Raw genomic sequence first — 49,494 nt, forward strand, 5'->3', positions numbered from 1 at the left:
AAGGACCAGAGCGAGGCGCGCCGGATCGACCGGATGCGCGCCGACTTCATCGCCAATGCCAGCCACGAACTGCGCACCCCGCTCGCCTCGATCTCCGGCTTCATCGAGACGCTGCGTGGCCCGGCCCGCAACGACCCGGCGGCGCGCGAGCAGTTCCTGCAGATCATGCAGAACCAGACCGGCCGCATGGCGCGCCTGATCGATGACCTGTTGTCGCTGTCGCGGCTGGAGATGAAACCCTATCTAAAGCCGGGAACCGAGGTCGATCTCCGCCAGACGCTCGACAGCGTCATCGATTCGCTCGGGCCGCTTGCCAGGGAAAACGGCGTTGCCATTGAGCGGGATTTCGAGAAAGGACCGCTCGATGTGCCCGGGGATCGCGACGAACTTTTCCAGGTCTTCGAAAATCTGCTGGAAAACGCCTGCAAATACGGACAATCGGGTGGACGTGTCGTGGTGACGATTGCTCACAGCGATGACGGTCCCGAACCGGGCATCGACGTCACCATCCGGGACTTCGGTCCCGGCATTCCCGAGGAGCACATCCCGCGCATCACCGAGCGCTTCTACCGCGTCGATGTCGAAAACAGCCGGACCCAGAAAGGCACCGGCCTTGGCCTCTCGATCGTCAAACATATCCTGACGCGCCACAACGCCAGACTCTCGATCAAGTCCGAGGTCGGCAAGGGCGCAGCCTTCTCGGTTCATTTGCCGGCGCATTAGCGCCGCACTACGTATTAAAGGGTTTTTTCTTTTTTCTGTCATCCGGCTAGCGTATCAGCGGGGATTCGAGGAAACGACTCACTCTGGAAGGCATTTCCATGCAGTCCGTGCACATCGTCAGCGCCTATGACGAGGAGCTGAAATATCTGTCGAAGCGCATCGCCGCGATGGGCGGGCATGCCGAACGCATGGTCGAACAAGCGATCGCGGCCCTGGTCAACGCCGACCCCGGCCTTGCCCAGAAGGTCATCCGTGATGATCTCGTTCTGGACGAAGGGCAGCGCGAGATCGACGACAAGGCGATCGTCATCATTGCCAAGCGCCAGCCGATGGCGACGGATTTGCGCGAGATCGTCGGCGCGATCCGCATCTCGGCGGATCTCGAACGGGTCGGCGACCTCGGCAAGAATGTCGCCAAGCGCGTGGTTGCCGTCACAGAAGGACGCCAGCCGACCAGCCTGTTCCGCGGCATCGAGGCCTTGGCCGACCTAGCGTTGACGCAGCTCAAGGAAGTGCTCGACGTCTACGCGTCGCGCTCGGTGGAAAAGATCGTCTTCGTGCGTGATCGCGACGATCAGATCGACGCCGTGTACACCTCGCTGTTTCGCGAATTGCTGACCTACATGATGGAAGATCCGCGCAACATCACGCCTTGCACGCACCTGCTGTTTTGCGCCAAGAACATCGAGCGGATCGGCGACCACGCCACCAATATCGCCGAGACGATCTACTACATCGTCACCGGCGATCAGATGCCGGCCGAGCGGCCGAAGGGCGACAAGACAGACAAGATTGTTCTCCCGGGAGCGCTACCCGCGAAATGAACGGCCAAAGCGAGAATATCCCGTCTGAACTCATCTCGCTCGGCCTCTCGAACGCTTTATGAAACTGCGCTAAACTATCCGGACGTTAAGCTTCTCAGTTCCCTAGTGAAGGCCATGCTTTCAGGAGGCTGCGATGGAATATGTTCGGGAGTTCATGCCTGCGCCGCCGACGTCCAGCATTATCGCTTCCGGCGTCTACACGGCCGGCCGGCGTATCGCCGACATTCCGATCGAGGAAGCTGGCGAATGGGCAAAGAAGCCAGGCCATGTCGTCTGGATCGGCCTGCTGGAGCCCGACCGCAACCTGTTGCTTCGCGTCCAGGCGCAATTCCATCTGCATGATCTGGCGATCGAGGACGCGGAGCATCCGCATCAGCGGCCCAAGATCGAGCAATATGGCGACGCCTTGTTCATCGTCGCCCGCACGGCTCAATTGATCGACGGTCGTGTCACCTTCGGCGAAACCCATCTGTTCGTCGGTGCCGGCTACATCGTCAGCGTCAGGCACGGTCCATCAACCTCTTATGCCGCCGTTCGTCAGCACTGGGAAAGCTGCCCGCATTCGCTGGCCAAGGGCGAGGATTTCGTCCTCTATGCCATTCTCGATTTCATCGTCGATAACTACATGCCGGTGCTCGAGCAGATCGAGGATGAGGTCGAGGCGATCGAGGACAAGGTTCTGCTGAAACCTATGGCCGGCTCCGACATAGAACGGCTTTACATGCTGCGCCGCGACCTGTTGCGCCTGCGCAATGCGGCACTGCCGCTGGTGGAAGTCTGCCGCCGGCTGACCAGCGCCGACCTGCCGCAGATCCATGCGGCCATGCACCCGCTGTTCCGCGACGTCACGGACCACATCCGCACCGTCCAGGAGAAGATCGACAGCTTGCGGGAGGTTCTCGCCTTTGCCTTCGAGGCGAGCCTTCTAGTTGGTCAGAGCCAGGAAACGGCGATCACCAAGAAGCTTGCCTCATGGGCTGCCATCCTGGCGGTGCCGACGGCGCTCGCCGGCATCTACGGCATGAATTTCAACGACATGCCGGAACTGAGGATGGAATATGGCTATCCGATCGTGCTGGGAGCGATTGTTTTGGTCTGCTCGGTTCTCTACTGGCGCTTCCGCAAGAGCGGCTGGCTGTGAAAGAGAGCGAATAGGAAATAGCGAGTAGCGAATAGGTGAAAATGAAGCTGCTTCCTCGCGGAGGCTCAATCCGTCTCTATTCGCTATTCGCTATTCGCTCAGCGACTGCGGCGCCGCTCCGAGGCCGGCTGGAACGCTATGCGGGAGTGATACTTGCAATAGGGTCCGGTTTCGGCCGCGTCGTTGCCGCAGAAATGGAATTCTTCCGAAAGCGGATCGCCATTCGGCCATTTGCATGTCCGCTCGGTCAACTCGACGAGTTGCAGATGCCGCGAGATCGGCACAACGACGTTCTCGACCGGACGGACGTAATGACGCGTCATCGGTACGGCGTCGAATTGCGCCTGCAGCGCGGTCGCGCCGATCGACGTGGTGATATGCCGCGCTGTGCTTGCCGCCCGCGACACCGATTTCTGGACGGTTGATCCCTGCACGCTCTTCTTCTGGCGTGCCGGCGTGGCGGTCGAGCGTCCGCGGCCCGACAGTTTCAGCCGATGCACCTTGCCGATGACAGCATTGCGGCTGACACCCCCGAGCTGTGCGGCGATCTGGCTGGCGCTCAGTCCCTCCGACCACAATTTTCTAAGAAGTTCGACCCGCTCGTCAGTCCAATTCATGAGACCGCGCTCCTGCTGAAATGTGCGGCGATCGGAATCCTTCCACGATCCGGCTTTCGCCGGGCAGACACCACATATATCGGGTGATTAGGTCCGCCGCACGAAATCTAGTTATTTCTCGACTACAATTACCTTATGCGCTGACTCGGTGACAAGAGTCCGAGGGCCAACACGAATCGGTTTTTTCGGTTTTCCCCAACTTGCCCGGTCGCTTATGAGCCGGCGCCTCGCTGGAGGGCTTGCCGCGCGTCATTGCGCGACGTTTTCGTTGACTTCATGGCCGAAAAACACGATAAGCCGCAAAGGCCGCCGCTTTGGCGGCTTTTTTGATTTTCCGGTACCGGAGACGCATATAATGAGCGGTTCGGCGCTTTTCGAGACCTTTACCCGCGCACCCCTGGCCTTCGACCATGGGGAAGGCACCTGGCTGGTCACCGACAAGGGCGAGCGATATCTCGATTTTGGCGGCGGCGTCGCCGTGAATTCGCTTGGCCACAGCCATCCGCGTCTGGTCTCGGCACTCACCGAGCAGGCGGCCAAGGTCTGGCATGTCTCCAACCTTTACGAGATTCCGGGGCAGAGCCGTCTGGGCGAGCGGTTGGCCGACGCCACCTTCGCCGACAAGGTGTTCTTCACCAATTCCGGCGCCGAGGCGCTGGAATGCGCCATCAAGACGGCGCGGCGCTACCACTTCGTCAAGGGCCATCCCGAGCGCTTTCGCATCATCACCTTCGAAGGCGCCTTTCATGGCCGCACGCTGGCGACCATCGCCGCCGGCGGCCAGTATAAATACCTGGAAGGCTTCGGGCCCAAGGTCGAAGGCTTCGATCAGGTCGGCTTCGACGACATCGACGCCGCCGAAAAGGCGATCACTTCAGAGACCGCCGCAATACTGATCGAGCCAGTGCAGGGCGAGGGTGGCATCCGCCCGGTGCCGACGCAGTCGCTGAAGCGGTTGAGGCAGCTCTGCGAACAACATGGCCTGCTCCTGATCTTCGACGAGGTCCAGTGCGGCATCGGCCGCACCGGAAAACTGTTCGCGCATGAATGGGCTGGCGTCACCCCAGACATCATGGCGGTCGCCAAGGGCATCGGCGGCGGCTTCCCTATGGGCGCCTGCCTCGCCACCGACGAGGCGGCCGTCGGCATGACCGCTGGCGTGCACGGCACCACTTTCGGCGGCAACCCGCTGGCGATGGCGGTCGGCAACGCCGTGCTCGACGTGGTGCTGGAAGACGGCTTCCTGGAGGATGTCCAGCGCAAGGCGTTGCTGCTGAAGCAGGGGCTGGCGAGTGTCGCCGACGAATTTCCTGATATCATCGAAGACATCAGAGGCACCGGCCTGATGCTCGGCTTGAAATGCGCCGCACCCAACACCAAGGTGAACATGGCGTTGCGCGACCAGCATCTGCTGGCGGTTCCGGCCGGCGACAACGTCCTTCGCCTGCTGCCGCCGCTCACCGTCACCGATGCCGAGATCCACGAGGCGCTCGACCGCATCCGCGCCGGCGCCCGGGGCCTGGCCGACGCCATCGCCGCGGCTGCCGCGAAGTAACAGTCGAAAGACCCCAAATGAGCCTTCGCCATTTCACCGATCTTTCCGCCGTTTCTGAGGGCGATCTGCGCTTCATGCTGGACGATGCCGTCGTGCGAAAGGCAAGGCTCAAGGCCGGCGAGCGGACGAAACCGCTCGAAGGCAAGGTGCTGGCGATGATCTTCGACAAGCCGTCGACGCGCACGCGCGTGTCCTTCGACGTCGGCATGCGCCAGCTCGGCGGCGAGACCATCATGCTGACCGGCACCGAGATGCAGCTCGGCCGCTCCGAAACCATCGCCGACACGGCCAAGGTGCTGTCGCGCTATGTCGATGCGATCATGATCCGCACCACATCGCATGACCGGCTGCTGGAGCTGACCGAGAACGCCACCGTTCCCGTCATCAACGGGCTGACCGACGATACCCATCCCTGCCAGCTGATGGCCGACATCATGACCTTCGAGGAACATCGCGGTCCGGTCGCCGGCAAGACCATCGCGTGGACCGGAGACGGCAACAACGTGCTGCATTCGCTTCTGGAAGCCTCGGCGCGGTTCCGCTTCAACCTCAACGTTGCCGTGCCGGAAGGCAGCGAGCCGGCGCAGAAGCATGTCGACTGGTCGACGGCGCATGGCGGCAAGTTGAATTTCACCCGCTCGCCCGAGGAGGCGGTCCACGAGGCCGACTGCGTTGTCACCGACTGCTGGGTGTCGATGGGCCAGGAGCACCGTGCCCGCGGCCACAATGTCTTCTCACCCTATCAGGTCAACGCGGCGCTGATGGCGAAGGCAAAGCCCGACGCATTGTTCATGCACTGCCTGCCGGCGCATCGCGGCGAGGAGGTCACCGACGAGGTCATCGACGGGCCGCATTCGGTGGTGTTCGACGAGGCCGAGAACCGGCTCCACGCCCAGAAGGCGGTTCTGGCCTGGTGCCTCGGCGCTTGATCCGGGCCACCTTGATCCGGGCCACCTTGATCCGGCCCACCTTGATCCGGCAATGTGTGGTGCCTATCTCAGGCGCATCACGCAAATCGAGCGCGTTTCGACGCATGCGCCCCGGAGGGCGGCATGGCCGCGCCCCGGAGCTTTGTTATGTTGGAAACTCATCAATTGGCTGAACATCAACCCAAACTCGGCGAGTTCGGCTATGCCGGCGACGATCATGTCGTGCCCTTCGAGGTCGGCCCGCTCGACGTGCGTGGCCGCACCGTCCAGCTCGGGCCGATGCTCGACGCGATCCTCAGCCGTCATGACTATCCCGAGCCGGTCGCCCGCCTGCTGGCGGAAGCCTGCGTGCTGACGGTGCTGCTCGGCACCTCGCTCAAATTCGAGGGCAAGTTCATCCTGCAGACCCGCACCGACGGGCCGGTCGACATGCTGGTTGCGGATTTTTCCACGCCGCAGGCTCTGCGCGCCTATGCGCGCTTTGATGCCGACCGGCTGGAAGCGCTGACGTCTGCCGGCGAGACCTCGCAGCAGACGCTGCTCGGCAGCGGTGTCCTGGCCCTGACCATCGACCAGGGCGCCCACACGCAACGCTATCAGGGCATCGTCCAGCTCGACGGCGAGACGCTGGAAGAGGCCGCGCGCACCTATTTCCGTCAGTCGGAGCAGATCCCGACCGATCTCAGGCTCTCGGTGGCCAAGCTGTTGACGCCCGGCGTCGGCGGTGCCCGCGAGCAATGGCGTGCCGGTGGCATTCTGGCGCAATTCCTGCCGCAATCGCCCGAACGCATGCGCGTGCCCGACCTTCCGGGCGGCGACGGCGATCCGCGTGAGGAGATCCACGATCCGGCCGACAATTCCTGGCAGGAACTGCTGGCGTTGCTTGGAACGATCGAGCCGACGGAGATGATCGATCCGACGATCGGCGCCGAGCGCTTGCTTTACCGGCTGTTCCACGAGCACGGCGTCCATGTCTTCGGCGGCGTGCCGGTCGCCGACCAGTGCTCATGCTCCAAGGAGAAGATCCGCGGCATCCTCGAAGGCTTCTCCGCCGACGAGATCAGGGACAGCACCGAGGATGGCGGCATTCACGTCGCCTGCGAATTCTGCTCGAAGCAATATGACTTCGATCCGGCGGAGTTCGGCTCGGCACAGTAAAGTGGATAGCGTTGGCGCTGCCCCTCACCCTCACCCTCTCCCCATAAGGACGGGGAGAGGGGGGCGCTGGAGCTTGTCCCTTCTCCCCGTCCTTTACGGGGAGAAGGTGCCGGCAGGCGGATGAGGGGCGGCGCGAACGGCCGATGCTTTCTCTCTCAGTTCACCGTCCGCCGTGTGCCCGGCAAGTCGAGCGAAAAGGCGGGGATGGCGATATCAAACGTCTCGCCCCGCTTGTTGCGCATCGTGTAGTGGCCGACCATGATGCCGGACGGCGTCGAGAGCGGGCAGCCGGATGTATATTGATAACTGTCGCCGGGGTTGAGTTCGGGCTGGTCGCCGACAACACCGGCGCCGCGCACTTCCTCGACCCGGCCGGTGCCGTCGGTGATGTGCCAGTAGCGTGACAGAAGCTGCACGAATTCATCCGACTGATTGTCGATGGTGACCTGGTAGCCCCAGACATAGCGGTTCTCCGACGGATCGGAGCGATCCTCCAGATAGAACGGCCTGACCTGTACTTCGATGTTGCGCGTAACGGCGCTGTACATAGACTACTCCACAATATGTAGACGGAACTTTCGACGCTCTCCGTGGTTTGGTCAACCGGGTGCTTTCTGGCGTTGTCCGACTCCTTTGAGCGCAGCTGCCGAAGAACAATGTCATTTAAGTGACACATGACAATGATGGTGTGCAGGGCCGGGCGACTCAGCATTCTGTCGAACTGTTGAAAACGGCTTCCATGCGGCCGGTTTTTCTGGAGTGACCAGATATCGATGGAACTGACAGTCACAGCCGCCTTGCTTTCCACAGCTCTGCTCCTTGTCAATCTCGCCAGCATCCTGCTCGCTTCGTTGAAGCTGAAGCGGCCTGGCAGGATCGCGCCGCCAGCCGGCAAGGCGCCTGCGGTGTCGATCGTCGTGCCGTCGCGCGGCGTCGAGCCGTTTGCCGAGGAAACGCTCGAGCGCGTCTTCTCGCTCGACTGGCCGCGCTATGAGCTCATCTTCTGCGTCGCCCATGCCGACGACCCGGTGGTCAGGCCGATCACCGATGCGATCGCCCGCTTTCCGGCCGTGCCGGCCCGGCTGCTCGTCGGCGACGACCGCATCAGCGGCAATCCGAAACTCAACAATTGTGTGAAGGGCTGGGAGGCCGCGCGCCACCGCTGGGTCATCCTTGCCGATTCCAACGTCCTGATGCCGAGGGACTATGTCCAGCATCTGATGGCGACGTGGCGGCCCGACACCGGCCTTGTCTGCTCGACGCCGATCGGCTCGCGGCCGGACGGGTTCTGGGCGGAGGTCGAATGCGCATTCCTCAACACCCTACAGGCGCGCTGGCAATATGCCGGCGAGGTGATCGGCCTCGGTTTTGCCCAGGGCAAGAGCATGTTGTGGGACAAGCCCATGCTCGACGCCAATGGCGGCATCCGTGCGCTTGCCGCCGAGATCGCCGAGGACGCCGCCGCGACCAAGCTGGTCAACGGGCTCGGACTGCGCGTCAATCTCGTCGCCTCGCCCTTTGAGCAGCCGCTCGGTTTGCGCACTCTCGGCGAAATCTGGTCGCGCCAGGCCCGCTGGGCACGCCTGCGCCGCGTCACCTTCCCCCTGTTCTTCGCGCCCGAGATACTGATCGGCGCGGCGATGCCGCTGGCGCTTGCGCTGATTGCGGCGGCCAGCGCCGGCTTCAGCCTGTCGGCAACCGCCATCGCCGTGCTGGTAGTCGCGTATTTGCCGGAATGCGCTCTCGCCTCGGCTAAGGGCTGGCACCTGTCGCTGCGCATGATCCCGGCGATGGTTGCGCGGGACGTGATGCTTCCCGCCATTTGGGCGCGAGGCTGGCTCAGCGGTGCCGTCGACTGGCGCGGCAACACGATGACCATCCACACCAGCGCCGCTGCGGAATTGGAAGAGACCCCGTCGGGCGCCTGACAGCGCCTGCTTTTGACGATGCGAGCAAAGCCGCTCCAGTGCGTATCCCTATCTGGCGGCTTTCAATGCCTGCTCGATGTCTTCGAGCAGGTCGTCGGCGTCCTCCAGGCCGACAGACAGCCTGAGCGTGCCTGGCCCGATGCCGAGTTCGGCGCGCGCCTCGTCGCTCAGATTCTTGTGCGTCGTCGTCGCCGGGTGAGTGATCAGGCTCTTGGCGTCGCCGAGATTGTTGGAGATCAGCACGATATCGAGCGCGTTCTGGAAGGCGAAGGCCGCCTGCTTGCCGCCCTTGACGTCGAGGCAGATCAGCGTCGAGCCGCCCGACATCTGCTTTTTGACGATCGCCGCCTGCGGGTGGTCGGCGCGGCCCGGATAGATGACACGGGCAATCCCTGATCGCTCGGCAAGGAAATCTGCGATCCGGCCGGCACTTTCCGTCTGCTGGCGCACGCGCAGCGGCAGCGTCTCCAGGCCCTTCAGCAGCGTCCAGGCGTTGAAGGGCGACAGGCTCGGACCGGTGTGGCGGAAATAGTCGTGCAGGTTCTCATCGATCCACTTCTTGTCCGACAGGATGACGCCGCCGAGGCAGCGGCCCTGGCCGTCGATGTGCTTGGTCGCCGAATAGACGATGATATGGGCGCCGAGCTGCAAGGGCTTCTGCTGCAACGGCGTGGCAAAGACATTGTCGACGATCAGCCGCGCGCCGATCGAATTGGCAAGCGAGGCAACGGCTGCGATGTCGACGACTTCCAGCGTCGGATTGGTTGGGCTTTCAAGAAAGAACAGCTTGGTGTTCGGCCTGACCGCCTTTTCCCAATTGGCGATTTCGGTGCCGTCGACCAGCGTCGCCTCGATGCCGTATTTCGGCGCCAGCGTCTCGACCACCCAGCGGCAGGAGCCAAACAGCGCGCGCGCCGCCACGATATGATCGCCGGCCTTGGCGCTGCACAAAAGTGCTGCGGTGACCGCCGCCATGCCGGATGCTGTGGCGCGTGCATCTTCGGCACCTTCCAGTGCGCACATGCGCTTCTCGAACATGTCGACCGTCGGGTTGGCATAGCGCGAATAGATGAAGCCCGGTTCCTCGCCCTTGAAGCGCGCTTCCGCCGCCTGCGCGGTGTCGTAGACATAGCCCTGGGTGAGGTACATCGCCTCGGAGGTCTCGCCGAAGCCGGAACGCAAGGTCCCGCTATGCACGAGTGTTGTCTGAGGTTTCCAGTTGCGCTTCTTGCTTGTCATCACTTTTGTTCCAGACACAAAAAAACCGGTCGCGAAAGTCGCAACCGGTCCATACGGCCTTGCGGCCCGACGGTCCTTTAGCGACTTGTTTAACGTGGCTGCAAGCCGACCGGCCAAATCACCACGGGATAACGACCCTTTAGACCCGCGCCGCGCTTGCGTCAATTGCCGGCATGATTAAGAGGTTTGTACCAGCAGGTTCCGCGGCAAGAACCTGCGGCAAAACGATACGTTGCCCGGCCTTCGAGCGGAGCCAGACTTTGCGGCAGACAGGCATTCTTCCCGATCAGAATATTTCGGCGCTGTTCCAGTCGGGCGCGCTGACGTCGCTACGCGCGCTCGATGCCGACCAGATCCAGCCGGCCAGTCTCGACCTCAGGCTTGGCGACAAGGCCTGGCGGGTGCGCGCCTCCTTCCTGCCCGGCCCGAACCACAGGGTCGCTGAAAAACTCGACCGCCTGAAGCTGCACGAAATCAATCTCGCCGACGGCGCGGTGCTGGAGACGGGCTGCGTCTATATCGTGCCGCTGCTGGAGAGCCTGGCGCTTCCGGCAAACATTTCGGCCTCGGCCAACCCGAAGAGCTCGACCGGACGGCTCGACATTTTCACCCGCGTGATGACCGATCGCGGCCACGAGTTCGACAAGATCGCTGCCGGTTACAACGGCCCGCTCTATCTGGAAGTCAGCCCGCGCACCTTTCCGATCGTCGTCCGCACCGGCTCGCGGCTGTCGCAGATCAGGTTCCGCACCGGCAATGCGCTTTTGTCTGAAAGCGAGCTCAACGACTTGCACCGCGCCGAGACGCTCGTCGCCACCGAGCCACCGAACATTTCCGGCGGCGGCATCGCGCTGTCGATCGATCTCGATGGCGATAAGGATGGCCTGGTCGGTTACCGCGGCAAGCACCACACCGGCCTGGTCGATGTCGACAAGCGCGCCGCACAGGATGTTGTCGACTTCTGGGAGCCGCTCTACAAGAGCGGTGCCGGCGAATTGGTGCTCGATCCGGACGAATTCTATATCCTCGTCAGCCAGGAGGCGGTGCATGTGCCGCCGCTCTACGCCGCCGAGATGACGCCCTTCGATCCGCTGGTCGGCGAATTCCGTGTCCACTATGCCGGTTTCTTCGATCCGGGCTTTGGCCATTCGGCGGCCGGCGGCACCGGCAGCAGGGCGGTGCTCGAAGTGCGCAGCCACGAAGTGCCGTTCATCCTCGACCACGGTCAGATCGTCGGACGGCTGGTCTACGAGCACATGCTGAAGCGGCCGCAGGCGCTCTACGGCACAGATCTCGGCTCGAACTATCAGGCACAGGGCCTGAAACTGTCCAAGCATTTCCGCGCCGCGCGCTGATCGCCCATCACGATCAGACCGCGCTTGCCTGAACCCTGCGCGACGTGCTTGGCTGTGCCCAGCCGTCAGGGTGGCTCTGAACCAAGGGAACAAAAAAATGCAGATTTCAAGATGGATCGCATCGGCAGCAACAGCCGCCATGTTGGTGATATCAGCCGGGTCCTTTTCGGCGCAAGCACAGGAAAAATTGAAGATCGCCACCGAAGGCGCCTATCCGCCGTTCAACACCATCACCGCGGATGGCAAGCTCGTCGGCTTCGATATCGACATCGCCGAGGCGCTTTGCGCTCAGATGAAGGTCGAATGCGAACTTGTCACGCAGGACTGGGACGGCATGATTCCGGCGCTCCAGGCCAGAAAGTTCGACGCCATCGTCGCGTCCATGAGCATCACCGAAGAGCGCAAGAAGCAGGTCTCCTTCACCAACAAATACTATACGACGCCGCTTTCGCTGGTGGCCTTGAAAGACAGCGATATTGCCTCGACCGAACCCGCCGCACTCGCCGGCAAGACGGTCGGCGCCCAGGCTTCGACCACCCAGGCCGACTATGCCCAGGATGTCTATGGCAAGGCCGGTGCCGAGGCGAAGCTCTATCCGACCCAGGAGGAGGCGGTTACCGACCTGATGAACGGCCGCCTCGATGCCGTCCTTTCAGACAAGTTCGTGCTGATGGACTGGATGAAGAAGTCGAGCGACGGCTGCTGCAAGATGGTCGGCGACGTCAAGGGCACTGAGACGGAAGCGGGCATCGCCGTGCGCCAGGAAGACAATGCGCTGCGCGAAAAGCTCAACGCCGCGATCGATGCAATCGTCGCCGACGGCACCTACAAGAAGATCCAGGCCAAATATTTCGACTTCGATATTTACTGAGGTAGGAACTGCCAATCTCCCCCCTTGAGGGGGAGATGGCCGGCAGGCCAGAGGGGGTCGGTCCGGCCGGGCTCGGCTCTTTATCGCAGACGCAGGGGGCTGGCGCTCTACGCGAGACGACCCCCTCTGTCGCCTTCGGCGACATCTCCCCCTCAAGGGGGGAGATCCCGCTACAGCGCCTTCACCGACACCTTCACCGGCTGCTCGATTTCAAGCGGGTTGCGCAGCGGCAGGCCAAAATCCTTGGCCTCGATCTCGAACACGTCGCCGGCCTCGGTCCTGACGCCGTCGGCGAAGGACAGCGTCGCGGTGCCGAACATGTGCACATGAACGTCGCCCGGCTGGCGGAAAGCCGAATATTTGAAGTGGTGATGTTCGAGATTGGCGATGGTGTGCGACATGTTCGCCTCGCCTGACAGGAACGGCTTTTCCCACAGCAGCTTGCCGTCGCGGACAATGCGTGAGGAACCCCTGATGTCGGACGGCAGGTCGCCGATCAGGATCTCCGGCCCGAACGAGGCGTTGCGCAGCTTGGAATGCGCGAGGAAAAGATAGTTCACACGCTCAGTGACGTGGTCGGAAAACTCGTTTGACAGCGTGAAGCCGACGCGGAACGGGGCACCGTCGTCGCCGATGACATAAATGCCGGCGATTTCCGGCTCCTCGCCGGCATCCTGGGCGAAGGCGGGCGACAGAAGTGCCGCACCGGGCGCCACCGCCATGGTGCCGTTGCCCTTGTAGAACCATTCCGGCTGCACGCCCGTCTGGCCGTTGGTCGGCTTGCCGCCCTCCAACCCCATGCGGAACATCTTCATGGAATCGGTGAGCTGCTCTTCGCCGCCGGTGCTGAGCTTCTTGTGCATGGCATCGCGGGTCGCGGCGGAGCCGAGATGCGTCAGCCCGGTGCCGGTGAGATGAAGATGCGCCGGATCCGGATGGTTGATCGGCGACAACAGCCGTCCCTTCTTGTAGGCGGCATCGAGGTCGACCGCTTCACCGAACCCCTTGCGCTCGATGAGGGCGGCGAGCCCGGTGCCGGTGCGCGCGGCCTCCATCGCCAGCGAATAGACGCTGCGGGCGCCGTTGATGATCCTGGTCTTGCCGCCGTTGCGGGCAACAACGCGGATGGTCTCCGCGTCGTCGAGGATCTGGGAAATCAGCATGATGTGCCCTCTCTATTGTCTTGGCCCGGCCGCCCATCTGGCAAACCCGGACCTGCGCGGCTCGGGACCAATCCGTGCCACGGGTGAAATTCTTCGTCCGGATTGCGCTCGCTGGCCTGGTCTCTCAGGAGACTTCTTCGCACCGGCCTCTTGCCGGCAGCCGCGATGTGACCCGTATGGTTCCCTCGTCCGGCCAGGTTTCTCCCGGCTCAAGCCTTGTTCTTGTTGTAGACGTCGAAGACCACGGCGCCGAGCAGCACCAGGCCTTTCACCACCTGTTGCCAATCGACATTGACGCCCATGATCGACATGCCGTTGTTCATCACGCCCATGATGAAGCCGCCGACCACCGCGCCAATAACCTGGCCGACGCCGCCCATCGCCGAAGCGCCGCCGATGAACACGGCGGCGATCACGTCGAGCTCGCTGCCGAGGCCCGCCGCCGGCACCGCCTGGCCAAGGCGCGCCGCAATGATCAGCCCGCCGAGCGCCGAGAGCACGCCCATATTGATGAACACCATCAGGGTCAGCCGCTCGGTCTTGATACCCGATAGCTGCGCCGCCTTGGCATTGCCGCCCATTGCGTAGATACGACGGCCGACCGTCATGCGTTTGGTGACGAAGACGAACAGCGCGATCAGCACGCCCATCACCACGAGAACGATTGGCAGACCTCTGTAGGTGGCGAATTGGTAGACCAGGAACAGCGTCAGGGCGCTGATCACCAGGGTCTTGACGACAAACAGCGGGAAGGGTTCGGCTTCATAGCCATGCCGCTCTCGGCTGCGCCGCGCCCTGAGCCCGAGATAGGCATAGGCGAGCACAGCGACGAGGCCGATCACGATCGTCGTCATGTGCAGCGTCAGCCCGCTGCCGACGATGGTCTTGCCAGCGGCGTTCACGACCGGCGGGATCAGCGTCAACGAGCCGATCACGTCCGGAATGAAGCCGGAACTTAGCGCCTTGAAGCCGACCGGAAGCGGCCCCACGGAAGACCCGCCACCCAGCAGCGCCTGGCAGATGCCGCGGAAGATCAGCATCCCCGCCAGGGTGACGATGAAGCTTGGTATTCGGTGATAGGCAATCCAGTAGCCTTGTGCCGCGCCGATTGCGCCACCGACGATCAGGCAGATGATCGACACCACCAGCGGATTGCTGAAAGGGCCGAGAGGCCAGATGACCATCATCATCGCTGCCAGCGCGCCGATGAAACCGGCGACGGAGCCGACGCTGAGATCGATATGGCCGGAGACGATCACCAGCAGCATGCCCAGCGCCATCACGATGATGAAGCTGTTCTGCTGCACCAGGTTACTCAGGTTCACCGGTTTGAACAGCGTTCCGGACGTCGTGAACTGGAAGAACACCATGATGAGGATCAGCGCCAGGATCAGGCCGTATTCGCGCAGGTTGGTGACCAGCGCCGAGACGGCAACGCGCGGCCCCTGCTGCACATCTTCGGCGACGCCGCTTTTCGGCACGGGAGCGCTTTCGGTGCTCATGATGCTTTTCCTTCTCCGCGAACGATGGCGCGCATGATCTTTTCCTGGCTGGCATCGCTCGCCGCCATTTCGCCGACGATACGCCCTTCGTTCATGACATAGATGCGGTCGGTGATGCCGAGCAGTTCGGGCATTTCCGACGAGATGACGATGATCGCCTTACCCTCCGAGGCGAGACGCGCGATGATCGTATAGATTTCATACTTGGCGCCAACGTCGATGCCGCGCGTCGGCTCGTCGAGGATCAGCACTTCCGGATTGGCGAACAGCCACTTCGACAGCACCACCTTCTGTTGATTGCCGCCCGACAGGTTGCCGGTCATCTGATAGACGCTGGACGAGCGGATGTTGGTCTTGGCCTTGTAGTCGTTGGCTACCGCAAGCTCGCGCATATCGTCGATCACGCTATGGCGCGACACGCCGGGAAGATTGGCCAGCGTGATGTTGTGCTTGATATGATCGATTAGGTTGAGACCGTAGGTCTTGCGATCCTCGGTGACGTAAGCAATGCCATGTTCCACCGCCTTGCTGACAGAGGAGACATCGATGGGCTTGCCCTTGAGCAGCACTTCGCCCGTGATGCGGCGGCCATAGGAGCGGCCGAACAGGCTCATCGCGAATTCGGTACGTCCAGCACCCATCAGCCCGGCGATACCCACCACCTCGCCCCTGCGGACGTTGATATCGATGCCCTTGATCACCTGCCGCTCGGCATGGATCGGGTGATAGACCGACCAGTTCTTCACCTCGAGCACGGTCTCGCCAATCTCTGGCTCTCGCGGCGGGAACCGGTCGTCCAGCGAACGGCCGACCATCGAGGTGATGATGCGGTCTTCCGAGATGTCTTTCTTGGGCAGCGTCTCGATGGTGCGCCCGTCGCGGATGATCGTGACCTTGTCGGCGACCCGATTGATCTCGTTGAGCTTGTGCGAGATCAGGATCGAGGTGATGCCTTGCCGCTTGAATTCGAGGAGCAGATCGAGCAGCGCCTGGCTGTCCTTTTCGCTGAGCGATGCCGTCGGCTCGTCGAGAATGAGCAGCTTCACTTCCTTGCTGAGCGCCTTGGCGATCTCGACCAGCTGCTGCTTGCCGACGCCGATATTGGTAATCAGCGTCTTTGGGTCTTCCTTGAGGCCTACCTTCTTGAGCAGAGCGCCGGTGCGCGTCTCGTTGGCGTTCCAGTCGATGATGCCGAATCTGGCCTGCTCGTTGCCGAGAAAGATGTTTTCGGCGATCGACAGCATCGGCACCAGCGCGAGTTCTTGGTGGATGATGACGATGCCGCGGCGCTCGCTGTCGTGGATGCCTTTGAAATGGCACTCATCGCCGCGATAGATGATTTCGCCGTCATAGGTGCCGGATGGGTACACGCCCGAAAGCACCTTCATCAGCGTCGATTTGCCGGCGCCGTTCTCGCCGACCACGGCATGGATCTCGCCTTCCTCAACGCTGAGGTTGACATTCGACAGCGCCTTGACGCCGGGAAACGTCTTGGTGATGTCACGCATCTCCAAAATCGTCGAGGTCATCAGGAATTAAGCTCCTCCGAGATCGGCAAACATACCGGCCTCGCTGGTTAACGAAAAGGGGCCCTGCGTTGCGCAGGACCCCAGACTTTGCAACTGCGGTTACTTCAGCTCTTCGGCCTTGATGTAGCCGGAGTCGACCACGAGGGCCTGGTAGTTCGACTTGTCGACCTCATGCGGCGTCAGCAGGATCGAGGGGACGACCTTGACGTCGTTGTTGTAGGTCGTGGTGTCGAGGCCTTCCGGCTTGCCGCCCGAGAGCACCTTGTCGACGAGCTCGACCGTCGCCTTGGCGAGTTCGCGGGTATCCTTGAACACGGTCGAGTACTGCTCGCCGGCGATGATCGCCTTGACCGAAGCGGTCTCGGCGTCCTGGCCGGTGACGATTGGCCAGGGCTGGTCGGCCGTGCCGTAACCAACGGCGCGCAGCGAGGCGATGATGCCGCGCGACAGGCCGTCATACGGCGAGAGCACGCCATCGACGCGGCTGCCATCCGAGTAGTTGGCGGAGAGCAGATTGTCCATGCGGGCCTGGGCGGTCGCTGCCAGCCAGCGCAGCGTGCCGACCTTGTCCATGCCCATCTGGCCGGACTTCACGACGAGGGTCTTGTCGTCGATCAGCGGCTGCAGCACCGACATGGCGCCGTTGTAGAAGAAGAAGGCGTTGTTGTCGTCCGGCGAACCGCCGAACAGCTCGACGTTGAACGGACCCTTGTTTTCGGGATAGCCGAGGCCCTTGAGCAGCGATTTGGCCTGTATGACGCCGACGCCGAAATTGTCGAAGGTGGTGTAGTAGTCGACATTCGCGGTCTTCTTGATCAGGCGGTCATAGGCGACGACGACGACGCCGGCGTCAGCCGCCTTCTGCAGCGCGTCCGACATCGTGGTGCCGTCGATTGAGGCGATGATCAGCGCCTTCGGGCCTTTGGTGATTTCGTTTTCCAGCTGGCTGAGCTGATTGGGGATATCGTCCTGCGCATATTGCAGGTCGACAGTGTAGCCCAGAGCCTCGAGCTGGGACTTGACGGCGTCGCCGTCGTTGATCCAGCGCTGCGAGGTCTTTGTGGGCATCAGCACGCCGACGAGGCCTTCGCCTGCCTGCGCCGGGACCGTCATGGCCGCGATGCCAAGGGCCGCGACGGCGGCCAGTGTCTTGATGATCTTCACATTAACTCTCCCTGTTTGATGGACGCGCACCCTGGGTTTCGTGGGCCGCGCGATCGTGCAGGAGCGCCAAACGCGCCTCTGCCGTCATATCGATCTCCGGTATCCTCCCAATCGGCCCTGAGACTCTGGTTCCAGTCGATGCGATTTTTCTCGCTGGCGACGGTCAAGCTTCAGGACGCGCAAAGGGTGTGGCTCTTTGCCATAACTGTCAAATGCGATCTTTGATGGTTGCTATACCGAAACTGATATATTGAAAGCCGACGAAGACCTGGCCGGATTGCCGGTGGCCACGAGCGGGACAGAAAAAGACGATGGCGGCGCTGCGGAATCCTGATGGACTTTCAGCCGGTTACGAAGAACCCCCCGGCGACGGAGAGATCCTGCTGCGCAGCGGCCTCAGCCTGCGCCACATGCGCATGATCGCAGCCCTTGACGACCATGGCCGGGTCAGCGCGGCAGCCCAGGTCATGAACATTTCGCAGCCCGCCGCCTCACGGATGATCGCCGAGATGGAGGCAGTGCTCGACGTCAAGCTGTGCGAAAGGCTACCGCGCGGCATCACGCTGACGCCCTATGGCAAGGCATTGGCGAGGCGCGCGCGCTCGATCCTGCTCGAGATGCGTGAGGTCGACCGCGAGATATCCGAGCTCAAGGCGGGCAAGGGCGGCTCGGTGTTCCTGGGCGCGGTGACGGCCCCTGCGATCGAGCTCGCCGTGCCGGCGATCCGCGAAATCCGGCGCATCTATCCGCGTATCGAGATCACCATGCAGGTCGAGACCTCCAATGTGCTGGCGCGCGAGCTGATCGCCACGCGTCACGATTTCATCATCGCGCGCATCCCCGACGACCTCAATCCACGGCTGTTCGAGGCCCGCGTCATCGGTGTTGAAAAAGCCTGCCTGATCGTGCGCCGCGGCCACCCGCTCGCCAAGGGCAAGGCGGTGCGGCTGGAGGAGACCGCTGCCTACGACTGGGTTTTCCAGTCGGGCGGCTCGCCACTGCGCCAAGCGATGGAAAGCAATTTCCTGAACCGCAACATCGCGCTGCCGGACCGCATCCTCAACACCAGTTCGCTGCTTCTGACCCTGGTCATGGTCGCGCAGTCGGACGCCATCGCGCCGGTGTCGATTCAGGTGGCGAAATTCATCCAGAATCCCGAGGGGCTGGCCGGCGCCATCGACGTCGTCCAGACCGAGTTCGACATCGAGGTCAGGCCCTACAGCCTGATCACCGTGAAGAATCGCGTGCTGTCGCCGGCAGCCAAGATGCTGCACGACTTTATCTTGAGGGAGGTGGGTTGAGAGAGAGGTGGGCTGACGGCTGGAGCGGGTAGCGGGAATCGAACCCGCGCGTTCAGCTTGGGAAGCTGACAAGCTACCATTACATCATACCCGCGCAGCAGCCTCGTTACCACGCAATCCGGCGTTCGGGCAATCGTTAAGCGCGCATTCGAGCTTTGCCCGCCGCCCGCCGCTACTTCGTCGTGGCAAGGGCATCGTCTACCGCAAACACCGGCCAGTATTTCGCAATGGCCCGCGTGGCCCCTATCGAGGAGAAATGGCCATAGTCGAAATAGAGAAACTGGCCTGCGTCGGCGTAGGAGCAGCGTCCTGCGCTACAGAGGAATTCGAGCGGATCGATGAAGGTGGCGCCTTTGGTAAATGAGCGCACGCGGTTGTTGATGTCGGGATCCATGGCCATCGGCCAGGACGTATCACTGAGATTTCCGCGCTTTGCGAAGAATGCGATTTTCCGAACGTCGGTTATGAACTGCGGAGACTGGCCGATGACAAACACGCGCACACCCAGGCCATGAAGCGTATCGATCGTTTGCTGGAGACCGTCGAAACTCCTGGCCTCATAGTCGGTCCACCGGCCGCTGAGTACAACCGTCTTGATGCCGGCGTCCTGGATGACTTTCAGGGCCTGCTGATTGAACCGCATGCAATCCGGGCGTGCATAGGAGAAGTAAGAGAGGATTGGTGGACAGCCTGCGTATGTGTATTCGACGACGTTGGCCTGAAGCTGATTTATGTTGGCCTCCAGGCCCGAAACATAGTGGGCGGCAAACGAGTCGCCCCACAACAAAACGGTTGTAGGGAAGCCGCGAGTGCGTGTGCAGTCCTTGATGTTCCAGCTTTCGATCCGGCTGGAGCCCTCGTTGAAACAGGTGCCCTTGAGCCAGTCCCCGACAGGGGTCCGCTGTTGGGCATAGTCCGGAAACCGTTGCGGAAAACCGTTGCCGAGCGCCCCGGTCGCCCCGCCAACGCAAAGAAGAGCGATCGCGCCGGCTGAAAAGGCGAAGATGGGCATCGGGGCGGTGAAGCTCCTTTTCTGCCGAAACGGCTGCTCGATATACTTCCAGGAGAATGCAGCCAATGCGAAGCTTGCAACCGTCATCGCAACGGTCATCGACGGGTCGAGTTTTTGCAATGAAAGATAGTGCGCGAACGCATTGATCGGCCAGTGAACAAGATACAGCGAATACGAGATGAGACCGATCCAGACCAGCGGTCGGACTTCGAGTATGCGGCTAGCGATCGTCGAGGGGCTGTTTTGGCCGACATAGATGAGGAGTGCCGTTCCGAGGCACGGATACAAAGCGTTGTAGCCCGGGAACGGGTCGCTCTCCGAAATCGCGAAGAACCCGATGGCGAGAAGGCCAAATCCGGCCAGCCCTACCAGTTCCATAAGAAATCGATTGCTCAACGGCGGGGGCCGTTTCAGCATGAGCACAGCGCCCAGCATGAGTTCCCAGACCCGTGTCGGCAGCAGGTAGAATCCCGCGCTTGGCGCCAGCCATGTCGCCATCACCGCCAGCACGAAGCTGCCGAGAATGATCGGCAGGAGTGCTGTCAGCCAGCGCTTCGCAAAATAGCGATAGATCAGGAACATCAGGATTGGGGCAAAGATATAGTACTGCTCCTCGACCGAAAGCGACCACGTATGCAGCAGCGGTCGGAGCTCGGCATCGATGGAGAAGTAATTTGACGTTTTCCAAAAATAGATGTTCGACCAGAAAGTCGAGGCCGCTATGACGCTGAGACTGAATTCATGCAGATCTGACGGCAGAAGAATGAACAATGCCGCAATACAGGTGAGAAGCGTGACAAAGATCAGAGCCGGCAGAATGCGCCGGGCACGGCGCCAGTAGAAGCTGACGATCGAAAATTGGCCGCGTTCAAGGTCGTCCAGAAGACTTCCGGTGATCAGGTAGCCGGATATGACGAAGAAGATATCGACGCCGGTAAAGCCGCCTGGAATTGCCGAGATTCCGAAATGGAAGAGTACAACCGGCAGCACCGCAACAGCCCTAAGGCCATCGATATCGCGCCTGTACTTCATTCAAGAAGCCCTGTGTTCGCAGGTCACGGCGAGACGGCGCAGTCCGTCCATAGTCGGGCGATGAGTCTGGCAGATCAATATCAACGGATTACCCTCTGTCCTCCAATTTTGCTGCGCTGCAACATAAGTGTCAAGGTCGGCGAGCAGACAATCCGCAAACCGCCGTGCGGAGCAACTGGATTCAGCGACCACCTTGATGCCAGCGCGGCAAGTGCGTATTTCTGAACCTGTACCCGAATCGGGTTAACCGAATCTGGAGACACGCCTTGTCCGCACTGACGCGCTTTCTCGGCGATACGCCGCTCCGGGTGCTTCTGAAGCTGCTGGTGGTATCGTTCCTCGTCGGCCTTGTCATGAACGCTTTCGGCTGGTCGCCGGTGGATGTGCTCTACGGCATCCGGAATTTCTTCGTCGATCTCTGGAATCTGGGCTTCCGCGCCATTGACCGTTTCCTCGGCTACATCCTGCTGGGCGCGGCGATCGTCATTCCGGCCTTCCTCCTGCTCAGGATCGCCAACTACCGGAAATAGGTATGGCCCCGAACCTGCGGTTCGGCAAGGATCATGCTCAATCGGTCAGGCCTCACGCGAAGCCTGATGCCACTTCGAACAGGATGGCATGGCGCGCGGCAAGCGCCGCCACGTCAGTCGAATAGCCGCCGCCGATAACGCCGCAGACCGGGATGCGGAGCGCGCGGAAATGACGGATCACCATGTCGTCACGGGCGCGCAGCCCCTCGTTCGACAGCGATAACCTGCCAAGCCGGTCATCGGCATGGACGTCGACCCCGGCATTGTAGAAAACGATGTCCCAGGGCGCCCTGGCGGTGAGTTCCGGCAGAATGCCGCCCAACCTTTCGAGATAGGCCGCATCGCCGGTGCCGTCGGGCAGGGCGACGTCGAGGTCGGAAGCGATCTTGCGCGCCGGATAGTTACGGTCGCCATGCATGGAAAAGGTGAACACGCGCCGTTCATCGCCCAGAATGTCCGCCGTGCCGTCGCCCTGATGGACGTCGAGATCGACGATCAGGATGTTGCGGGCGGCAGCTTCGGCAAGCAGCACCAGCGAAGCCACGGCAACATCGTTGAAGGTGCAGAAGCCGGCGCCTTGCGCGCGCCGCGCATGATGGCTGCCGCCGGCGGTGTTGCAGGCGATGCCGTTCAGCAACGCCAGCCGCGCCGCCAGCACCGTGCCGCCCGTTGCGAGCTGCGCCCTGAGCGAGACCCGCGGACCCACCGGAAAGCCGATCTCGCGCTCGATCTTTTCAGGCACTTCGCAGGCCAGCACCTGATCGACATACGAGGCGGCATGAGCAAGCTTCAGCCATGATGCCGGCGCCGGCCTAGGCATGCTGAGCGCCTCGGGCCCGGCAAGTCCGCGCGCGCTCAGGGCTTCCATCAGCAATGGGTATTTGCTCATCGGGAAGCGATGGTTGACGGCAAAACTGGCGTCGTAATCGGGATGATGAACGATCTGCAGTGGCATGAGCGGTCGGTGCGCCAGAAGCGGGTTTCGGTTGACCATGACGCGATGAAAGATTGCGCGGCGTTGGGAAACTGGGGCACATCGGCCATTCGAGCAAGCCGCAATGAGGGTCGGGTCCTGGATCAGGTGTCAGCAACGGCCAACAGACGGTCCTTTGTCGTCACCAACCGCTCGGTGCTCGCCATCGCGGTGCCGATGACGCTGGCCTATCTGACGACGCCGCTGCTCGGCATCGTCGACACCGCGGTGATCGGCCAGTTCGGCGACGCTGCCCTTCTCGGTGGCCTGGCGGCGGGTGCCCTGGTCTTCGACGTCGTCTTCACCTCCTTCAATTTCCTGCGCTCCGGCACCACGGGCCTCGTCGCCCAGGCCCTCGGCCGTGGCGACGAACTGGAGGAACAGGCGGTGTTCTGGCGTGCCGTGCTGATCGCGGTCGTCGCCGGCATCGTGCTTGCCGCCCTTGCGCCACTGTTCGCCACCGCCGGACAATGGTTCATAGATGCCGAGCCGCGCGTCAGCGAAGCGATGGCCGTCTACATCCGCATCAGGCTGCTCGCGGCACCGTTCTCGCTGATCAACTACGCCATCCTCGGCTATGTGCTGGGGCGCGGCGAGGGCGGGCTGGGACTGATGCTGCAATTGGTGCTGAACGGCATCAACATCGCGCTCTGCATCCTGCTGGGGCTGGAGCTCGGCTGGGGCGTCGCCGGCGTCGCCTGGGCGACCGTCACCGGTGAATTCGTCGCCATGCTGCTCGGCCTGGCAATCGTCATCAGGCGTTTCTGGGCGGCACCCCGGCTGCCGCGCCATCGCGTCTTCGATCTGCCGGCATTCTTGCGCATGGCGTCGCTCAACCGTGACATCATGATCCGGTCGTTCTCGCTGCTCGCCGCCTTCGCGCTATTCACCCGCCAGGGCGCACAATTCGGGACGGTGACACTGGCCGCCAATGCGGTGCTGATGAACTTCTTCCTTATCGCCGGCTATTTCCTCGACGGTTTCGCCACGGCAGCCGAACAGCTCGCCGGGCGGGCCATCGGCGCGCGTGCCGCCATGCAATTCCGGCAGGCGGTGCGGCTGACCCTGTTCTGGGGCTTCGGGCTGGCGGCCACGGCGACGCTTGTCCTTTTGCTGGGCGGTACCGATCTGATCGCCCTGATCACGACGTCACAAGATGTTCGCGCCGTTGCCGACATCTATTTGCCTTGGGCGGCATTCACCGCGCTCAGCGGCGTGCTGGCGTTTCAGATGGATGGGGTCTTCATCGGTGCGACCTGGTCGCGCGATATGCGCAACATGATGCTCTTGTCGTTCCTCGTCTTCAGCGCTGCCCTGCTCATCCTGGCGCCGGCCTTCGGCAATCACGGCCTGTGGGCGGCGCTGCACGTCTTCCTGCTGGTGCGCGGCTTCAGCCTGCTTGCCATTTTGCGCTTGCGGATCCGGGCGGCGTTTTAGGCAGTGTCCTGGTCACATTCGGCACAGGGTGGAAAGCGATCCTATTTTCCACAGGCTCTGGCGTCAGCAGATCGCTTGCACGTCCAGTCGATTTTGTTACGCTTTCCAGCAGCTTGATGCAGCAATTGCTCTGGGGAAAACTGTGCGAAGTTACCTGCCATATGTCTTAGGCGCGGCGCTGGGGCTGCTCGTTGCGTTCATTCTCTCCGCAATTTTTGGTGTCGGCGGAACTGCCCAGTTGCTTCTTTTTGGGTTGTTGCCTGCTATCGGCGGCGCCACCTGCGAGCGGATCGTCAGTCGCAATTGACCCTGAACGAATGAGCGCAAATGGGTCGTGAGCGGATGCATCTCGAACTGAGACACTACGCTTTTTAGAGCAGTTTACAGTTGTTTCGACGCCCAGAAGTCGAGGCGGCGGTCACGCAGATCGCGGACAGATTTGAGCCGCTCTTTTTCCACGAAGCGGATCATTCCGGAAAGAATGCGGCCCGGCAGTGCGGGCCCGGCATAGATCATGCCGGTATAGAGCTGGACGAGATCGGCGCCGGCGCGGATCTTTTCCAGCGCCGTCTCACTGGAATCGACACCGCCGACGCCGATGATGGCGCGGTCCGGGCCAAGCAGTTTGCGCATCTTGGCCAGCACGATGGTCGAGCGCTCGAATAGCGGTTTTCCCGAAAGCCCTCCGGTCTCGCCGGCAAGGCCGGCGCTGCGCAGGCCAGTCCGCGCAATCGTCGTGTTGGAAACGATGACGCCGTCTATTGCCTTGTCGGTGACCTCGGCGGCGATATCCTCGAGCTCGGCCTCGACCAGGTCCGGCGCGATCTTGAGGAAGACCGGCGGCTGCGCGGCCGCTGCCGCCCGTGCGGCCATGACGCGCGACAAGAGCTCGCCGAGCTGCTGGCGCGCCTGCATGTTGCGCAGGCCGGGCGTGTTCGGCGAGGAGATGTTGACCGTCAGATAGGTCGCGTATGGCGCAAACCTGATAACGCCGCGTTCATAGTCACCGACGCGGTCGGCGCTGTCCTTGTTGGCGCCGATATTGACGCCGACGATGCCGGCGCGGCCCTTGCGGGCGGCAAGCCGTTTCTCGGCGGCTTCGTGACCCTCATTGTTGAAGCCCAGCCGATTGATCACCGCTTCGTCCGATGTCAGCCGGAAAATGCGCGGCTTCGGGTTGCCGGCCTGCGGCAGCGGCGTGATCGTGCCGACCTCGGCAAAGCCGAAGCCGAGGCCAAGCAGGGCATCGGGAACCTCGGCGTTCTTGTCGTAGCCGGCAGCCATGCCGAGCGGATTGGGGAAATCGATACCGCAGATGCTGACTTTCAGCCTATCGTCGCGCACCGGTCGCCCGGCCACCGGCAGCCCGCATTTCAGTGCGGCGATCGACAGGCCGTGGGCGGCTTCCGGATCGAATGCGAACAGGAGCCTCTGGCCGAGCCGGTCAAGCACGCTCATTCGGCCTCCAGCGCCGGGAATTGGTGGAGGCCATCGGCGCCCAGCGGCAACGGTTGCACCCAGACGACGGCCTTCAGGTCGAGCGGGCCGTAAAGATGCGGGAACAGCGCGCCGCCGCGCGAAACCTCGTATTTCAGCGCATCACCCAGTTTGGCTCCATCGATCGCGACCAGCAACAGCCCGGTCTGTCCGACGAAGTGTTTTGCAGCCGTTTCCCTGGCCTGCCCGGCGGTGGAAAAATGGATGAAGCCGTCGGCGACGTCGATCGGCGCACCGGTGAAGCGGCCATTTCTTTCGGCCTCGCGCCACAGCGGTTCGGGTACTATCTTGTAGATAATCTGAGACATGATTGCGCTATAGTCCGAACCAACCATGCGGGGAAGGGTGCGCCAGAGTTCTTCCCCATTTCCGGCGCAAACATGCGATAAATTGCGCTACTGGCCCATGGAGGACAATATGCGTCCGCAGCACGTCTTAATCCTCGCAGCGCTCGTCTCGCTCGTCGCGGCGTCGGCCTTTTCCGAGGAAGCGAACCGCTACCGGCTGGAAAAATCGGCCACCGGCTATGTCCGCATGGACACGCAGACCGGTGCGATGTCGATCTGCGAGGAGCGGGCCGGCCAGCTCGTCTGCAAGATGGCGGCCGATGAACGCGCCGCCTTCCAGGACGAGGTCGACCGGCTGCAAAATTCGGTGAAGGCGCTCGACGAGCGCGTCGTCAAGCTCGAGAACTCGCTGGCCGCCCGGTTTGAGTCGACGTTGCCCAGCGAAGAGGATTTCAACAAGACGATGAGCTACATGGAGCGCTTCCTGCGCGGCTTCATGGGTATCGTCAAGGACATGGAAAAGGACAGCGGCGAAGATGGCGCCAAACCCAATTCGCAAAAAACCTGAGCACCGGTCACCGGAAGAAACCCGGCGCATAGTCTTGCCGCTTGAAAATGGCTGATATCGCCGCATAATCGTCGACTGATCCCGTAAGAAGCAGACAATCATCAATGGGATTCGGGGAGGGCCATGTGCCGTCAGGCTACACTTTCGTCATTGCCGACGACCATCCGCTTTTTCGCGGCGCGCTGAGAGAGGCGCTTGCCGGCATCGGCAACGTCGCCGGCATTCACGAGGCCGGCGATTTCGAAAGCGCCAAGGCGCTGGTCGTGGCCAATGAGGAAGTCGATCTGGTGCTGCTCGACCTGTCGATGCCGGGCGCGAGCGGCCTTTCCGGTCTGATCTCGCTGCGCGGCATCCATCCGACGGTGCCGCTGGTGGTGGTATCGGCGCATGATGACCCGGTGACCATCCGGCGCGCGCTCGATCTCGGCGCTTCGGGTTTCATCTCCAAATCGGCCAGCATGGAGGAGATCCGCAGCGCTGTGCAGTCGGTGCTTGCCGGCGACATCGCTGCGCCCACCGGCATCGATCTCGGCGTCGAGCGCGATCCCGAGATCTCCGATCTGATCAAGCGGCTGCAAACGCTGACGCCGCAGCAGACGCGCGTGCTCGGCATGCTGGCCGAAGGGCTGCTCAACAAGCAGATCGCCTACGAACTCGGTGTCTCCGAAGCGACGATCAAGGCGCATGTCTCAGCCATTTTGCAGAAGCTTGGCGTCGACAGCCGCACCCAGGCGGTGATCCTGCTGTCCAAGATCGGCAGCGACCCGCTGCCGGCAGCCATCTGACCTCGGCACCCGGGGTCAACAAAATGTTGTGATCGTTACTCGGCCGCCGACGCCAGTGGCCTTACCCTGGCCATCATCGAGCGCAGCACCGCCGGTTTGAGCGGCTTGTTGATCACCGGCACGTCGAGCCTGGCGGCGGTGGCGCGCACCTCGCTCGATCGGTCGGCAGTGACCAGAACGGCCGGCATGTCCTGGCCGTGGATCGCGCGCAGTTTAGCGATCATTTCGAGACCGGTCTCGCCGTCGAGATGGTAGTCGGCAAGCACGATGTCGGGGCGATGCATGACGGATCTCCCGAGATCCTCAGAGCCGGAAAATGTGTCGACGCTGCAGCCCCAGCCTTCGAGCAGCAGCCGCATGCCGTCGAGGATGCGGGCGTCGTTGTCGATGCAGAGCACGCGGAGCCCGGCAAGCGAAGCTGCGGTGCGGACCGACGCTTTCGCCACGATCTCGCGGCGTGGCTCCTGCGCTGCCGCGACCGGCAGGATGACGGAAAAGCGCGTGCCTTTGCCCGGGTTCGAAAAGATCCGGATTTCGAGGCGCAAGACGCGAGCGATGCGGTCGACGATCGAGAGGCCGAGGCCGAGGCCTTCGGCCTCGCGCGCACCCTCGTCGAGCCGGGTGAATTCGCGGAAGACCGTGTTCAGCTTGTCGCCGGCAATGCCGATGCCGGTATCGATCACCTGTATCTCGACCAGTTCGCCGCGCCGCCGCACCCCGACCAGGACGTGGCCGCGGCGCGTGTATTTGACGGCGTTGGATACGAGGTTCTGGATCAGGCGGCGTAGGAGATTGCGATCCGTCATCACGCTGAGCGACGACGGCACGATCGTCAGGCCGAGCTTCCTCTCGGCGGCAAGCGGCTGGAAGTCGTTGCCGATCTGTCGCAGCAGCTCGTCCAAGCTGAAGACGGTGTCGTCCGGTTTCATCGCGCCGGCATCGAGGCGCGAGATATCGAGCACCGCGCCGAGAATGGTCTCGACCGATTCCAGCGAGGATTCGATGTTGATCGCCGCCTTGCCGGCCCGCCCCTTGCCGGCCTTTTCGATCAGCGACGAGCAATAGAGGCGGGCGGCGTTCAGGGGCTGCAGGATGTCGTGGCCGGCGGCAGCAAGGAAGCGCGTCTTGCCGAGATTGGCCTCCTCGGCCAGCATCTGCGCCTGTGCCAGCTCCTCGTTGACGCGGGTCAGTTCGACGGTGCGGTCCTTGACGCGCTGTTCCAGCGATTCATTGGCGCGCTTGAGCGCCAGATCCTGCTCGACGCGTCCGGAGATGTCGGCATAGGTGGCGACGATGCCGCCGTCCGGCATCGGATTGGAACGCAACTCCAGGATGCGGCCGCTGGTCTTCAGCTCCATCTGCCAGGGGCTGACGAAACTGGTGAGGCGGTTGAGCATCGCCACCCTCTGGTCGGCCGGAATGTCGCCGCGCTCGGCAAGGTAGCGCAGGATGCGATCGAGCGAGACGCCGACCTGGCCCATCTCGTCGGGCAGGTCGAACAGCGCCCGATACTGGCGGTTCCAGCAGATCAGCCGGAAATCCCTGTCGAAGACGGTAATGCCCTGTTCCATCTGGTCGAGCGCGATCTGCAACAGGTCACGATTGTGCTGCAGCGCCTCGGTGGCGTCGTCGAGCAGGCGGAAGGCATCCTTGGATTCGCGGTCGTTGCGGCGCAGCAGCAGCGACAGGATCAGCCGCGCCGAGGAGGAGCCGACGGCACTCGCCAGAAGCTGCTCGGAGAAGCGGATGACGTCCATGCTGGCCTGCTCGTTGCCGTGCAACGAAACGCCACTGCTCTCTTCGAACGTCTGAAAGGACCGCTCGGTACGTTCGACGCCAAGATAACGCGCGATCGTGTCCTTGAGGCCATTGACGGTGACGGTGGTGCGGAAGCGGCGCAGGCTGGGCATCGGGCTCGCCTCGCGCGGCACGAAGATCGACGCCTGGATGCGTTCCAGCGGCACCGACGCGCGCGACAGCGAGCCGAGCACGAAGAACAGGGTGTTGATCGACAGGCTCCACAAGACGCCATGGTTCAGCGGCTCGGCGACGGTGCCGAACAGTGCCTGCGGCCGCAACGCTTCGAAACCGAATAGGCCGTGCACGACGATGCCGGTATCGGAGGCGACGAGCGACGGAAGCAGCAGCGTGTAGCCCCAGACGACGATGCCGGCGACCATGCCGAGTGCAGCACCCCTGCCGTTGGCGCCGCGCCAGATCAAACCGCCGATCAATGCCGGCGCGAACTGCGCGATCGCGGCGAAGGACATCAGGCCGATCGAGGAGAGCCGCGCGCTGTCGGTGCTCTCGCGATAGTAGAGGAAGGCGATGAACAGCATGATGAAGATCGCCGCCCGCCGCACGTTGAGGATGAGCGCCGACCAGTCCTCGTTCTCGGAAGTCGTGGTCCTGAGCAGGCGGCGCACGAACAGCGGAATGACGAGGTCGTTGGAGATCATGATCGACAGCGCGACGCTTTCGACAATCACCATTGCGGTCGCCGCGGACAGGCCGCCGATGAAGGCCGCCATCGCCAGCAAATCGTGGCCGCTGAGCAGCGGCAGCGACAAGACGTAGAGGTCGCTGCTGGTCCTGGTGCCGACCAGCGCCAGGCCGGCGAGCGCGATCGGCAGCACAAAAAGGTTGATCGCCACCAGATAGAGCGGAAACACCCATGTCGCGGTGCGCAGCTCGGCCTCGCTGCGGTTTTCGACGATGGTGACGTAGAACTGGCGCGGCAGCATGATGATGGCGAAACCGCTCAAACACGTCAGCACCAGCCAGGTTGCGAGCGACGTCCTGTAGCCCATCGCTTGCTGAACTTGCGGATTCTCCGCGAGCTTGTCGACCATATCGCCTGGGCCGCCGAAGATCAGGAAGATCACCAGCAGGCCGATCGCCAGGAAGGCGGCCAGCTTGACCACGGTTTCGACCGCCACCGCCAGCACCAGCCCGTCCTGGTGCTCGGTGGCGTCGGCGTGGCGCGTGCCGAACAGCACTGCAAACAGCGCAAGCAGCATGGCAACGACCAGCGAGATGTCACTGACGAAAGGATCGAAGGAGGGTGGCGAGCCGGTATAATGCTCGACCATCAGGCTGACCGAGCCGGAAATCGCCTTCAACTGCAGCGCCATATAGGGCACCGCGCCGATCGTCGCGATCAGCGTGGCGATCGCCGCAACGGTAAAGCTCTTGCCGTAGCGGGCACCGAGGAAGTCGGCGATCGAGGTGATCTTCTCGGTCTTGGCCAGCCTGACGATGCGATGAAGCAGCGGAAAGCCGAACACGAATACCAGCACCGGTCCGGTATAGATGCCGAGGAACTCGAGGCCGCGCTCGGAGGAAAGGCCGACCGAACCGAAGAAGGTCCAGGATGTGCAGTAGATCGCCAGGCTGAGCGCATAGATGAAGGGGCGGGCCTGGCCAGGCCCGGATGCCGCCGAGCGCCGGTCGCCGAGGCTGGCGATGACGAACAGCAACGTCACATAGGCTATCGCGATGATGACGATGAACCAGCCCTGCACGGCTTGATAATCCTCCCTTACCGGTTTTGCATCCGGCCTGGCTGAGACGCAATCACAGCTTGGCGATCAAGTCCATCGCGGCTTTCGGCGCAGCATGGTTGCGGCTTCGGGAATTTGGCCGGTGGAAACCGGTCATTTGCCCATGCTGCAACCGCAGGTTTTTGCTATCTTGCCTGTGGGCCGGTGCCGAAAGGCGCGGTAGAGCGGCAGCACGGCCCCGTCATGACAAGGAGGGTGGAATGCTGAAAGAATTCCAGGAGTTCATTTCCAGGGGCAACGTGATGGACCTGGCCGTCGGCGTCATCATCGGCGCTGCCTTCGGCAGAATCGTCGATTCGCTGGTCAACGACATCATCATGCCGATCGTGGGCGCAATTTTGGGCGGACTGGACTTCAACAATTACTTCTTCGCGCTGTCCTCTGCCGTCAATGCCACGTCGCTGGCGGATGCCAAGAAACAGGGCGCCGTTTTCGCTTATGGCAGCTTTATCACCGTGGTGCTGAACTTCATCATTCTCGCCTTCATCATCTTCTTGATGGTCAAGGCGGTCAATAATCTGCGCAGGCGGCTAGAAGCTGAAAAGCCCGCCACCCCTGCCGCGCCGCCGGCCGATGTTGCGCTCCTCACCGAAATTCGCGATCTCCTCGCCAGGAAATAGCGCAGGGGCAAGATCTCTGGACCAAAACCCCGGTCGTTTTCGGCCGGGGTTTTCTATTTTCGCCTGTCGTAAAACACGCTAGCAGTCCAGAAGACGAAAACGGATCTATCCATGACCCTGATCGAGAATTTGCGCGCCGAGGCCCGGGCTGCGCCGGAAAGCGGCATTGTCGCCGTCATGAACCGCGGCCGCGACCGCGACGGCATGATCCCGCTCTGGGCCGGCGAGGGCGACCTGCCGACGCCCACCTTCATCACAGATGCCGCTTCCCGCGCGCTGGCCGGCGGCGAGACCTTCTATACCTGGCAGAAAGGCATCCCCGAGCTGAGGCAGGCGCTCGCCCGCTATTACGTCAGGCATTTCGGCAAGAGTTTCGCCGAGGAAGAATTCATCGTCACCGGTTCGGGCATGCACGCTATCCAGCTGGCGCTCGACGCGGTCGCCGGCAATGGCGACGAGGTCGTCTATCTGTCGCCGGCCTGGCCCAACTTCGCCGCTGCCGCCAGCCTGGCGGGCGCCATCCCGGTCGCTGTCACGCTCGACCAGTCCGGCAATGGCTGGTCCTGCGACGTCGACAAGATCGAGGCGGCGATCACGCCAAGGACGAAGGCGCTGTTCGTCAACACACCGTCCAACCCGACCGGCTGGACTGCCGACAGGGAGACGCTGCAGGCGATCCTCGACCTTGCCCGCGAAAGGGGCCTGTGGATCATCGCCGACGAGATCTATTCGCTGTTCCACTACGGCGACCGTCGCGCGCCGTCCTTCATCGACATCATGGCCGACGAGGATCGCATTCTGTTCGTCAACAGTTTTTCCAAGAACTGGGCGATGACCGGCTGGCGCGTCGGCTGGATCAAGACCCATCCTTCGCTGCAGCAGGTGTTCGAAAATCTGGTCCAGTATTCGACCTCGGGCGTTGCCCAGTTCATGCAGCGCGGCTCGGTCGTCGCCCTCGACGAAGGTGACGCCTTCATCGTCGAGCAGGTGGAGCGGGCGAGGGCGGCGCGTGACCTGGTCTGCGGCATCCTGGCTGCGACCGGCAGGGCACGCTTCACCGTGCCGCAAGGCGCGTTCTATCTGTTCTTCGCGATCGACGGCATCACCGATTCACGCGCCGCCGCCTTCGACATCGTCGATCGCGCCAGTGTCGGCCTGGCGCCCGGAACCGCCTTCGGCCCCGGCGGCGAGGCCTTCCTCAGGCTGTGCTTCCACCGCCGCCTCGACCAGCTCGAGGAAGCCGCGCACCGGCTGGCGAAGTGGATGAGAAGTGTTTGAGGGTGCCGGAGCCTGAGGCGACTTTCACCCGCCGGACTTCGGCACCAGCAACGGAATGACGCGGTCGCTTTCCCTCACGGCCGGCCGGCCCGCCGAGCCATAGGGTATGCCCAAAGCGTCCCAGGTCTCGACGAGAGCATCCTGAAGCTCCGCGATCAGGTGATCCGAATGGAACGGCGTCGGCGTGATGCGCAGCCGTTCGGTTCCGCGCGGCACGGTCGGGTAGTTGATCGGCTGGATGTAGATGCCGTGGACGCCGAGCAGGCGGTCGCTGGCCATCTTGCAGAGCTCGGGATCGCCGACGAGCAGCGGCACGATGTGGGTGGCGGAGTCCATCACCGGCAGGCCGGCGGCGGTAAGAACCTGCTTGGTTCGCGTCGCCTGACGCAGTTGCGCGTCGCGTTCGGCCTGCGAGCGCTTCAGATGGCGGATCGACGTGGTCGCCGCGGCGGCGATGGCCGGCGGCAGCGCCGTGGTGAAGATGAAGCCCGGCGCATAGGAGCGCACGGCATCGATCACGGCACTTGTGCCGGTGATATAGCCGCCGAGCGTGCCGAACGCCTTGGCCAGCGTGCCTTCGATGATGTCGATACGGTCGGCCAGCCCTTCACGCTCGGTGATGCCGCCGCCGCGCGGTCCATACATGCCAACGGCGTGGACCTCGTCGATATAGGTCATGGCATTGTAGCGCTCTGCGAGATCGACGATCTGCCTGATCGGCGCGATATCGCCGTCCATCGAATAGACGCTCTCGAAGACGATCAGCTTGGCGCGTTCGCGGCCCGCCGCCTGAAGCAGGCTTTCGAGATGGGCAACGTCATTGTGGCGGAAGATCTTCTTCTCGGCGCCCGAACGCCGCACGCCTTCGATCATCGAGGCGTGGTTTAGTTCGTCCGAGACGATCAGGCAGTTGGGCAGGAGCCGCGCAATGGTCGAGATCGAGGCTTCGTTGGAGACAAAGCCGGAGGTGAAGACGAGTGCGGCTTCCTTGTCGTGCAGGTCGGCCAGTTCCAGTTCAAGCTCGACCAGCGGGTTGCTGGTGCCGGAGATGTTGCGGGTGCCACCGGCGCCAGATCCCATCTTGCCGGCGGCATTCTGCATCGCCGCGATGACGTCTGGATGCTGGCCCATGCCGAGATAGTCGTTGGAGCACCAGACGGTGATTTCCTGGGCGCGGCCGTTGGCGCGCCAGATGGCGCGCGGGAATTTCCCCACGATGCGCTCGAGGTCGGCGAAGATGCGGTAGCGACGCTCTGCATGGAGCTGGTCGATCGCGTCTTCGAAGAAACGCTGATAGTTCATTTCGGCTTCCCAATTTTTGCGTGGGATCATAATCATTGCCCTATTCGACGTCCACTTGGCCTTTTTGGTCAAAATGCCACGCCCCAAGCCTGTTCCTAACGGCCACGGATCATGGCCTATTCCCTTGATGTGGATCAATTTTGTTTCAGGACGATGCCATGCGCCGATGAGACTGGTTACCGCAGACACTAATGGTACTAATGGCCTAGTGGCAGCCTTTCCAGTAAGGCGGGTGTTGAGACAGTTTCCGATAAATCTTGAGCAGCGAGGACGCGGATGACGGTTTTGGTGACAGGCGGCGCCGGCTATATCGGCAGCCACATGGTCTGGGAGCTGCTGGACGCGGGCGAAAGCGTCGTCGTCCTCGACCGGCTTTCGACCGGCTTCGAGTGGGCGGTGGCGCCCGAGGCAAAGCTCGTCGTCGGCGATGTCGCCGACAAGGATCTGGTCGGCGGGATCATTCGCGACAACAAGGTCGACGCGATCATCCATTTCGCCGGCTCCATCGTGGTTCCCGAATCGGTCGCCGACCCGCTCGGCTATTACGAGAACAACACCTGCAAGACCCGCACGCTGATCGAGACCGCGGTGCGCGAAGGCGTGCCCAATTTCATCTTTTCCTCGACCGCCGCCGTCTATGGCGGCGCCGGGCTGGAGCCGGTGCGCGAGGATGCCCGACTTGCGCCGGAATCACCCTACGGCCTGTCCAAGCTGATGAGCGAATGGATGCTGCGTGACGCCGCAATCGCCCATGGCTTGCGCTATACGGCGTTGCGCTATTTCAACGTCGCCGGCGCCGATCCGAAGGGCCGCACCGGCCAGTCGACGCCGGGCGCCACGCATCTGATCAAGGTCGCCGCCGAGACGGCGATCGGCAAGCGTCCCTTCATGCAGGTGTTCGGCACCGACTATCCGACACCGGACGGCACCTGCATGCGCGACTACATCCATGTCAGCGATCTGGCGGCCGCGCATCGGCTGGCGCTGGAGCGGCTGCGCGCCGGCGGGACGAGCCTCGTCGCCAATTGCGGCTACAGCCACGGCTATTCGGTGCTTGAGGTGATCGACAGCGTGCGCCGCGTCTTTGGCCATGATTTCGAGGTGCGGATGGGCGAGCGCCGTCCGGGCGACGCCGCTGCGGTGGTTGCCAATTCGGAGTTGGCGCGCCGCGAGCTCGGCTGGACCCCGCAGCGCGACGACCTCGACCGGATCGTCGCCGACGCGCTGGCCTGGGAGCGCATTCTGACCAGCAAGAATTCGTCGCGGGGCTGAGACCGGGTTCTTAGGCTCGAAGCGTGGGCGCATTTGGCCGCGTGAGACTTTTGGGGGCGGCATGAGAATATTGGTGCTCGGAGCTGGCGTCGTCGGCACGGCGGCCGCCTACTATCTGGCGAGCGACGGCCACGAGGTGACCGTGATCGAGCGCCACCCTGCGGCGGCGCGCGGCACCAGCCAATCGAATGCCGGGCTGGTGTCGCCAGGCGACGCCACCGCCTGGGCCTCGCCCGCTGCGCTGAAGACGTTCCTGCGCGCGCTTTACAACCATGATCTCGGCATCAAGGTGCGGCTGCGCTTCGATCCCTATTTCTTTGCCTGGAGTCTGCGCTTCCTGCGCCAGTGCACGCAAGCGCGCTTGCGCGCCAACACCGACATCAAGCTGCGCCTTGCGCTCTATTCGCGCGACTGCATCAACGCCATCTCGGCCGACACCGGCATTCACTATGACGAGCGCAAGAAGGGCATTCTCTATTTCTTCCGCTCGCAGCAGAGTTTTGATAGCGGCACCGACAATTACCGCTATCTCGCCCAACACGGTCTGCCGATCGAGATCGTCGGCCGCGATCGGCTGGTCGAGCTCGAGCCCGGCCTTGCCGGGGCCAAGGACAGAATAGCCGGCGGCGTCTATTCGCCGATCGACCAGACCGGCGATTCCAGCCAATTCACCCAAAACCTCGCTGCCTATGCCGCCGAGAAACTCGGCGTTCAATTTCTCTACGGCACGTCAGTCGAAGGCCTCGACATCGAAGGCGATCGGATACGTGCGGTGATGACCTCGACCGGCCCGGTCGCCGGCGACGCCGTGGTCATATCGATGGGACCGGAAAGCGGGCTGCTCGGTCGCCGTTACGGCATCGATCTGCCGGTCTATCCGGTCAAGGGTTACACCGCGACCGTGCCGCTGGAGGACGAGAGCAAGGGGCCGACCATGGGCGGCGCCGATGAGGATCAGCTCATTGGCTATTCGCGGCTGGGCAATCGGCTGCGGCTTGCTTCGACCGCCGAATTCACCGGCTTCGACCGCACCCACAAGCCGAGCGATTTCGCCGCCATGTTCAGGACCGGCAAGGAGCTTTTCCCGGGTGCCTTCGATGAGAAAAAGGCCGAGCTCTGGGCCGGCTTGCGACCGATGATGCCGAACTCGGTGCCGGTCATCGGCCGGGCGCGCTACAGCAACCTCTACCTCGATACCGGCCACGGCCATGTCGGCTGGACCATGGCCTGCGGCTCCGGAAAATTCCTCGCCGATCTGGTCGCCGGCCGTAACCCGGAGATCGACCCGCAAGGGCTGGTCTACAGGGGCTAAAATGTCGGGACCGCAAGTCGCCATCGACCTTGGCCGCATCGAGCGCAATGCGCGCACCATCGTCGATCGCTGCGCCCTGTCCGGCATCAAGGTCTTCGGCGTCACCAAGGGCACTTGCGGTATGCCGCAGGTAGCCCGCGCCATGCTGCGCGGCGGCGTCGCCGGCATCGCCGAATCGCGCTTCGAAAACATCCGCCGGCTGCGCGACAGCGGCATCAATGCGCCGATCATGCTGCTGCGCAGCCCGCCGCTGGCGCGCATCGAGGAGGTGGTGCGCACCGTCGACATCAGCCTGCAGTCTGAACTCGCCGCCATCCGCGAGCTATCGCGCATCGCCGAGCGCATGGGCCGCGTTCACGACATCTTGCTGATGATCGATCTCGGCGATCTCAGGGAAGGCATCTGGCCGAACGATCTCGTGCCCACTGTCGAGCAGATACTAGCGCTCAGGGGCGTGCGTATCGCCGGCATCGGCACCAATCTTGGCTGCTTCGGCGCCATCATGCCGACCGAGGAAAATCTCGGGCAACTCGTCGCCCACGCCTACAAGACCGAGCGGCTGTCCAGTACAAGGCTCGACTGGATTTCCGGCGGAGCGTCATCGTCGCTGACGCTGCTGCTGGAAGGCAAGCTGCCCGCCGGCATCAACAATCTGCGCGTCGGCGAGGCGATATTGCAAGGCGGCGTCGAAACCTTCCGCGAGACGCCGTGGGCCGAACTCGAACCCGATGCCTGCCGCCTGACCAGCGACATCATCGAGGTCAAGCTAAAGCCGTCGCGGCCGATCGGCCAATCCGGCTACGACGCTTTCGGCAACCAGCCAGTGTTTCCCGACGAGGGCGACAGGTTGCGTGCCATCGCCAATATCGGCCGCGAGGACGTGTTGATCGAAGGGCTCACCCCGATCGCCAAGGGTGTGCGGGTGCTCGGCGCCTCCAGTGACCATCTGCTGCTCGACGTGACCGACGCCGAGCCGCCACCCGCCGTCGGCGACCGTGTCGCCTTCCGTATGAGCTATGGCGCCATGCTGCTGGCGATGACCTCGGAATATGTCGAAAAGGCCCCGATGCACGACATCAAGGATTTTTCCGGCCGCAAGATGGTGTCGATATCAGCCGAACCGGCTGCCGCCGGCATACTGGCCCGGGAAGCGACCGGCGCCCGGCTGGAGGCGATGAATTTCGATGTGGTCGAACTGGCCGATATCGAGCGGCCACCGTCCGGCCTGATCCGGCTAACCGCCGGTAGTGACCGGCGCGTCGCCCACAGAGCGCTGACGACGACCGCGCGGGCGACACACTCCTTCGGTTTGATATGGATAGATTCCATCGCCGCCTTGATGCCCGAGGGCGAGGACGGCATCGACCTGCCGGAACGTTCGGTGCTGGCGCGGGCGCTCGGTCTCGATCATAAGCCCGGTGCGCTGCAGCCGCAGCTGTCGCCGGAAAACGTCGTCATCGTCGGTTTGCGCCATGCCGATCCGGCCGAGGCTCGGGTACTGAAGGATTCGCGCGTCTCCGCCTTCACCATGACAGATATCGACGCCATGGGCATGCGCGACCTGATGCACGAGGCGATCCGCATCGCCACCTCCGGCACGCAGGGCTTCCATGTCAGCTATTCGCCTGAGGTGACCGAATTCGCCGGTTGGGCGGCTGGCTCCGGCGGCATCACTGTGCGCGAAACGCATCAGGCGATGGAGGCGATCGCGCTGTCCGGCGGGCTGTTGTCGATGGATGTTTCCGGCCTGACCGCCGATTTGGAATCGCGGATTGCGACAGACACCGTCAACTTCGTCATGTCGGCTTTCGGCAAGCGGATTTTGTGATCAGCCTCGCGCCTCGACCGCCGCACGCCACGAGCGCGCATAGTTTGCCCAGGCTGGACCGGCTGGCAGTTCGATCCTTTCGCCTTTGCCTTGGACCGTTCTTTGGTCGGACGCCAGCAAGGCAGCGCCGATGCTGGTGCCGGTCGCTGCCTCGGACGCAATGACGGCACGCGCCGTTGCTGCCGCCAGCATGCTGACAAAAAGCCGGTTGCGGGCGAATGGGCCTTCGACGATAGCAGGGCCGTCGGCGCCGATCAGATCGAGGCACGTCGCGGTCATCAGCGCCAGGTAGAAAGAGATGGCGGCAAAGCGCTGGCCGCTGTTGATGCCGTCGGCGTTGAGCCATGCGGCAGTGTGGTGCGGAAACGGCCCCGAACCCTGTTGCGTTGCCGGCAGCAGCAGAGCTGTCCTGGCGAACACCGCCTCAACATCCTCTTCGCTCCAGTCTTCCGGTTGACCTTCGGTCAGCAGCGAAAACTCGCGGCCGCCCATGAAGCGCGCCGACGGCACCGGATCGCCGAGCGCATTGACGTTGACCAATGTGTCGCGTGCCGGGTCGAGCGCGATCTTGTTGCCACCGACGGCCATCGACACCACCCAGGTGCCGGTCGAGACGACGGAGAAAGGCGGTCTGTCCGACAGGAGATGCGGCAGCAGCGAGGCGTTGGAATCGTGCAGACCGCAGAATACCGGCGTCTGCGGATCGAGCCCGGTTAGCTTGGCAAGGGCGGGCAAGATCGGGCCGAGGCGGTGCTTCGCCGGCCGCACCGTGGCCATCAGGCGGCGCCATTCCATTTTGTCGACCAGCGACGAAAAATCCGCTTTCCATGGGCTCCACAGATCCGTGTGGCAGCCAAGCGAGGTCACTTCATTGGCGGCGACACCGGTCAGCCGCAACGCCCAGTACTGCGGGTACATCAGGATCGCGGCGGCCTTGGCGAACTCCGCCGGGAAGCGCTTCTGCTGCCAGAACAACTGCGCGGCGAGATTGAGACCGACCGGCAGGCGCGGCGTGCCCGTCTCCGTGAAGGCCGGACGCATCGCGTCATAGTCCTTGGCGAGGGCGTCGGGCCCGGTGAATTCATAGTCGAGCACCGGCAGCGCCAGTTCACCGGCAGCGTCCACCAGCACGCCCGTCGCGCCGTGGGTGGTGATCGATATCGCGTCGATGCGCTGTTCGCGATTGATCCCGGCGAGGCTGTCGAGGATGAACGACCACAGAAGCTCGACATCGTGGTGTGGGTAGGGACCGTCGGCAACGGGCGCGTTCGCCATGCGGCGCAGCGCGACCTCGCGCATATCGGCGAGATCGACCAGCGCCACCTTGGCGTTGGTCTTGCCGATATCGATGACGGCAATGTGGCGGGTCATTCCATATGGAACATTGTTTCCAGCGGCACTGCCACCGGTTCGTTATCAGGCCTGGTCTCCATGATGTCGGCCATCTCGGCCCACCAACGCTGCATCACCGGGTGCTTCGGCAATTCGTCCATGCCATGGCCGTCACGCCGCCACAGCACGCCGAACAAGGTGTTGGTCTCTTCGTCGAGATGGATCGAATAATCGGAAACGCCGGCCTGTTTGAGCAGTGTGACCAGCGACGGCCAGATGTCGTCGTGGCGCCTTTTGTATTCGGCCTTCATGCCCGGATTGAGCTTCATCTTGAACGCGTATTTCTCGGGCATCAGGTGAAGCGCTCCCGCCGCACGCGCCGCCAGATGATCGGCAGCGCGATGACGATGATCAGCAGCAGGCCGATGAAGATCGACATGACGATGCCGGGCACGTTGAGCAGCCCCAAGCCGAAGGTCACCAGCCCCATGATGAAGGCGGCCAGCACCACGCCCACAATGCTGCCGGCGCCGCCCAGGATGCTGACGCCGCCGAGCACCACCATGGTGATGACCTCCAGTTCGTAGCCTTGCGCGATCGACGGCCGGGTCGAGCCGAGGCGCGAGGTGATCAGCACCGAGGCGATGCCCGCCATCAGGCCGGTCAGGCAAAACAGGATGAACTTGATGCGGCCGACGCGCACGCCGGAAAACTGCGCCGCAACCGGGTTGTTGCCAATGGCGAAGACGCGGCGGCCGAAGCTCGTCCGGTGCAGCAGGAACCAGTAGATGACGGCCGCGACGAGGAAAAGCGTCAGTTCGAACGACACCACCCACCAGACATAGCCCTGGCCGAAAAAGGCGAAGCTCGAGGGATAGCCCTTGTAGGCCTGGTCGCCGAGGACGATGAAGGCGATGCCACGAAACAGGCTCATCGTGCCGATGGTGACGACGATCGACGGCAATCCCAGCCTTGTGACGAGCAGCCCGTTGAAGGCGCCGCAGCCGAGCCCGACCAGGATGCCGATCGCCACCAGCACCGGCGTGCCGGCGCCAGCCTGCACCGCCATGCCCATCATCGTCGAAGCTAATGCAATGATGGCGGCGACCGATAGATCGATCTCGCCGGAAATGATCAGCAGCGCCATGGCGAGCGCGATCAGCGCCTTTTCGGTGAAGTTGAAGGTCAGGTCCGACAGCGACCACGCGTCGAGGAAATAGGGCGAGGCAAAGCTGTTGACGGCAAAGATGGCGACCGCCACGGCAACCAGCAGCGCCTCCCAGGAGAAGATCGCCGAAGTGAATGGCTTGTCGAGCCGGTCGGGAATGTGGCGTGGAGCAGGAGTGTCGGTCATGCCGCTTCCGCCTTTTTGAGGATGATGCGGCCTTGCCGGCGTTCACCGCGCGCGTTGAGCACCACGGCCAGGATGATGGCGCTGCCCGAAATTGCCATCTGCCAGAAGGGCGAGATGTTGATGACCGGCAGCGCGTTGGAGATGATGCCGAGGAACAGCGCACCGAGAACCGCGCCGCCGACCGAGCCGATGCCGCCGGCGATCGAGATGCCGCCGATGACGCAGGCGGCGATGATGTTGAGCTCGTAGCCATTGGCGACCTCGACCGAGGCGATGACGTAGCGCGAGATCCAGAGATAACCGCAGAGACCGCCGACCATCCCCGAGATACAGAAGACGATGAACTTGGTCCGGCCGACATCAATGCCGGCATAGACCGATGCCGTCGGGTTGACGCCGATGGCGTAGATCGAGCGGCCGAGCGCGGTGCGCGTCATCAAGAGAAAGAACAGGGCGATGACCAGTATGGCGATCCACGACAGGACGGGAATGCCGAGGAAAGCCGCGCGCTGCAGGCCGATGAAATCAGGGCTCATCTGGTCGGCATTGACCCAGGCGCCGCCTGAAATGACGAAGGTGGCGCCGCGGTAGATGGTGAGCGTCCCGAGCGTCACCACGATCGAGGGAATGTTCAGCCGCCACACCAAAAACCCGTTGATCGCGCCGAGCACCAGTCCGACTAGAAGTGCGATGACGATCAGCAGCGGGATCGGGATTGCCGGATGCGCGGCGTTCAGCATCGCCACCACCATGCCGGTGAAGCAGAGGTTCGAGGCCATCGACAGGTCGATCGAGCGGGTCAGGATCACCACCATCTGACCCAGCGCCAGGATCATCAGGATCGAGGTGTCGTTGAACACCTGGCGCAGATTGCCGGGAGCGGCAAAGCCCGGAAAGCGCATCGAGATCAGCCCGATCAGCAAGACGATGGCCGCGAGCAGCCAGACTTCGCGATACTTCAGAAAAGCCTTCATGCCGCGATCCCCGCTGCCGTCTTGACCAGCGTTTCCGCGTCGAGCCCCTTGTTGTCGTATACCGAAGCGATGCGCCCCTCGCGCATGACGACGACCCGGTCGGACATGCCGAGGATTTCGGGCAGTTCGGACGACACCATGATCACCGACAGGCCTTGCGCGACGAGCTCGGCCATAAAGCCGTGCACGGCCGCCTTGGAACCGATGTCGATGCCTTTGGTCGGCTCGTCGAGGATGATCACCTTCGGCGCGGTCGCCAGCCATTTGGCGATGACGATCTTCTGCTGGTTGCCGCCCGACAGCGTGCCGACGTCCTGGCTCAGCGAAGAGGCGCGCAGGTCGAGCCGCTCGGTGTAGGAGCGGGCCAGCGCGAACTCCTCCGCCAGCCGCAGCATGCCCGATTTGGATGTGCGCTTGAGTGAGGGCAGCGAGATATTCTGGAAGATCGGCAGGCCGATCACCACGCCTTGCTTGCCGCGTTCTTCCGGCACGTAGACGATGCCGGCGTCGATCGAATCCGCCGCCGATTTCGGCGCGATCTGTTTGCCTTCCAAGGCGATCGTGCCGCTGCTGGTGCGGGTGATGCCTGATATTGCCTGCATCACTTCGCTGCGGCCAGCGCCGACAAGGCCGTAGAAGCCGAGGATTTCGCCTCTGTGCAGCTCGAAGCCGATGTCGTCGAACTCGGTCGGATGCGACAGGCCGGAGACAGTGAGCACCGGCGCGCCGATCTCGGCCTTGCGTTGCGGAAAGATATGATCGACGGCGCGACCGACCATCATGCGCACGATCTGGCTCTGGCCGGCGTCCTTGATCAGGCCTTCGCCAACCATCTCGCCGTCGCGAAACACCGTATAGCGGTCGGCGATGCGGTAGATCTCGTCGAACTTGTGGCTGATGAACAGGATCGCCTTGCCTTCGCTCTTCAGGAATTCGACCAGCAAGAAGAGCTCCTCGATCTCCTTCAGCGAAAGCGCTGCGGTCGGCTCGTCCATGATGACGATCTGCGCATCGATCGACATGGCGCGGGCGACCGCCACTAGATGCTTGTTGGCGATGCCGAGATCCTTGAGGCGCGCGTCGGCGTCGATGTGGCCGGCACCCATGGTGTCCAGCACCTCGCGAGCATTCTTGCGCATGGTGCGCCAGTCGATCGTGCCGAAGCGCGACCGCGGCGCATGGCCGAGAAAGATGTTCTCGGCCACCGTCAGGTCGTCGAACAGCACGGTTTCCTGATGGATGGCGGTGATGCCGTGCCCGAAGGCGGCATGGGCGCTGGGCAGGGTGACGGCCTGGGCGTCGATACTGATGGTGCCTGCGTCGGGCTGGTAGATGCCGGTCATGATCTTGACCAGCGTCGACTTGCCGGCGCCGTTCTCGCCGATCAGCGCGGTGACTTGGCCGGGGTAGAGCGACAGGCTGACATCGTGCAGCGCGCGCACGCCGGGAAAACTCTTCGAAATGCCGGACAGGGTCAGGCGCGGAGCCGGAGCCAAAGGCTGCTCGGTCGTCGGGTTGAGTTGGGCTGTCGTGTCCATAGTCGTATCAAGCCCTGAAGCAAGGTTCGTTTGAAGGCGCGGCGGGACCTAAGGTCCCGCCGCACCGGCTTGAAGGGCTCCAGGATCAATAGATCTTGGAGAACTCTTCGATGTTCGACTTGTCGAACTTGAAGGGCGGAGCCATCGCGGCCGAGTTGGTATCGTCGAGCGTGACCTTGCCGACGCGGCCGATCGACAGCGTGGCACCCGGCTTGGCTTCCTCCTTCTTCACCGCCAAATCATGGGCGAGGTAGACGGCCGAGTAACCGAGGTCGATCGGGTTCCACAGCGCAACCGCTTGGCTGGCGCCATTGTCGATGAACTTCTTGAACTCCGACGGCAGCGCCAGGCCGGTGACGTTGACCTTGCCGATCAGGTTCGCGTCGGTCACCACCTGGGCGGCGGCGACAACGCCGACCGTGGTCGGTGCGATGATCGCCTTGAGGTTCGGATAGGACTTCAAAAGGCCCTTGGCCTCGTCCGTGCTCTTGGCCGAGTCGTCGTCGCCATAGACGGTGGCGACGACGTTGATCTTCGGGAATTTCTCCGGCAGCACCTTCTTGGCCGCGTCGATCCAGGCGTTCTGGTTGGTCGCGGTCGACGAAGCCGACAGGATGGCGACATCGCCGCCTTCCGGCAGGTAGTCGGCGGCAAGCTTGATGATGGTCTCGCCGATCAGGTTGGTGTCCGACGGGTTGAGGTGGAGCTGGCGGCCTTCCGGAGCGACGCCAGAATCCCACGAGATGACGGTGATCCCGCGATCCATCGCCTTCTTCAGCGCCGGAACCAGCGCGTCGGCGTCATTGGCCGAAATGGCGATGGCGTTGACCTTCTGGGCGATCAGCGAATTGATCACTTCGATCTGCGCTTCGGCGGTCGCCTTGGTCGGGCCGGTGTAGATGATGTCGACGCCGCCGAGTTCCTTGGCCGCCTCTTCGGCGCCCTTGTTGGCGGCATCGAAGAAGCCGTTGCCGAGCGACTTGACCACCAGCGCGATCTTGACGTTCTCGGCATAGGCGGCATTCACGAACATGGCGGCCGAAAACGCCGCCGTAACCATCAATTTCCTAAGAAAGCTCATCGAATATCCTCCCTTGAGCGTTGCATTCCATCGCCGCTGCGGGCCTCAGGCCTGCAGCGAAGATTCTTCCTTATTGCTTGCCGCTGTGCGGGCGACGATCAGCGTCACACCGGCGGCCTCCAACATCTTGGCCTCGCGATCCTCGATGCCGTCGTCGGTGATGACCGTGGCGATGCGCGACAGGCCGCACAGGATCAGGCTCGAGCGTTTGCGGAACTTCGACGAATCGACCAGCACCACCAGCTCGTCGGCCTGATCGATCAGTTTCTGCTCGGCCTGGATCAGCAGCGGATCGCCTTCCATCAGACCCAACGGCCCGAGCCCTTGCGCACCCATGAACATGCGGCGGGCATAGAAATTGCGCGTCACGTCATTGTCGAAGGGCGACAGGATGATGTTCTGCTCGCGGTAGATGGTGCCGCCCGACAGCATCACCGTGTTCTTGGAGTGCTTGAGCAGGTGCTCGGCGATCGGGAAGGAATTGGTGAAGATCGGCATGCGGCGGCCGGTCAGGAAATGCACCATCTGGAAGGTGGTGGTGCCGCCATTGATGATGATCGGCTCGCCTTCCTTGCACAACTCCACGGCTTCCCGCGCGATCGCCCGCTTCTGCGAAGCGTTGATCGTCTCGTTGACGGAAAAAGGCCGTCCGGCAAGGCCGATGAACTGCGGTGGCGAGATTGCCTCGGCGCCGCCGCGCACGCGGCGCAGGCGCTTTTGCACATGCAGCGCCGCGATGTCGCGCCGGATCGTCGCCTCGGACGAGTCCGTCAGGTCGACCATTTCCTGCACCGTCACCACAGGCTTTTCCTGGACGGCGGACAAAATGATCCTGTGGCGCTCTTTCTCGTGCATGGTTCCTCCCTGCCTGAGCATCTAGGCACCCAAAACGCGCAGTGTCAATCATTTCCGATCATATAATTCCATTGTGCAGTGCAATATGATCAATCTTGATCGTTTATGATTGACAATGCCGCCGCTTCCGAGGACATTCGACCAAAGCTGACCCGCTATGCGGTGGCTTGACCGCACCGTTTTGCGCGTCTCACGTCACGGGAGGATTACCTATGCTCGACAAGCGCTCCGGCACGCGCCTCGCCAATCTTTGGGATGAGGCGAAAGCCCAAGCAATGAGCGAGCCGGAACGTCTCGTCTATCGCTCGAATGTTCTCGGCTCCGACAAGCGCGTCACCAACTATGGCGGCGGCAACACCTCCTCCAAGATCTGGCAAAAGGATCCGCTTACCGGCGAGGACGTGGAAGTGCTATGGGTCAAGGGCTCGGGAGGCGACAGCGCCTCGATCAAGCTCGACGGCTTCGCCACTCTCTATATGGACAAGCTGCGCGCGTTGAAGGGCCTCTATCGCGGCGTCGAGCATGAGGACGAGATGGTCGGCTATCTGCCCCATTGCACGTTTAATCTTAACCCACGCGCGGCCTCGATCGACACGCCGCTGCACGCGTTCGTGCCGAAGCCCTATGTCGACCATATGCATCCCGACGCGATCATCGCCATCGCCGCCGCCAAGGATTCGCAAGCGCTGACCAAGGAGATCTTCGGCGACACGATCGGCTGGTTGCCATGGAAGCGTCCGGGCTTCGAGCTTGGCCTCTGGCTGGAAAAATTCTGCATCGAGAACCCCGAGGCCAAGGGTGTCGTGCTGGCGAGCCATGGCCTGTTCAGCTGGGGCGAGACGCCTCGGGAATGCTACGAGACGACGATCTCGGTGATCAACCAGGCGATCGACTGGTTCGAGCGCAAGTCTGAAGGCAAGCCGATCTTCGGTGGCGAAGTGGTCAAATCGCTCGACGCGCCGGCGCGTCGCGCCGTGGCGGCAAAGCTGATGCCGCGGATCCGCGGCCTGATCTCGGAGAAGAGCCACAAGCTTGGCCATTTTGACGATTCGCCTGCCGTGCTCGAATTCGTCAATTCGAAGGATTTGCGCCCACTGGCGGCCCTCGGCACATCCTGCCCCGACCATTTCCTGCGCACCAAGATCCGGCCGCTGGTCATCGAGTTCGATCCCAAGACCCCCGATGTCGATGCCGTCATCGCCCGTCTCCACGACGACGTGGCGGAGTATCGGGTTGGCTATCAGGCTTACTATGACAGGTGCAAGCATGCGGATTCGCCACCCGTGCGCGATCCGAATGCGGTGGTCTATCTGATGCCCGGCGTCGGCATGTTCACCTTCGCCGGCGACAAGGCGACGGCGCGCATATCGGGCGAGTTCTACGTCAACGCCATCAATGTCATGCGCGGCGCCTCGACGGTGTCGGCCTATGTCGGCCTGCCCGACCAGGAGGCTTTCGACATCGAATATTGGCTGCTCGAAGAGGCAAAGCTGCAGCGTCTGCCGAAGCCGAAAGCCTTGGCCGGCCAGATCGCGCTGGTCACCGGTGGCGCCGGCGGCATCGGCCGGGCGACGGCCAACCGGCTGCTGCGCGAAGGCGCCTGCGTCGTGCTGGCCGATATCGACGAAGCCGCCCTTGCCAGCGCCAATGGTGAGTTGGCCCAAGCTTATGGCAAGGATTTCGTGCGGCCGCTGGTCATCAATGTCACCGCTGAAGACCAGGTGATCTCCGGCTTCGCTGAGACCGCGGTCGAGTTCGGCGGCATCGATATTCTGGTGTCGAATGCCGGCCTGGCAACCTCTGCGCCGATCGAGGAGACGACGCTGGCGCTGTGGAACAAGAACATGGACATCTTGTCGACCGGCTATTTCCTCGTTTCGCGGGAAGCATTCCGGTTGTTCCGCGCGCAGAAGATCGGCGGCAACGTCGTCTTCGTCGCCTCCAAGAACGGCCTTGCAGCCTCGCCCAATGCCGCTGCCTATTGCACGGCCAAGGCCGCCGAGATCCATCTGGCGCGTTGCCTGGCGCTGGAGGGCGCGGAAGCGCAGATCAGGGTCAATGTCGTCAACCCGGACGCGGTGCTGCGCGGCTCGAAGATCTGGACCGGCGAGTGGAAGGAACAGCGCGCCGCCGCCTACAAGATGTCGACCGACGATCTCGAGGAGCATTATCGCTCGCGCTCGATGCTGAAGCGTTCGGTGTTCCCCGAAGACATCGCCGAGGCGATCTATTTCTTCGCCTCCGACATGTCGGCCAAGTCGACCGGCAACATCGTCAATGTCGACGCGGGCAACGCGCAGAGCTTTACGCGCTAATAGTTTGAAGGCGGCGCTGCCCCTCACCCTTACCCTCTCCCCGTGAAGAACGGGGAGGGGTCGCCAGCGGCGGAGCTTCACCTTCTCCCCGTCTCCATACGGGGAGAAGGTGCCGGCAGGCGGATGAGGGGCAGCGCCAACCGAACGCATTTGGGAGGAAACGCAGTGTCCGAAACCATCATCTCCGCCGATATCGTCGACAAGGACAATGCCGCGCGCGAAGCCGACCTCAAGCGCGATTATGGCTCGCTCGGCGAGCGCCTCGACCGCCGCGGCATCGCCATCGACTCTATCAGAGACAAGGTCGAAAAATTCGCCGTGGCGATCCCGTCCTGGGGCGTCGGCACCGGCGGCACTCGCTTTGCCCGCTTTCCCGGCGCCGGCGAGCCGCGCGACATTTTCGACAAGATCGAGGATTGCGCCGTCATCCGGCAGTTGACGCAGGCGACGCCGACCGTCTCGCTGCACATTCCGTGGGATAAGGCCGATCCGAACCGGCTGAAACAGGCGGCCTCCCGCTTCGGCCTCGGCTTCGACGCGATGAATTCGAACACGTTTTCCGACGCCCGAGACCAGGAGCTTTCCTACAAATTCGGCTCGCTGTCGAATGCCGATGCCGCAACGCGCCGGCAGGCGGTCGAGCACAATCTCGAATGCATCGAGATCGGCAAGACGCTGGGCTCCAAGGCACTGACGGTATGGATCGGCGACGGCTCGAATTTCCCCGGCCAGGTCAATTTCGCCAAGGCGTTCGAACGCTATCTCGACGCTATGAAGGAGATCTACGCTGGACTGCCGGACGACTGGAAGCTGTTCACCGAGCACAAGATGTACGAGCCGGCTTTCTATTCCACCGTCGTGCAGGATTGGGGCACCAACTACATCATCGCCAAAGAGCTCGGCGACAAGGCCTTCTGCCTGGTCGACCTCGGCCACCATGCGCCCAACGTCAACATTGAGATGATCGTGTCGCGGCTGATCCAGTTCAAGAAACTCGGCGGCTTCCATTTCAACGATTCGAAATATGGCGACGACGATCTCGACGCCGGCTCGATCGATCCTTATCGGCTGTTCCTCGTCTTCAACGAGCTGGTCGATGCGGAGCTTTCCGGTGCCGAAGGTTTTGATCCGGCCCACATGCTCGACCAGAGCCACAATGTCACCGATCCGATCGAAAGCCTGATGCTGTCGGCGGTCGAGGTGCAGCGCGCCTATGCGCAAGCGCTGCTGGTCGATCGCAAGGCACTGGAAGGCTATCAGGACGCTAACGACGCGCTGATGGCGACGCAGACGCTGAAAGCCGCCTATCGCACCGATGTCGAGCCGATCCTCGCCATGGCGCGGCTGAACACGGGCGGCGCCATCGATCCGGTTGCCGCCTACCGGGCGGCCGGCTACCGGGCCAAGGTCGCGGCGGAACGGCCGGCGGTTGCGGGTGGCAGCGGTGGGATTGTTTGATATTCGGGGTCGGTCTGAAAACGAAAACCCGCCTAATGCGGGTCGCGGCGCAAATCAGCACCGTAATTGAATTTGTAGCATAACTGTCGGCACAAAGCAAGAACAAAACGGCTGAAGCGTGAAGCATGGGGCTTGCCATCAACGCTGCGACACTGAGATGTTACGGCGTGGACCCTAGGGCGGAGCAGGAGCGAAGCGACGTCGCGGAGACCCTAGGTGTTTAGTCCCGGCATTTGATGGGTGGGATCGAGTCGGAACCGTTCGGGCTCTTTTGCCCAGATTTTGCAGATGA

The 49,494-nt window shown here is 62.7% G+C and carries 43 protein-coding genes, 1 tRNA gene and 1 riboswitch (1 of these 45 cut by a window edge); of the genes, 23 read left to right on the forward strand and 21 right to left on the reverse strand.

Annotated elements, in window-relative coordinates; all coding sequences use genetic code 11:
- From CIT25_RS26475 to CIT25_RS26485, 3 genes are all read left to right on the forward strand, one after another.
- Window positions 1-723 carry the 3' portion of an ATP-binding protein gene (locus CIT25_RS26475; protein ID WP_095487985.1) on the forward strand. The gene continues 540 nt to the left of window position 1, outside the view, so 723 of the gene's 1,263 nt are visible here — the last part of the coding sequence; the start codon falls outside the window, past its left edge; its stop codon occupies window positions 721-723.
- Window positions 724-821: 98 nt separating this feature from the next.
- Window positions 822-1,547: a phosphate signaling complex protein PhoU gene (gene phoU / locus CIT25_RS26480; protein WP_095487987.1), complete on the forward strand. Its 726-nt coding sequence runs from the start codon at window positions 822-824 to the stop codon at window positions 1,545-1,547.
- A 133-nt stretch (window positions 1,548-1,680) separates the two neighbouring features.
- Window positions 1,681-2,688 (forward strand): magnesium and cobalt transport protein CorA, encoded by a 1,008-nt coding sequence (locus CIT25_RS26485; protein ID WP_095487989.1) that lies wholly within the window; start codon window positions 1,681-1,683, stop codon window positions 2,686-2,688.
- Between the two features lie 98 nt (window positions 2,689-2,786).
- On the opposite strand, the gene CIT25_RS26490 is transcribed toward CIT25_RS26485, so the two are convergent.
- On the reverse strand, window positions 2,787-3,305 hold the full coding sequence (locus CIT25_RS26490) for a GcrA family cell cycle regulator (protein WP_095487991.1): 519 nt from the start codon (window positions 3,303-3,305) through the stop codon (window positions 2,787-2,789).
- A gap of 355 nt (window positions 3,306-3,660) precedes the next feature.
- Between CIT25_RS26490 and CIT25_RS26495 the strand changes: the two genes are divergently transcribed.
- The 3 genes from CIT25_RS26495 to CIT25_RS26505 all read left to right on the forward strand — a co-directional run bounded on the left by CIT25_RS26495 (window position 3,661) and on the right by CIT25_RS26505 (window position 6,947).
- Window positions 3,661-4,860 (forward strand): aspartate aminotransferase family protein, encoded by a 1,200-nt coding sequence (locus CIT25_RS26495; RefSeq protein WP_095488084.1) that lies wholly within the window; start codon window positions 3,661-3,663, stop codon window positions 4,858-4,860.
- A gap of 17 nt (window positions 4,861-4,877) precedes the next feature.
- Window positions 4,878-5,789: an ornithine carbamoyltransferase gene (gene argF / locus CIT25_RS26500; RefSeq protein ID WP_095487993.1), complete on the forward strand. Its 912-nt coding sequence runs from the start codon at window positions 4,878-4,880 to the stop codon at window positions 5,787-5,789.
- A 123-nt stretch (window positions 5,790-5,912) separates the two neighbouring features.
- Window positions 5,913-6,947, forward strand: coding sequence for an Hsp33 family molecular chaperone (locus tag CIT25_RS26505; RefSeq protein ID WP_095487995.1), 1,035 nt, complete (start codon window positions 5,913-5,915; stop codon window positions 6,945-6,947).
- A 155-nt stretch (window positions 6,948-7,102) separates the two neighbouring features.
- Here the strand turns inward: CIT25_RS26505 and apaG are convergent, their stop codons facing one another.
- A complete protein-coding gene (gene apaG / locus CIT25_RS26510; protein WP_095487997.1) occupies window positions 7,103-7,495 on the reverse strand; it encodes a Co2+/Mg2+ efflux protein ApaG in 393 nt (130 codons plus the stop codon).
- Between the two features lie 225 nt (window positions 7,496-7,720).
- Here apaG and CIT25_RS26515 point away from each other — a divergent pair, with 225 nt between their 5' ends.
- Entirely contained in the window at window positions 7,721-8,875 is a 1,155-nt protein-coding gene (locus tag CIT25_RS26515) for a ceramide glucosyltransferase (RefSeq protein WP_095487999.1), read from the forward strand.
- Between the two features lie 48 nt (window positions 8,876-8,923).
- On the opposite strand, the gene CIT25_RS26520 is transcribed toward CIT25_RS26515, so the two are convergent.
- Complete coding sequence (locus CIT25_RS26520) at window positions 8,924-10,114, reverse strand: O-succinylhomoserine sulfhydrylase (RefSeq protein ID WP_095488001.1); 1,191 nt, start codon at window positions 10,112-10,114, stop codon at window positions 8,924-8,926.
- A 57-nt stretch (window positions 10,115-10,171) separates the two neighbouring features.
- A riboswitch (SAM riboswitch) is annotated at window positions 10,172-10,249 on the reverse strand.
- A 125-nt stretch (window positions 10,250-10,374) separates the two neighbouring features.
- On the opposite strand from CIT25_RS26520, the gene CIT25_RS26525 reads away from it, so the two are divergent.
- Together CIT25_RS26525 and CIT25_RS26530 are read left to right on the forward strand one after the other, a co-directional pair.
- Window positions 10,375-11,469, forward strand: coding sequence for a 2'-deoxycytidine 5'-triphosphate deaminase (locus CIT25_RS26525; RefSeq protein WP_095488003.1), 1,095 nt, complete (start codon window positions 10,375-10,377; stop codon window positions 11,467-11,469).
- Between the two features lie 97 nt (window positions 11,470-11,566).
- Entirely contained in the window at window positions 11,567-12,340 is a 774-nt protein-coding gene (locus CIT25_RS26530) for an ABC transporter substrate-binding protein (RefSeq protein ID WP_095488005.1), read from the forward strand.
- A 170-nt stretch (window positions 12,341-12,510) separates the two neighbouring features.
- Here CIT25_RS26530 and araD1 read toward each other — a convergent pair whose 3' ends face one another.
- From araD1 to chvE, 4 genes are all read right to left on the reverse strand, one after another.
- On the reverse strand, window positions 12,511-13,503 hold the full coding sequence (araD1, locus tag CIT25_RS26535) for an AraD1 family protein (RefSeq protein ID WP_095488007.1): 993 nt from the start codon (window positions 13,501-13,503) through the stop codon (window positions 12,511-12,513).
- Between the two features lie 209 nt (window positions 13,504-13,712).
- The gene (gene mmsB, locus CIT25_RS26540; protein WP_095488009.1) at window positions 13,713-15,005 is read right to left on the reverse strand and encodes a multiple monosaccharide ABC transporter permease; all 1,293 of its coding nucleotides are present in this window, start codon (window positions 15,003-15,005) and stop codon (window positions 13,713-13,715) included.
- Window positions 15,002-16,534 carry a multiple monosaccharide ABC transporter ATP-binding protein gene (mmsA, locus tag CIT25_RS26545; RefSeq protein ID WP_095488011.1) on the reverse strand — a complete coding sequence of 511 codons (1,533 nt, stop codon included), beginning with the start codon at window positions 16,532-16,534 and terminating at the stop codon, window positions 15,002-15,004. The genes mmsB and mmsA overlap by 4 nt, the downstream gene beginning before the upstream one ends.
- Window positions 16,535-16,633: 99 nt before the next feature.
- A complete protein-coding gene (gene chvE / locus CIT25_RS26550; protein ID WP_095488013.1) occupies window positions 16,634-17,698 on the reverse strand; it encodes a multiple monosaccharide ABC transporter substrate-binding protein in 1,065 nt (354 codons plus the stop codon).
- 311 nt (window positions 17,699-18,009) lie between these two features.
- On the opposite strand from chvE, the gene CIT25_RS26555 reads away from it, so the two are divergent.
- On the forward strand, window positions 18,010-18,999 hold the full coding sequence (locus CIT25_RS26555; protein WP_095488015.1) for a LysR family transcriptional regulator: 990 nt from the start codon (window positions 18,010-18,012) through the stop codon (window positions 18,997-18,999).
- A gap of 20 nt (window positions 19,000-19,019) precedes the next feature.
- Here CIT25_RS26555 and CIT25_RS26560 read toward each other — a convergent pair.
- Both CIT25_RS26560 and CIT25_RS26565 read right to left on the reverse strand, forming a co-directional pair.
- Window positions 19,020-19,093: transfer RNA gene (locus CIT25_RS26560), tRNA-Gly, on the reverse strand.
- A 78-nt stretch (window positions 19,094-19,171) separates the two neighbouring features.
- On the reverse strand, window positions 19,172-20,971 hold the full coding sequence (locus CIT25_RS26565) for an acyltransferase family protein (protein ID WP_245329994.1): 1,800 nt from the start codon (window positions 20,969-20,971) through the stop codon (window positions 19,172-19,174).
- Here CIT25_RS26565 and CIT25_RS37675 point away from each other — a divergent pair.
- Both CIT25_RS37675 and CIT25_RS26570 read left to right on the forward strand, forming a co-directional pair.
- The gene (locus tag CIT25_RS37675) at window positions 20,870-21,268 is read left to right on the forward strand and encodes a hypothetical protein (protein ID WP_245329995.1); all 399 of its coding nucleotides are present in this window, start codon (window positions 20,870-20,872) and stop codon (window positions 21,266-21,268) included. The genes CIT25_RS26565 and CIT25_RS37675 overlap by 102 nt on opposite strands.
- A 41-nt stretch (window positions 21,269-21,309) precedes the next feature.
- Window positions 21,310-21,573 carry a DUF6460 domain-containing protein gene (locus tag CIT25_RS26570; protein ID WP_095488019.1) on the forward strand — a complete coding sequence of 88 codons (264 nt, stop codon included), beginning with the start codon at window positions 21,310-21,312 and terminating at the stop codon, window positions 21,571-21,573.
- Window positions 21,574-21,625: 52 nt separating this feature from the next.
- Here CIT25_RS26570 and CIT25_RS26575 read toward each other — a convergent pair whose 3' ends face one another.
- Window positions 21,626-22,528, reverse strand: a complete 903-nt coding sequence (locus CIT25_RS26575) for a histone deacetylase family protein (RefSeq protein WP_095488086.1) — start codon at window positions 22,526-22,528, stop codon at window positions 21,626-21,628.
- A 195-nt stretch (window positions 22,529-22,723) separates the two neighbouring features.
- Here CIT25_RS26575 and CIT25_RS26580 point away from each other — a divergent pair, with 195 nt between their 5' ends.
- Window positions 22,724-23,983 (forward strand): MATE family efflux transporter, encoded by a 1,260-nt coding sequence (locus CIT25_RS26580; protein WP_425351759.1) that lies wholly within the window; start codon window positions 22,724-22,726, stop codon window positions 23,981-23,983.
- Between the two features lie 28 nt (window positions 23,984-24,011).
- The gene (locus tag CIT25_RS26585) at window positions 24,012-24,290 is read left to right on the forward strand and encodes a hypothetical protein (protein ID WP_095488021.1); all 279 of its coding nucleotides are present in this window, start codon (window positions 24,012-24,014) and stop codon (window positions 24,288-24,290) included.
- Window positions 24,291-24,364: 74 nt separating this feature from the next.
- Here CIT25_RS26585 and CIT25_RS26590 read toward each other — a convergent pair whose 3' ends face one another.
- Both CIT25_RS26590 and CIT25_RS26595 read right to left on the reverse strand, forming a co-directional pair.
- Entirely contained in the window at window positions 24,365-25,441 is a 1,077-nt protein-coding gene (locus tag CIT25_RS26590; protein WP_095488023.1) for a quinone-dependent dihydroorotate dehydrogenase, read from the reverse strand.
- The gene (locus tag CIT25_RS26595; protein WP_164758999.1) at window positions 25,438-25,788 is read right to left on the reverse strand and encodes a DUF952 domain-containing protein; all 351 of its coding nucleotides are present in this window, start codon (window positions 25,786-25,788) and stop codon (window positions 25,438-25,440) included. The genes CIT25_RS26590 and CIT25_RS26595 overlap by 4 nt, the downstream gene beginning before the upstream one ends.
- A gap of 109 nt (window positions 25,789-25,897) precedes the next feature.
- On the opposite strand from CIT25_RS26595, the gene CIT25_RS26600 reads away from it, so the two are divergent.
- Window positions 25,898-26,335 carry a hypothetical protein gene (locus tag CIT25_RS26600; protein WP_095488090.1) on the forward strand — a complete coding sequence of 146 codons (438 nt, stop codon included), beginning with the start codon at window positions 25,898-25,900 and terminating at the stop codon, window positions 26,333-26,335.
- Between the two features lie 125 nt (window positions 26,336-26,460).
- Complete coding sequence (locus CIT25_RS26605; RefSeq protein WP_095488092.1) at window positions 26,461-27,120, forward strand: response regulator transcription factor; 660 nt, start codon at window positions 26,461-26,463, stop codon at window positions 27,118-27,120.
- Window positions 27,121-27,155: 35 nt separating this feature from the next.
- Here CIT25_RS26605 and CIT25_RS26610 read toward each other — a convergent pair whose 3' ends face one another.
- On the reverse strand, window positions 27,156-30,644 hold the full coding sequence (locus CIT25_RS26610) for a PAS domain-containing hybrid sensor histidine kinase/response regulator (RefSeq protein WP_095488027.1): 3,489 nt from the start codon (window positions 30,642-30,644) through the stop codon (window positions 27,156-27,158).
- 239 nt (window positions 30,645-30,883) lie between these two features.
- Between CIT25_RS26610 and mscL the strand changes: the two genes are divergently transcribed.
- Both mscL and CIT25_RS26620 read left to right on the forward strand, forming a co-directional pair.
- On the forward strand, window positions 30,884-31,303 hold the full coding sequence (gene mscL / locus CIT25_RS26615) for a large conductance mechanosensitive channel protein MscL (RefSeq protein ID WP_095488029.1): 420 nt from the start codon (window positions 30,884-30,886) through the stop codon (window positions 31,301-31,303).
- 111 nt (window positions 31,304-31,414) lie between these two features.
- The gene (locus tag CIT25_RS26620; RefSeq protein ID WP_095488031.1) at window positions 31,415-32,581 is read left to right on the forward strand and encodes a pyridoxal phosphate-dependent aminotransferase; all 1,167 of its coding nucleotides are present in this window, start codon (window positions 31,415-31,417) and stop codon (window positions 32,579-32,581) included.
- Window positions 32,582-32,605: 24 nt separating this feature from the next.
- Here the strand turns inward: CIT25_RS26620 and hemA are convergent, their stop codons facing one another.
- Window positions 32,606-33,883: a 5-aminolevulinate synthase gene (gene hemA, locus CIT25_RS26625; RefSeq protein ID WP_095488094.1), complete on the reverse strand. Its 1,278-nt coding sequence runs from the start codon at window positions 33,881-33,883 to the stop codon at window positions 32,606-32,608.
- Between the two features lie 276 nt (window positions 33,884-34,159).
- Here hemA and galE point away from each other — a divergent pair, with 276 nt between their 5' ends.
- The 3 genes from galE (at window position 34,160) to CIT25_RS26640 (ending at window position 38,295) form a co-directional block, all read left to right on the forward strand.
- Window positions 34,160-35,155 carry a UDP-glucose 4-epimerase GalE gene (gene galE, locus CIT25_RS26630; protein WP_095488033.1) on the forward strand — a complete coding sequence of 332 codons (996 nt, stop codon included), beginning with the start codon at window positions 34,160-34,162 and terminating at the stop codon, window positions 35,153-35,155.
- Window positions 35,156-35,216: 61 nt separating this feature from the next.
- Window positions 35,217-36,467, forward strand: coding sequence for a D-amino acid dehydrogenase (locus tag CIT25_RS26635; RefSeq protein WP_095488035.1), 1,251 nt, complete (start codon window positions 35,217-35,219; stop codon window positions 36,465-36,467).
- 1 nt (window position 36,468) lies between these two features.
- Window positions 36,469-38,295 (forward strand): alanine racemase, encoded by a 1,827-nt coding sequence (locus CIT25_RS26640; RefSeq protein WP_095488037.1) that lies wholly within the window; start codon window positions 36,469-36,471, stop codon window positions 38,293-38,295.
- Here the strand turns inward: CIT25_RS26640 and CIT25_RS26645 are convergent, their stop codons facing one another.
- The 7 genes from CIT25_RS26645 to CIT25_RS26675 all read right to left on the reverse strand — a co-directional run bounded on the left by CIT25_RS26645 (window position 38,296) and on the right by CIT25_RS26675 (window position 45,429).
- Complete coding sequence (locus CIT25_RS26645) at window positions 38,296-39,666, reverse strand: FGGY-family carbohydrate kinase (RefSeq protein ID WP_095488039.1); 1,371 nt, start codon at window positions 39,664-39,666, stop codon at window positions 38,296-38,298.
- Window positions 39,663-39,980 carry an L-rhamnose mutarotase gene (gene rhaM, locus CIT25_RS26650; RefSeq protein ID WP_095488041.1) on the reverse strand — a complete coding sequence of 106 codons (318 nt, stop codon included), beginning with the start codon at window positions 39,978-39,980 and terminating at the stop codon, window positions 39,663-39,665. Before rhaM ends, CIT25_RS26645 begins: the two co-directional genes overlap by 4 nt.
- Window positions 39,980-40,981 carry an ABC transporter permease gene (locus CIT25_RS26655; protein ID WP_095488043.1) on the reverse strand — a complete coding sequence of 334 codons (1,002 nt, stop codon included), beginning with the start codon at window positions 40,979-40,981 and terminating at the stop codon, window positions 39,980-39,982. The genes rhaM and CIT25_RS26655 overlap by 1 nt, the downstream gene beginning before the upstream one ends.
- Complete coding sequence (locus tag CIT25_RS26660; protein WP_095488045.1) at window positions 40,978-41,955, reverse strand: ABC transporter permease; 978 nt, start codon at window positions 41,953-41,955, stop codon at window positions 40,978-40,980. Before CIT25_RS26660 ends, CIT25_RS26655 begins: the two co-directional genes overlap by 4 nt.
- Window positions 41,952-43,493, reverse strand: a complete 1,542-nt coding sequence (locus CIT25_RS26665) for a sugar ABC transporter ATP-binding protein (RefSeq protein ID WP_095488047.1) — start codon at window positions 43,491-43,493, stop codon at window positions 41,952-41,954. The genes CIT25_RS26660 and CIT25_RS26665 overlap by 4 nt, the downstream gene beginning before the upstream one ends.
- A gap of 85 nt (window positions 43,494-43,578) precedes the next feature.
- Complete coding sequence (gene rhaS, locus CIT25_RS26670) at window positions 43,579-44,574, reverse strand: rhamnose ABC transporter substrate-binding protein (protein ID WP_095488049.1); 996 nt, start codon at window positions 44,572-44,574, stop codon at window positions 43,579-43,581.
- A gap of 45 nt (window positions 44,575-44,619) precedes the next feature.
- A complete protein-coding gene (locus CIT25_RS26675; protein WP_095488051.1) occupies window positions 44,620-45,429 on the reverse strand; it encodes a DeoR/GlpR family DNA-binding transcription regulator in 810 nt (269 codons plus the stop codon).
- 212 nt (window positions 45,430-45,641) lie between these two features.
- On the opposite strand from CIT25_RS26675, the gene CIT25_RS26680 reads away from it, so the two are divergent.
- Together CIT25_RS26680 and rhaI are read left to right on the forward strand one after the other, a co-directional pair.
- On the forward strand, window positions 45,642-47,744 hold the full coding sequence (locus CIT25_RS26680) for a bifunctional rhamnulose-1-phosphate aldolase/short-chain dehydrogenase (RefSeq protein WP_095488053.1): 2,103 nt from the start codon (window positions 45,642-45,644) through the stop codon (window positions 47,742-47,744).
- Between the two features lie 165 nt (window positions 47,745-47,909).
- Entirely contained in the window at window positions 47,910-49,202 is a 1,293-nt protein-coding gene (rhaI, locus tag CIT25_RS26685; RefSeq protein WP_167391093.1) for an L-rhamnose catabolism isomerase, read from the forward strand.
- The last annotated feature ends 292 nt before the right edge of the window (window positions 49,203-49,494 follow it).

It is taken from the genome of Mesorhizobium mediterraneum (genome assembly GCF_002284565.1).
Lineage (GTDB): Bacteria > Pseudomonadota > Alphaproteobacteria > Rhizobiales > Rhizobiaceae > Mesorhizobium > Mesorhizobium mediterraneum.

Bases quoted from the DNA above. Each gene is read 5' to 3' on its own strand.
- CIT25_RS26555 (WP_095488015.1), top strand. From the start codon at position 18,010: ATGGCGGCGCTGCGGAATCCTGATGGACTTTCAGCCGGTTACGAAGAA.
- CIT25_RS26665 (WP_095488047.1), bottom strand. From the start codon at position 43,493: ATGGACACGACAGCCCAACTCAACCCGACGACCGAGCAGCCTTTGGCT.
- argF (WP_095487993.1), top strand. From the start codon at position 4,878: ATGAGCCTTCGCCATTTCACCGATCTTTCCGCCGTTTCTGAGGGCGAT.
- CIT25_RS26595 (WP_164758999.1), bottom strand. From the start codon at position 25,788: ATGTCTCAGATTATCTACAAGATAGTACCCGAACCGCTGTGGCGCGAG.
- galE (WP_095488033.1), top strand. From the start codon at position 34,160: ATGACGGTTTTGGTGACAGGCGGCGCCGGCTATATCGGCAGCCACATG.
- CIT25_RS26600 (WP_095488090.1), top strand. From the start codon at position 25,898: ATGCGTCCGCAGCACGTCTTAATCCTCGCAGCGCTCGTCTCGCTCGTC.
- mmsA (WP_095488011.1), bottom strand. From the start codon at position 16,534: ATGACCTCGACGATTTTGGAGATGCGTGACATCACCAAGACGTTTCCC.
- hemA (WP_095488094.1), bottom strand. From the start codon at position 33,883: ATGAACTATCAGCGTTTCTTCGAAGACGCGATCGACCAGCTCCATGCA.
- CIT25_RS26515 (WP_095487999.1), top strand. From the start codon at position 7,721: ATGGAACTGACAGTCACAGCCGCCTTGCTTTCCACAGCTCTGCTCCTT.
- CIT25_RS26655 (WP_095488043.1), bottom strand. From the start codon at position 40,981: ATGACCGACACTCCTGCTCCACGCCACATTCCCGACCGGCTCGACAAG.
- CIT25_RS26640 (WP_095488037.1), top strand. From the start codon at position 36,469: ATGTCGGGACCGCAAGTCGCCATCGACCTTGGCCGCATCGAGCGCAAT.
- CIT25_RS26530 (WP_095488005.1), top strand. From the start codon at position 11,567: ATGCAGATTTCAAGATGGATCGCATCGGCAGCAACAGCCGCCATGTTG.
- CIT25_RS26580 (WP_425351759.1), top strand. From the start codon at position 22,724: ATGACGCTGGCCTATCTGACGACGCCGCTGCTCGGCATCGTCGACACC.
- CIT25_RS26675 (WP_095488051.1), bottom strand. From the start codon at position 45,429: ATGCACGAGAAAGAGCGCCACAGGATCATTTTGTCCGCCGTCCAGGAA.
- araD1 (WP_095488007.1), bottom strand. From the start codon at position 13,503: ATGCTGATTTCCCAGATCCTCGACGACGCGGAGACCATCCGCGTTGTT.
- mscL (WP_095488029.1), top strand. From the start codon at position 30,884: ATGCTGAAAGAATTCCAGGAGTTCATTTCCAGGGGCAACGTGATGGAC.
- rhaS (WP_095488049.1), bottom strand. From the start codon at position 44,574: ATGAGCTTTCTTAGGAAATTGATGGTTACGGCGGCGTTTTCGGCCGCC.
- mmsB (WP_095488009.1), bottom strand. From the start codon at position 15,005: ATGAGCACCGAAAGCGCTCCCGTGCCGAAAAGCGGCGTCGCCGAAGAT.
- CIT25_RS26645 (WP_095488039.1), bottom strand. From the start codon at position 39,666: ATGACCCGCCACATTGCCGTCATCGATATCGGCAAGACCAACGCCAAG.
- CIT25_RS26485 (WP_095487989.1), top strand. From the start codon at position 1,681: ATGGAATATGTTCGGGAGTTCATGCCTGCGCCGCCGACGTCCAGCATT.
- CIT25_RS26620 (WP_095488031.1), top strand. From the start codon at position 31,415: ATGACCCTGATCGAGAATTTGCGCGCCGAGGCCCGGGCTGCGCCGGAA.
- CIT25_RS26520 (WP_095488001.1), bottom strand. From the start codon at position 10,114: ATGACAAGCAAGAAGCGCAACTGGAAACCTCAGACAACACTCGTGCAT.
- CIT25_RS26495 (WP_095488084.1), top strand. From the start codon at position 3,661: ATGAGCGGTTCGGCGCTTTTCGAGACCTTTACCCGCGCACCCCTGGCC.
- rhaM (WP_095488041.1), bottom strand. From the start codon at position 39,980: ATGCCCGAGAAATACGCGTTCAAGATGAAGCTCAATCCGGGCATGAAG.
- CIT25_RS26680 (WP_095488053.1), top strand. From the start codon at position 45,642: ATGCTCGACAAGCGCTCCGGCACGCGCCTCGCCAATCTTTGGGATGAG.
- CIT25_RS26505 (WP_095487995.1), top strand. From the start codon at position 5,913: ATGGCCGCGCCCCGGAGCTTTGTTATGTTGGAAACTCATCAATTGGCT.
- CIT25_RS26590 (WP_095488023.1), bottom strand. From the start codon at position 25,441: ATGAGCGTGCTTGACCGGCTCGGCCAGAGGCTCCTGTTCGCATTCGAT.
- CIT25_RS26490 (WP_095487991.1), bottom strand. From the start codon at position 3,305: ATGAATTGGACTGACGAGCGGGTCGAACTTCTTAGAAAATTGTGGTCG.
- CIT25_RS26660 (WP_095488045.1), bottom strand. From the start codon at position 41,955: ATGAAGGCTTTTCTGAAGTATCGCGAAGTCTGGCTGCTCGCGGCCATC.
- phoU (WP_095487987.1), top strand. From the start codon at position 822: ATGCAGTCCGTGCACATCGTCAGCGCCTATGACGAGGAGCTGAAATAT.
- apaG (WP_095487997.1), bottom strand. From the start codon at position 7,495: ATGTACAGCGCCGTTACGCGCAACATCGAAGTACAGGTCAGGCCGTTC.
- CIT25_RS26635 (WP_095488035.1), top strand. From the start codon at position 35,217: ATGAGAATATTGGTGCTCGGAGCTGGCGTCGTCGGCACGGCGGCCGCC.
- CIT25_RS26575 (WP_095488086.1), bottom strand. From the start codon at position 22,528: ATGCCACTGCAGATCGTTCATCATCCCGATTACGACGCCAGTTTTGCC.